Source organism: Bacillus sp. PAMC28571, from assembly GCF_014250435.1.
In the GTDB taxonomy this organism is placed as follows: Bacteria; Bacillota; Bacilli; order Bacillales; family Bacillaceae; genus Bacillus; species Bacillus safensis.
In genome coordinates, this window is sequence record NZ_CP060191.1 from 403700 (window position 1) to 461370 (window position 57671).

Consider the following 57671-nt stretch of genomic DNA (forward strand, 5'->3'; position numbering starts at 1 on the left):
GCAGTGGTCTGTCATTAGCTTTGACGGCTGGGAATTTGAGCAGGGGAAGCAGCTTGATCTCCCTATCGGAGATGATGTCACCGAAACGTTAATTACAGAAAAAGAAGGAAGAAGGATCTTTGAACGATTGCTTTCACTGGATCAAGTGGAACAAATGGTTATTTCAACAACGTCTTTACATGATCGAATTCACCGATATGTAGACCGTTTATCCCGTGAGGAAGAGAGTGCCGGAGAGCATGCACAAGATGGAAACTTATATTCTCGGCCAGCGCTGTCAACGAATTATGTTGCACCTGAAACGGAGCTAGAGAAGGAATTAAGTCAGCATTGGCAAGCTTTCTTTAAAATTGATGAAATTGGCATAGATGATCATTTCTTTGAAATGGGTGGAGATTCTCTAAAGGCGATTACTTTCATTGGCATCATTCATCGCGCATTCAGTGTAGAGCTGACGCTTCCACAATTCTTCCAAATACCAACGATCCGATTAATGGCAGAATACATCGACCAAGCAGACACTGCTGCTTATCATGCGATTGAAAAAGCCGAAATGAAGGAGCATTATCCTCTGTCGTCTGCGCAAAAACGGTTGTATCTCATGCAGCAAATGGATGTAAGCAGCACAGGATACAACGAATTTAAAGCAGGACGAATTAAAGGAAGGCTCGATATCAACAGGTTGGAATGGGCATTTCAGCAGCTTATAAAGAGACACGAAAGTTTGCGGACAGCGTTTGTACTAGAGAATGGCGTCCCTTATCAAAAGATTGAAGAAGAGGTACCATTTGCAGTCACGTTGTTTGACCTCACAGAGGGATCGACACAAGGATCTGAGGAAGATCAAAAACAAGTGATTGAACAATTTTTGACTGCCTTTACGTTAAGTGAGGCTCCATTGATGAGAGTTGGTGTGATGAAGCTGGCAGAAGAGGAATTCGTGCTCATGCTGGACATGCATCACATTATCTCGGATGGTCTTTCTCAAGATATTTTGGTCAACGACTTTATGCAGTTATACGACGGCAGGACGCTTGAGCCTCTCGCTTTGCAATATAAAGATTTTTCAGAATGGCAAAATGACATACTTGCGTCTGAAGCATTGAAAGAATCGAGTGATTACTGGAAAAACCGGTTAGAAGGTGCCCCGCTGCTTGATCTGCCAACAGATTTCGATCGGCCAGAGGTGAGACAATTCCGCGGCGGACATTATACGTTCCGTATAGAAGAAGCGGAGCTGAACGCGTTTAAGCAGGTGATTTTAAAGGAAGACGCAACATTGTTTATGGGTCTGTTAAGTCTGTATCAGATTTTGCTTCATAAATTAAGCGGACAATCAGATATCACGGTTGGGGTTCCGGTAGCAGGTAGAAAACAAGAGGAGCTGCAGCAAGTCATTGGTATCTTTGTCAATATGCTGCCACTTCGTTTATATCCTAAAGCAGAGCTGACTTATCAGCAATTCCTTCAGGATGTAAAGGCGCATGTGATCGATGATTTCGGTCATCAAGAATATCAATATGAACAAATGGTGCAAGACCTCCAGCTGAGCCGGAGTGTCAGCCGGAATCTATTGTTTGATGCTGTGTTCGCCTTGCAAAATATGAATCAGCCAGAACTGAAAGTTGGCGGTTTAACCTTTAGTGATTATCCGTACGAGACAGGAACGTCGCGATTTGATTTACTCTGGATTGCGTATGAACAGGAAGACGGTCTTTCTTCAACGATTGAATATAATACTGAGCTTTTCACAGAGGAAACCATAGAGCGGATTGCAGGTTTGCTGAAAGACATCATGCGGGCTGTTTCAGTAGATCCGGTGAGAATAGAGGAAATTGAACTGACTTCTTCATTCAAGCAATTAGACGACGTATCTCTTTTCGAATTAGATGACTTAAAAATATAAGTAAAGAGGTGAATGGAAGAGTGATTGAACATGATGATTTTCAACTGAAAGCAGCGGCGAAGGAAAGGGTGAGGGAAAGAGCCTACTGGACATCTATTTTATCAGATGTTCAGCTGGATGGCCGCATTCCTCATACGGTTTCACAAGCCAAGCCTGCTGCTATGAACCGATCGCTTCATTCGTCCTTCCCGATGGCTGTAAACCATTCGTTAAAGCAATTATGTGGAGATTCTGATTTGCGATTGTTTATCGTGCTGACCACAGCCGCTTTTGGCTTGCTTCAGCGTTATAGCGGAAAAACTGAGTTGATGGTGACTGTTCCTACAATGGAACAGTCCGCCGATCAATCCACTATTAATCATATGTTGCCGCTTAAGGCAGAGATTGATCCTCATATGAGCTTTAGCGCAGGGTTAGACGCAGTGAAACAATCGTTTCAGGAGGCAGTGCGTCATCAAAACTATCCTGTTCATATTTTAATGGATGAGCTTTGGCATTCAGTAGGAGATGACAAGAAGCGTGTCAATCTGGCATGTGCGTTTGAGACATTGCATGGGCATACGGATCGAGAGCAGCTGCACGCGGATGTGCTCATTGTTTGGAAGAAAGAACAAGATCACCTTCATGCTGAAGTTCACTGGGATGCTTCCATTTATGAAGATCAAATGATGGAACAGTTCTCTAGACATTTCATGACACTCACAGAGCAATTTCTTAAAACGCCTGAACAAGCGATGAGCACACACTCATTTTTATCTGATATCGAGAAAAGTCAGCTGTTTGATTCGTTTCAAGGTGAGTCGCTCGCTTATCCAGTGGATCGTGATATTGTGTCATTATTTCAACAGCAAGTCCAATTGCATTCAGCACGAACGGCCGTTGTGTTTGGCACCACCTCCTATACATATGAAGAGGTTGATGATTTATCGGATCGCATTGCGCTTAGACTGTCTCAAAGTCAGATGACACGTGAGACTCCAGTTGGTCTCAGAATGAATCGGTCTGCTGAACTGGTCATTGCCATTCTTGGCATTTTAAAGGCTGGCTATGCTTACTTACCGATTGATGTCCATCTGCCGATTGAAAGAATTCGGTATATGCTCAAAAACAGCGGCGCTACAGCCATAGTATCGGACGAAGACGGACACGAAGGTTTGGATGTCGAGGTTCATGTTATTCAAGACATGCTTCAAGAATCCCCAATTACAGAGAAACTCACTTGGTCTATTTCGCCTTCGGACATGGCGTATGTCTTGTATACATCGGGTACGACTGGGCATCCAAAAGGGGTCGTTATTGAACATCGTCATGTTATTAATTTGGTATACGGAATGAAAACACGCTTTTTTGATCTACTCCCTGGTGATTTGCAAGTAGGGATGCTCGCTTCTCATATTTTTGATGCATCTGTTCAAACCTTGTTCCCGGCATTGCTGCTAGGGCATACGCTGCATATTGCCAAAGATGAAGTCCGTATGGATGGGCATGCGTTATGGTCATTTTATCGAGACAACCACATTCAGCTGTCAGATGTGACCCCCTCTCATTTAAAGCTGATGAACAAGGCAGCAGCGCAATCGAAACAAGACTTGCCTGCTTTGAACATGCTGCTTGTGGGCGGAGAAGTGTTCACAAAAGAGCTGATGGATCAATTTTTACAGCATGTATCAGGTGAAAAACTCATGATGATTAATGCATATGGGCCTACTGAATGTACGGTTCAGTCGTCATCCTTTTTGATTCCTCATGACTGGGATGAGCAAGTCATCCCTATTGGGCAGCCGATGCCAAATGAGCATATTTTCATATGTGACAAGCAAGGTGAGCCGGTGCCGATTGGTGTTTTTGGCGAATTGTATATAGCAGGTGCTGGTGTAGGCCGTGGGTACATCAATCATCCTGATCTCAACAAGGAGAAGTTTATCAAAAAAACAGAGCTGAGCAGCGGGATGTTATACGGTACGGGAGACCTTGCAAGATGGCGGTTTGATGGTTTATTAGAATTTGCTAAAAGAAACGACGGCCAAGTGAAAATCAGAGGATATCGAATTGAGCTCGAGGAAATCCGCAGAGCCCTTCTTGATGATCCAAACATACAAGGACTGGTCCAAGATGTCATTGTCATTCCTAAGGAAACGAAGGATCAGGACCAATATATTTGCGCATATATCATGGCAAAACAAGTGATAGATCAGCGCGCACTTCGACAATCTTTAAGTGAAAGATTACCAGGTTATATGGTGCCGAGGCATGTCATTCAAGTAGAGCAATTTCCTCTGAATCTATCAGGGAAATTGGATATTCAAGCACTGCCGAATCCAGAAGATCAGTTGGAAGGCAAAGCAGATCCGGTAACCATTCAAGTTCACAATGAAACAGAGCAGAAGCTTGTTCGTATTTTCGCGTCTATATTACAAGTCCCTGCTTCACAGATTCGTATAGATGAACCGTTTTTTGATTTAGGCGGGAACTCTTTTAATATCGTTGAGCTGTCCAATAGAGTGAAAGAGGAATTTCAGCAGGAGCTGACTGTGATGGAGCTGTTCCAATATACGACGGTTTCACAAATAGCTGCTCAATTAAAACACAAAGCATCAGGGCAAGAGCAACAAACAGAGGATGATGGAGAAAATGAAGCGGATGACTTAGAAAGTGCCGCACAACTGTTAGGCGGGATGATAGATGAGTAAGTTCACAGGATTAGAGGTTGCAGTGGTTGGGATGGCATGCCGTTTTCCGGGAGCGAAAAATATTCATCACTTCTGGGACAACCTTGCAAATGGGAGAGAGTCCATTACGTTCTTTTCTAAAGAAGAGCTGCTTGAGGCAGGAGTTGAACAAGAAGCATTAGATCATGATCAATATGTACGTGCCAAAGGAGCAGTCGATCAGCATGATCACTTTGATGCAGATTTCTTTGGTTATTCACAGCGTGAAGCAGAAGTAATGGACCCGCAAATCCGCATGTTTCATGAGGTCGCATGGGAATCCCTAGAAGATGCAGGCTATAACCCTGAAACGTATCAGGAGCCGATCGGTTTATTTGGAGCTGCTTCTGCTAATTTATACTGGCAAGCTGCTTCCATGCTGATGAGATCCAATCACTCATCTGAACAATTTGCGGCTGTTCAATTAACGGATAAAGATTTCATGAACACAAAGGTATCCTACAAATTGAATTTGAAGGGACCGAGCGTAGCTATTGATACAGCTTGTTCTTCCTCTTTGACTGCAATTCATATGGCGGCGCGCGCCCTGATTACTGGAGAATGTAAAATGGCACTCGCAGGCGGCGTCACCATTACGACCCCTCACAAAAAAGGATACATGTATCAAGAGGGCATGATCATGTCGCCGGATGGGCACTGCCGGGCTTTTGATGAACAGGCGGAAGGAACTGTTGGCGGTGAGGGCTGTGGAGTTGTTGTGCTCAAATCATTAAAGCAGGCACTAAAAGATAAGGACCATATCTATGGCGTGATTAAAGGGTCAGCCTATAACAATGACGGCGGGCGGAAGGTTGGCTACACAGCGCCAAGCATAGAAGGACAAAGCGAAGTGATTAAAAAAGCGCTCAACATCAGTCGTGTAGAAGCTGAGAGTATTTCTTATATTGAAGCACATGGCACAGGGACGACTCTTGGAGATCCGGTTGAAATTGAGTCGCTGAAGCAAGCCTTTCAAACAGATAAAAAACAGTTTTGTGCGATTGGGTCTGTGAAAACCAATATTGGTCATCTTGACTCAGCCGCAGGGATTGCAGGTTTTATCAAAACAACACTTAGTCTGTACCATCAGATGCTGCCGCCAAGCCTTCATTATAAAAAACCTAATCCGAAAATTGATTTTGAATCAAGCCCATTTTATGTGAATACAACACCTGTACCATGGAAGAACTCAGAGACCCCACTTCGTGCCGGTGTCAGCTCATTTGGAGTGGGCGGAACGAATGTGCACCTAATCATGGAAGAGGCACCCGCCGCCGATAAGCCGTCAGCAGACAGAGGTCATGAACTAATGGTGATTTCGGCAAGATCGAAGCAGGCGGTACAAAAGTCTGCTGAACAAATCACATCTTATTTAACAGAACAAACGAGTGTCTCACTATCCGATGCAGCATTTACGCTGCAAGAGGGACGAAAACATTTTCCTTATCGCCAAGCTTTTCTTGCAGGTCCTGACCGCACATTCCAGTCAGCCGGCCAGCCGCAAAAGGCCTTTCAACAGCCTGCGGTCGTTTGGATGTTCTCTGGACAAGGTGCTCAGTATGTGAATATGGGCAAGGATTTATATGAGAAAGACCCTGTATTTAAACAAACGCTTCAGAAATGTTTTGCCATCATTTTATCCTTATCAGGTGTTGAGATCGAGAACGTGTTATATCCCACAACCGAAGAAGAGTTTATAGAAGCTGAACAACTCATGCAGCAAACGTCATATACACAAATCATCTTGTTTAGTTTTGAGTATGCGCTTGCGTCGAAGCTGATGGGACTAGGCATACGTCCGCATTATTTCATTGGTCATAGTATTGGAGAAATCACGGCTGCCTGTGTGGCTGGTATGATCCATCTTGAAGATGCGATCCGTATCGTTTTAAAAAGAGGCAGTTTGATGCAAAAAATGCCCCCAGGTGAAATGGCCGGTGTGTCACTCCCTGCCGAAGAGATTAAACATGATCTTCCAGAAGGTGTCGAGCTTTCTGCTGTGAATAGCTCACAATTATCCGTTGTTTCCGGTCCGTCAGATCGGTTACAGGGATATATCAAACAAGCTGAAAAAAGAGGAGCTTCTGTCCAAATATTGAAAACCTCTCACGCCTTTCATACGAGTATGATGGCTGAAGCGTCCGAACAGTTGAAGAACGTTCTCTCAGAGATTACCTATCAGCAGGGAGAGGTACCGATCCTTTCGAATGTGACAGGGAGCTGGTTAACGAATGAACAAGCCGCATCACCTGATTACTGGGCATCTCATATCAGGCAGCCTGTTTTATTTAGTCAAGGATTAGAGACATTACTTGGACTCGGAGAGATGGTTTTCATTGAAGTGGGGCCAGGTCATACGTTAACTCAATTCGTGAGACGCCATGATCACTATGATGTGAACAAAGCAGCAGCCGTTTCATTGGTGAGACATCCAAAAGAACAAGCAGCTGATGATGAATATATGGAAAAGGCCATAGGGAAACTGTGGAGTTACGGAGTGGAGCTAAACTGGAGCGCTGTCAGAAAAGAAAAGGCCTCATATCGAGTTTCACTGCCAACGTATCCATTTGAGCATCAAATATTCCCTTCACCGCAGTTTAAAGCAGATCAGATGATGTCTGCTTTAACGCCAGAAAAGATGGAGAAACGATCAGCTGATTTTCAAGACTGGTTTTACATTCCGGTATGGGAGCGCTCTTCACCTGTACTAAAGGAGCAACATCATCAAGGAAAACGCATCTTGGTATTTGAAAAAAATGGTCATATTGGCGCCTATTTGAAAGAACGGCATGCAGAAGTGATCAGCGTATGTCAAAGTGATCATACGATGAAAGAAAATGACCATTTGCTGAAGGCTGACGTTTATATGCTGTCACACTTAGAGTGGGTTATGGCTGAATTGCAGCAATCTGGATTTATACCTGAAGAGATCATCTGGATGCATGATGAACTGACGAAAGATACCGATGATCAGCCAAACTACTTATCTGTGCTCGATCTCGTCAGACTAATCAGTCAGTATCATAACACAAGCATACGTCTTCACCTCGTGACAAGCCAAGCACATGATGTGATCGGCATGGAGAAGGTCAATCCACTTCAAGCAACATTTACAGGGCTAGCTTTGACCATTCCTCAAGAATATCAGCATATTGAGTGTCAGCATATTGATGTATGTGAGGATACAAAGGCGAATTGGCCGCTATTCCTTTCATACGAGATTGCAATGCACGATCAAGAAGCAGTCGTTGCGTATCGCGTGAACAGCAGATGGATTCGAAAAGCTTCGAGAACACCTTTAAGAAAAGAGGGATCGTCCAAGCAGCCTTTCAGGTCTAATGGCGTTTACCTCATTACTGGCGGTATGGGCGGTATTGGCTTCACACTAGCTCAACATTTAGCAGAAACGTATCAAGCAAAACTTGTGATCATGAGCCGTTCGCAAATACGTGAACGCGCTGCCTGGCATGAGCTGCGTGATGCGAATGGGAAAGAAGCTGAGATCGTGAAAAAGCTGATGACTCTTGAAGAGTTAGGAGCTGATGTACAAGCTGTACAAGGTGATGTGTCAGATAAAGATGCTGTGCAGCAAGCGGTTCAGCTGGCTCATACGGCATTTGGTCATTTGCATGGTGTCATTCACGCGGCAGGAGAGGCAGATGGGAAAATCATTCAAGCAAGAACAGCAGACGATGAAATTCGTATGTGTCAGGCAAAAATTAATGGAACCTATGTGCTGAATGAAGCCCTCAAGGATGAAACGCTCGACTTCTTTTTACTTTGTTCCTCTCTTGTTTCCTTTCTTGGAGCGGCTGGACAAGTGGCTTATGCAGCTTCAAATGCTTTTCTGGACAGCTTTGCTCATGCAAAAAGGCAGAAAGGGCAGCCGGTTATCTCCTTAAATTGGGATCGGTGGGAGAAAGTCGGCATGGCACACGACTCGGCATTAGCGGCCAAAGTCAATGACATGATGGCGCTCGAGGAACAGGATGGAATTTCACCAGAACAAGGAATAAGGGCCGTCCAGGAAGTGCTGTGTCTAGATTATCCGCAAATTCTTGTATCCGTTCAAGATATGGGAGAGAGAATGAAACAACGCTTAACCTCTCTGCAGCAAGAAGAAGAGCCGTCTCAAGAGATATCTCAGATCATAGATGATCGTCTAGAAGCATCCTTAAGTGATGTACTCAGCTCCTTTTTTCCTCATGAGCCGGATGTGAATGAGAATTTCTTTGAAATGGGTGCGACATCCCTTGATTTATTGCAGATGAGCGGTCAAATCAAATCAATTTATGGCATAGAGGTTCCGGTGGTCATGATGTACAGCCATCCGACCATCGCGGCATTGGCAGCAGAACTAAAGAAGATTCATGGAGTAGAAAAGCAAGCTGTTACTGAATCAACCAATCTCCGAAAACAGGCGATGGCAGAAGGAAAAAATCGACGTAAACAGAGATTAAAACGAAAATAGATGGGAGAAATGCAGCGTATGTCTGATCAAGAGCAATGGATCGAATCTGGACTTGAAATTGCAGTCGTAGGATTAGCAGGTACGTTTCCCGGAGCACCGAATGTCCAATCGTTTTGGGAAAATATATCGCAAGGGAAAGAATCCGTTACGTTTTTCACTGATGAAGAATTAAAGGCAGCGGGTGTTGATGAGACGCTGTTAAAACGGTCTGATTATGTGAAGGCGAAGCCATATTTAGAAAATGCATCTTCTTTTGATGCAGACTTTTTTGGCTACTCTCCGCGAGAGGCATCCATTATGGACCCGCAAATTCGATTGATGCACGAATGCACATGGCATGCGCTAGAGGATGCTGGCTATGAGCCTGAGCAATATGAAGGGTTAATTGGCCTTTATGCCGGGGCATCTAGCAATTTATCGTGGATGGGGCAGCATATGTCGTCTCTTGAAAAGAATGAAGATGTGTTTCAAATCATGCATCTCAATGACCCGTCCTTCGCTTCCCGGGTTGCCTATAAATTAAATCTAAAAGGACCAAGTGTATCAGTGCAAACGGCTTGCTCCACGTCGCTTGTTGCTATCCATATGGCCTGCCAAGGATTAATCGGCGGCGAATGTGACCTTGCACTAGCGGGGGGCGTCACACTCCATCAGCCACAGATCACAGGATATCAATACCAAGAAGGAATGATTTATTCCCCTGATGGACATTGCCGTCCGTTTGATGAAAAAGCAAAAGGGACCATTTTTGGTGAAGGTGCAGGCGTTGTTGCACTAAAACGGTTAAAAGATGCGATAGAAGACGGAGATTTTATTTATGCCGTTGTAAAAGGATCTGCAACGAACAATGATGGAAGCAACAAAGTCGGCTATACAGCCCCAAGTGTCAGTGGACAGGCAAGTGTCATTGAATCTGCTTTAGAAATGGCCGAAACAGAGCCAGAGACAATTTCATATATCGAAGCACATGGAACAGGTACGTCTGTTGGAGATCCGATTGAGATTGAGGCACTTACTCGTGCTTTTCAAACAGAGCAAAAAGGCTTTTGCCGACTTGGGTCAGTCAAAGCCAATATTGGGCATTTAGATGCCGCCAGCGGTGTCGCTGGTTTTATCAAAACAGTCATGATGCTGCATCATCGACAATTTGCTCCAATGCCGCACTTTGAGAAGCCGAATCACCGTATTCCATTTGATCAAACGCCATTTTATGTTGGAACAGATAAAGAGGAGTGGAAGACGTCTCATTTGCCAAGGAGAGCTGGAGTCAGTGCCTTTGGTATAGGGGGAGCAAATGCCCATGTCATCTTAGAAGAGGCAAAGCCGAGAGAAGCAAACAGCACGACCTCAACCAAAGAATTAATCGTGCTGTCAGCCAGATCAACGCATGATTTGAAGAACATGACAAAAAACTTGAAGGAATATGTCTCCTCACATCATGAACTCTCACTTGGTCAAGCAGCTTATACCTTACAAAGGGGAAGAAAAGCCTTCAAATATCGAAAAACGCTTGTCTGTTCCACACGTGATGAATTATTAGAACAGCTGCATGTGCTAAACGAAGAGACGCCAGGCAGAGAAAGTCTTCTTTATAAGCGGATAAACATGAGGCTGACTGGTTTTCATGAAGCAGGATTACGTGATTACATCAAGCTGTATGAGAAAGATCTTTCATTTAAAACAGAAGTGGATCGTTTAATGAGCCTCGTCCAATCCGTGATACCTATTAAAAAAGACGATCTGTTCCATTTCAAACAAAACGGTCACGCAGAAGTGGGTATGCTGATCATGACATCGGCTTTTGCCAGTCAGCTAAGATCACTCGGAATTGAACCAGACGTATGGATTGGAGAGGGCAGCGGGGTGTGGACAGCTTTATGTGCAGCAGATGGGCTTGAGCTAACAGAGGCGGCATCTATTGTATACCGCCTTCATGACAACCAGATGATCAATCAAAAGCTGGCTGCATTGCCTCAGAAGACACTCCAACAGCCTGTTTACATTGCGCAGACAGGGGAGGAACTAACTGCTTTCGATCCATCATCTGCAATGCGTTTCCTTGATATAGAGCAGCCTGTAAAATCGCCTTTGTTCAAGCAAGAATCAACAGCCTTGATGATTGATCTTTCAAAGAAACAAGGAATTGTGGTTGAAAAGGGAGCAGAAAAAACAACCGAACCACTTGATGGAGACCTGATGCAAGTCGCAGGTGTTCTTTGGGAAATGGGGGTCGACTTAGCTTTTCCTTTAACAGAGGAGAAGAATAGGAAGCGCATTCCGCTTCCAGGCTATCCATTTCATAAAACAGATTTCTCTGTACAAACAAAAACGATGGCAGCTATTGAACCACAAAAGCCGAAGGCTGTGAAGCGTGACTTTCCTTCACTCGCCTCTTTACAAAAAGATATTCACACCATTGTTCAAACTCATTTTGGATTTGATCAAATGGATGATGACTCGCCATTTTTTGAATTTGGTGCGACATCACTTGATATATCTCAGCTTGCAGCAAAAATCTCTGAGCGAATGGATCAACAAATTGACACTGTTCAATTGTATCGGTTTGCTACAGTTGCAAGTCTTTCTGAATACTTATTTAAAGAACAAACGGAACGTGAGCAAACACCAGCTTCTTTCCCAAAAAGAAATACATCACAGGAAAATCCAGATATTGCGATTGTCGGAATGGCAGGAAGATTCCCAGGGGCTTCATCGCTAGAAGACTTTTGGCAGCGTCTTGTGAATGGCGAGGAAATGATTCACTTTTTCACAGAAGAAGAACTCAAGAAAGCAGGGCTGGATGCGTCAGTCTATCAACATCCGAATTTCATTGGAGCAAAAGGACGTTTACAAGAAATTGAAGGTTTTGATGCAGATTTCTTCAACTATTCTGCTAGAGAGGCAGAGCTAATGGATCCACAATTCAGGCTCTTGCATGAATGTGCTTGGGAAGCGCTGGAGGATGCTGGCTGTGACCCTGATAGAATGGCAGGGAAAATTGGAGTTTATACAGGAACAAGCCCAAATCATGAATGGCTGACACGCTTTGCACATCAAATGGAAGCAACCGAGCAATTCAGCGCAATGCTGTTAAATGATCGTGAGTTCTTTAGTACGCAGCTTTCTTATAAATTGAATCTACACGGGCCTAGTGTGACGATGCAGACAGCTTGTTCGACCTCACTTGTCAACATTGGCATGGCCTGTCAAGCATTATTGAATCAAGAATGTGATGCAGCACTGGCAGGAGGTGTGACGGTCAGTTCTCCAGAAAATATCGGCTATATTTATCAAGATGGAATGATTCAATCAAAAGATGGCCATTGCCGTCCGTTTGACCAAGAGGCGAGCGGAACCATTTTCGGAGATGGAGCGGGGATCGTTCTGTTAAAACGTTATGAAGATGCGATAAGAGATGGCAACCCGATTCATGCGGTGATCAAAGGGGTTGGCGTGAACAATGATGGCAGCCGAAAAGCTGGTTTTACCGCTCCGAGTGTGGAAGGGCAGGCAGAGGTATTAAAAGAAACGTATGAAAAATCAGGTATAGATCCCGCGTCTATCGGTTATTTAGAAGCGCATGGTACGGGGACAAAAATGGGAGATCCAATTGAAGTATCCGCCCTTAGCCAAGTGTTCAAAGGAACAGAGCCGCTGACTATCCCAATCGGTTCAGTTAAAAGTAATGTCGGACATTTAAATAGTGCGGCAGGGATTGCAGGTCTGTTTAAAGCCATTTTGGCTATTCAGCACAAAACGATCCCGCCAACCATTCATTATGAATCACCCAATCAGGAGATTCCTTTTAAAGATACACCTTTTTATGTGAATCAAAAGGCGCTGTATTGGAAGGAATCAGATAAGCCGAGAAGAGCAGGGGTTAGTTCTTTCGGTATCGGCGGGACAAATGCCCATATGATCATAGAAGAAGGCATACAGGTAAAGCAAAAGTCAGCTTCTAAGCAAAAGCAGCTGCTCGTTTTATCTGCAAAAACGGATACCGCTTTAGCGGCAATGACAGAGCGATTAAAGCAGTATGTGATACAGCATCCTCAAGTTTCGCTTGAAGATATTGCTTTTACATTGCGTTATGGCAGAAAGCAATTTCCATACCGAAAAGCCATTGTACTTGCTTCTGCTGATGAATGGCTGCAGCAGAAACAGCTTGAAACCAGTGTGTTCCGAAGCAAAAAATGGCGTAAAGCTACCTTTATGTTTTCAGGTCAAGGTGCTCAATATGCTGGCATGATGCGCGAATTATACGATGCAGAACCAGTGTTCAAATGGGAAGTGGATAGATGCTTCAAATATGTAATGGAGACGGAGCAAGTTGATTTAAAAGGCATTGTTTTTCCAGAGGATGAAACGAATGAAGACATCACAAAAACGTCAAATGCTCAGCCGCTTCTCTTTATATTTGAGTACGCATTAGCAAAATTACTTCAGCATAGTGGTGTTGAGCCAGAATCAATGATTGGGCACAGTATCGGCGAATATGTTGCCGCTTGCTTGTCAGGGGTCTTTTCTCTGGAGTCAGCATTAACACTCGTAATGGCAAGAGGCAGATTGATGCAAGGAATGGAAAAAGGCGCCATGCTTAGTGTGCAACTACCCGAGGCGGAGCTGAATTCGATCATCGATGAATCGCTTTCGATTGCTGCAGTCAATGCAAAAGACCTTTGTGTCGTTTCTGGTAAAGAAGAGCATATCACCGCTTTTGAAAAGAAATTACAGGACAAAGGAATTGTGACAAGACAGCTCCATACTTCTCATGCTTTTCATTCCTATATGATGGAGCCGATGCTTGAGGCGTTTCAACAATTCGTAGAGAAAGTAGAACTGCATGAGCCGACGATCCCGTTCATATCAAATGTGACAGGCACTTGGGCGGCAAATGAAGAGGTGATGGCAGCATCTTATTGGACCAACCATCTGCGTGGAACCGTTCGTTTTCATGAAGGTTTATCACAGCTGTTAACCGATGAAGTACGAGCTCTCATAGAGGTCGGACCTGGAAACAGCTTGACGGCATTAGCGAAACGTCATGAAAACAAAGAGTCTCATCATGATGTCCTAAATATGGTGAGGCATGCAAGGGAACAAGCGGATGACCATGCGTATTTCTTAAAACGTATAGGAGAGCTATGGGCAGGCGGTTATGAGGTCAAAACGCAGCCGCGTCCAACTCAAGAGGAACGACAGCTTGTATCGCTTCCCACATATCCATTCGAACGAAAACGATATTGGATTGAAGCAGGAAAGCCCGCTTCTCCGCAGCTGTCTATTCCTAAGGAAACGAAGAAAAAAGAGATGGAAGAATGGTTCTATCTGCCTTCATGGGAGCAGCAGCCGCTAAAACCAGTTTTCGAAAAAGAACCAGAAGAGCAAACGTGGCTCATTTTCAAGGAACAGGATGCCTTTCATGAACTGTTTGCACAATCATTCAAAGAACAAGGAATCAAGGTCATTTTTGTCACAAAGGGTGAGGTCTATCAAGAGCTGGAGCAGGCGTTTACGATCAATCCGGCAGAAGGTAAGCACTACAGAAACATGCTAGATTCATTGTCTAATAAAGGTATCAATATCAATCGGATTCTGCATTTATGGGAATCTGCGAAAGAAGAGGACGGCTTGAATCGCCAAGCTGCATTTCAGACGCACATTGAAAAGGGCTATTACAGCTTAATTTTCTTATCTCAAGCGATTGCTGCACAAAAAAATATTCGAGAATGCCGTTTGTTTACTGTCACTAGCGGAATTCAGCCAGTTACAGGGAATGAGATGATATGTGCAGAGAAAAGCGCAATGCTTGGGCCGGTTAAAGTCATTTCACAGGAATACCATCACATTAAATGCTGGAATATCGATGTGGAAGATGTGCCGGATGTTATGACTTGGAAGGAACAGGAGCTTGTCGATCTTATTGGGCAGGAAATTATGCAGCCTGGAAAAGACCAGCTTGTAGCGTATCGCAATCGTCAACGCTGGGTGCAGAGCTACAAACGTTTGCCGCTGCAAAAAGAAGATAGACTTCCGAAACTGATCAGGCCAAATGGTGTGTATCTCATCACGGGTGGTTTAGGCGGCATTGGATTTGTTCTATCAAAGATGCTGGCGAAAGAAGGAAATGTTCATCTTTATTTAACAGGAAGAACGGCATTGCCGCCAAGAGATGAATGGGCGTCATTTGTTCAACAAGAGAATGCCGATGAAGCGCAGCGTACAAGAATTAAGAAGGTACTCGAGCTTGAACGATTAGGTGCAACAGTAGAAGCGGTGCAGGCGAATGCAGGAGATCTTAAGCAGATGAAACATGTTTTTGAAATCATTCGCAAAAAGCATGGCGGCGTTGATGGTGTGTTCCATGCGGCAGGATTACCAGGAAGTACATCCTTCCGAGCCATTAAAGATATCCCATCTACACTGGCGCAGGGAGAGGATCAATTCCAATCAAAAGTGAAAGGGCTCGATGTGCTAGAGCAGCTGCTGGAGCAAGAACAAGCGGATTTTTGTCTCCTCTTTTCATCCATAAGTGCACTGCTCGGGGGCTTAGGATTCTCTGCTTACTCAGCAGCTAACTTATATATGGACGCATTTGCAGCTAGACTCAATCAAAATAGTCAAACTCCATGGATGTGTGTGAACTGGGATGCGTGGAATTTCTGGGGTGAGCTAGAATCCACAATTGGTGAATCGATTAATGAGCTTGCGATTTTACCAGAAGAGGGTGCTGAGCTGTTCCAATATGTTCTGTCTAACCGGCAGAATCGTCACATGCTCGTGTCCACAGGAAATCTTGAAGAACGGATAGATCAATGGCTGTCATTAGAATCGAAGGCTGCAGCGAGTGCGGATTCATATGAAGTGTCTAAGCACGAAAGACCAGAGCTGGGCAATCCGTATGTGGCTCCTCGAAATGAAACTGAAAAAGTGATCTGTCAAGTGTGGCAGGATTTTATGGGCATGGAGCAAGTGGGCATTCACGACAACTTCTTTGATTTAGGTGCAAGCTCGCTGGATATTGTTCAAGTGACCAATCGGTTAAATCAAGCACTTCAAACAAATGAAGCAGTGGTGACCTTGTTTACGTACCCATCTGTCGCAGAGCTTGCAAAATATATTCAGCCTTCTGAGGAATCAAAGGAAGATACGATGGAAGAAGAACTAGCCGTCGTCACATCAGGTGATCGAAGAGCTCGTTTTAAACAGCAACGGAATAAAAGATTGAGAGGCGGAATCGAGAATGAATGATACAACGAATCACTATCATGGCGCAGAAATTGCTGTTATCGGTCTTGCAGGTCGTTTTCCAGGTGCCAAAAACGTAGATGAATACTGGGAGAATCTGAAAAAAGGAAAAGAAACAATCTCCTTTTTTACGGAGGAAGAATTACGAAGTGAAGGTACAGATGAAGCCTTATTGAAAAACCCTCGTTTTGTCAAAGCAAAAGGGATGCTTGACGATGTCGATTTATTTGATGCGGATTTCTTTGACTATACTCCGAAGGAAGCGGCTATGATGGATCCGCAGTTCAGACTGTTTCATGAATGTGTTTGGACGGCACTTGAAGATGCTGGGTATGATCCGTTTGAATATAAAGGGCAAATCGGTCTTTATACAGGTGCAGGAATCAATACAGAATGGGTCATGAGAGCACTTCAAGGGGCAGCTCAAGGTGAGGATTCAAAAACGCTGGAAGCTGCTGTTCTAAATATGCGTGACTATTTGGCGACGATGATTTCGTATAAATTAAATCTAAAAGGACCGAGTATGGTGGTGCAAACCGCCTGCTCGACCTCGATGGTGTCGATTCATTTAGCTGTTCAGGCTTTATTAAGCGGAGACTGTCATATGGCTGTTGCAGGCGGTGTGTCCATTCGCCTGCCGCAAAAATCGGGTTATCTATATCAAGAAGGAATGATCCATTCTTCCGACGGTCACTGCCGCGTTTTTGATAATAAAGCAGATGGAACCGTTTTTGGAGATGGTGCAGGAGCTGTTATTTTAAAAAATTTAGAGGATGCAATTGAAGACGGCGATCACATTTATGCTGTCATTAAAGGATCTTCTATTAATAATGATGGAAATAGAAAAGTAGGGTATACGGCACCGAGTACGAAAGGCCAAGTATCAGCTATTAAGACAGCACTTCGAATGGCCGAGGTTGAACCTGAATCCATTTCTTATATTGAAGCACATGGAACCGGAACAACACTAGGAGATCCGATTGAAATTGAAGCACTCAAGCAAGCGTTTGATACAGATAAAAAAGGCTTTTGCCGCATTGGTTCTGTCAAATCAAATGTTGGTCATTTGAATGATGCATCAGGTGTCGCTGGCTTTATTAAAACCGTATTAAGCTTAAAGCATCAAGTGATTCCGCCAACGATTCATTTTGAAACACCGAATGAAAAAATTGAATTTGCTGATTCTCCATTCGTTGTAAATACGGATTTGACGCCATGGAGCGAGCAGGCCTCTCCTCGCAGGGCAGGTGTAAGCTCATTTGGGATTGGTGGAACAAACGCTCATGTCATTTTAGAAGAAGCACCTGCTGCACGTGTCCCAGCAGATCGCACAGAAGATAGTGAACTTCTTTTATTATCTGCGAAAACACCGGCAGCCCTTGAAAAAATGACGGATCGCCTTGCTGACTATTTACTTCAGCATCAGCAGCATATCCGTTTAAGCGATGTCGCCTATACGCTGCAAACAGGGCGCCATCATTTCCCGCATAAACGTGTCATTCTTGGAAGTGATACAGCTGACATGTTACAGGCGCTGAATCAAAGGTCAAAAGAGGTGGTCAAGACGGCCAGCTCTCAAACATCGAGCCGGCCAATCGTCTTTCTTTTCCCAGGCCAAGGATCTCAGTATGTGGACATGGGGCGTCAGCTTTATGACAAGTATCCAGTTTTTAAGGAAGCGCTGGATCAATGCTTGAATCAATTCAAACAGCATGTCTCAGTTGACCCGTTCAGCATTTTATTCTCAACAGAAGCAAGTGATGATCCTCAATTGATTAACCAAACCGAATATACACAGCCGCTTCTGTTTAGTATGGAATACGCTTTGGCTAAATTGCTGATGCATTTTGGCATCAAACCGCAGGCGATGATCGGTCACAGTATTGGAGAATACACTGCTGCTGCCGTATCTGGTTTACTGTCTGTTGAAGATGCCGTAGATCTCGTCTGTTATCGCGGACAGCTGATTAGCCAGCTTCCAAAAGGCTCTATGCTGAGCGTACCTTTGAGTGAACAGAAAGTGCTGTCATATTTGACGGATGACCTTTCACTTGCGGCAGTAAATGGACCTGAGTTATGTGTGGTGTCTGGTGAGACGGCATCTATTGATGCACTCGCTGAGAAGCTGGAGGCAGCTGGACATGGGTGCAGAAAGCTTCACACCTCTCATGCCTTCCACTCAAAAATGATGGATGATATCCTGCCATCATTCAAAGAAAAGGTAGCTGAGTATCAATTGAATGCGCCATCTATCCCGTATATTTCTAACGTCACAGGTACGTGGATTGAACATGAAGCAGTGCAAGATCCAGCATACTGGGCTGATCACTTGCGGCAAGCAGTTCGTTTCCGTGATGGAGCAGAGACATTATTAACGGAGCTTGATCCCATTTTTATTGAAGTTGGACCGGGGAATACGTTAAGCGCCTTTATTCGTCAAGTCTCAAAGGATCACCATCAGCAGCCGATTCCATTGATGCGTCACCCGAAAGAAGAGGCAGCAGATGACCGCTACCTGCTGGGAAGATTGGGTGACATCTGGCTTCAAGGAGTGCCTGTGGACTGGACAAAATTACGAAAACAGAAATCGAATCAAAAAGTATCCCTGCCAACTTATCCGTTTGAACGACAAAGATATTGGATTGAAAAGGGAGATACAGCCGCGTTATCCTCGCCTTCAGGTGTGCAAATGGTTGTGCCGAAGGAAAACAAAGGGCAGGAAATAGAAGAAAGCAATCAATATCAATCCACTGAGGCGAATGGTATAGAAGCAACATTACAGCGGATGTGGAAAGATATTTTAGGTATTGAAAAGGTGGGAAGAGACGATCACTTCTTTGAGCTTGGAGGACATTCGTTAAATGCGACCGGTCTTATTTCTCAAATTCACAAAGAGTTTGGTGTAGAACTAACACTCACAGATATGTTCAACCATCCGACGATCGAGAAGCTCCAAGCATTCATTGAAAAGGCAGAGAAGCATCAATATTTCAAAATTGAACAGGTGGAACAGAAAGACACGTACCCATTATCCGCCGCTCAAAGACGAACATTCCTCATTCATCAGCGTATTGGTCAAGTGACTTCATATAACATGCCAATGGCTCTGAGATGTAAAGGTGAAATCGACGTCGAGCGCTTTGAACAGACCTTTAAGCAATTGATTGATCGTCATGAAACCTTGCGAACGACCTTTGAGTTAAAGGATGGAGAACCTGTTCAGCGGGTCCATGATGATTTTCAATTTGCTGTTGAAATGACTGAGGCTGATGAACAAGAATTAGAAGCACAAATCGATGAATTCATTCGTCCATTTGACTTAAAGGCTGCACCATTGATTCGTGTGCGTTTTGTGAAAATTGTAGAAGATGATCATCTTTTATTAGTTGATATGCATAATATTGTCGCTGATGGAGCGAGCATGAACATCTTTATTAAAGAATTTACTGAGCTCTATCGCGGGGAAACCTTGCCGGAACTTACTGTGCAATATAAAGATTATGCAGTGTGGCAAGACAAATATTTCCGCAGCGAGATGTTTCAAAAGCAGCAGGATTATTGGAAGGAGCAAATGGGCTCAAATGTTCCGACTTTGACAATGCCATATGATTTTGAACGAAAGGAACAATCCTTTTTGGGAAGAGCGATCAAATTTAATATTGAACCGCACATCGTTGAGAAAATTGAACAGCTCGCTGAACGATATCAGCTGACCAATAACGTCATCTTGTTCCAGCTTTATGGCCTGCTGCTCTCACGTTATGCCGATCAGCAAGAACTGATTGTCGGTTCTCTTGTGGCTGGAAGACGTCATGCAGATATTGAGCATACGATTGGGATGTTTACGAACTTCCTGCCAATCAAACTAGACATGGCACAAGAAGCATCCTTTATAGAACAATTGGTACAGACAAAACAAGTTCTACTCGATGCGTACGACCATCAAGAATACCCGTTTGACCAAATGGTCGAGCATTTGAATCCAAAAACAAGGCCGCATCGCAATCCATTTTTTGATACGATGCTTATCTATCACAATGAATACGATCCGAATATTAAAATTGAAGCTGATGGACTGACCTTTGAAACGCATGAGTTTGCAAAGGGAATTTCCAAACTCGATATGAAAATGGATGTTGTCAGAGAGGTAACGGGTGAGTTAAAGTGCGTCCTTCAATACAACCTTGCTCTGTTTAAACATGAGACGATGCAAGCTTTCGTCAAGCACTTCCAGCACTTGATCGAACAAGCTGTTCAAACACCAGATCAACTGCTCAAGGATTTCGCTGTGCTTTCACAGGAAGAAGAACAAGCAGCAAAAGAGAAAAGAGATCGTGCAGAGAAAAAAGAACCACTTGTGCTCACTATCAGCTCGACATTTACAGCAGATCCAGTTGCTCCTTACATTCAGTATTGGACCAAGCAGTTTGATGTGCAGTTCGATATTCAGTTTGCACCGTATGGGCAGGTGTATCAGGAGCTGTTAAATGAGCGCAGCCTTATCTCACAGAAGAAAAACGGTGCAAATCTTCTCCTCATTCGTCTAGAGGATATCGCTGGTCCAGCCCATCTCTCACTGGATGAAAAGAAAAAACTGGCTTCAGAGCATGCAGAAGAACTTGTAAACGTTCTGAAATCAAAAACAAAACATAACCTATATTTTGTTGGTATTCTCCCGATAAGTGCGGCTCTTAGGGACACGTTGCAAGACGTGGAACAAGAGTGGATTGCTCAGTTATCTAAGATAGGCGGTGTTCAGTTGATCGACTGTCGTCAGCTTGCTCAGCAATATCAGCTCGATGACATTTTTGATGAAAAAGGAGAGCAAGCCGCACATCTCCCATTCACTGAAGTCTTTTGCGGAGCCATCGGTACAAAAGTCGCGCGAGAGATTGTGGCATGGAAAGGTGCACCATTTAAGGTAGTGGCCATTGATTGTGATCATACGCTGTGGAGAGGTATTATTTCAGAAGACGGTGTGGAAGGCATCGACATTACGCCAGAACATCAAATGCTTCAGCGCTTCTTAAAGCAAAAACAACAAGAGGGAATGCTGCTTGTGCTAAGCAGCAGAAATAATGAAGAAGATGTGTGGCGTGTGTTTGAAAACCACCCAGATATGGTCTTACAAAAAGACGATATTGTCGACTGGCGGATCAATTGGGAAAGTAAACCGGGACATCTAAAAGAAATGGCAGATTCACTGAACCTTTCATTATCTCAGTTTATTTTCTTAGATGATGATCCAGCTCAGTGCTTGCGAATGAATGAAGAGCTGCCAGAAGTGATGACATTGCTCTTACCTGCCAATGAAAAAGCCATTCCATTATTTGTTGAGCATGCTTGGGCTTTTGACCGTTATGATGTGACGGATGAGGATAGAGGGCGAACCATGAGCTACAAGGCTGAAAAAGCTCGTCAAAAAGAGAAAGCAGAGTCGCCGTCAATGGAACAATTTTTACAAGATTTGAACTTGCACTTGAATATAACAGAGTGGGGAGAGCAGCACCTTGCGCGTGTGGCACAAATGAGCAGCCGCATTAACCAATTCCGCTTAAATGATCAGCACTTTGATGAACAGCAGCTGAAAGAGCGGATGGAAAATGCGCATGTTCAGGGCTGGCTCATTGAGGCAGCAGATCGCTTCAGTCATGAAGGGATTGTAGGAGCGATCTTGGCTCATCATGCAGACGACACCTTGAAAATTGATGCATGGATGCTAAGCTGCCGTGCTCTAGGGAAAGGGATTGAGCAAAAATGTCTGACATGGCTCGCCGAATACAGCCGTCAGCACCAGCTTTCTTCCATTGAATTTACGTTTGTATCGACCGGACGTAATGAACTATTCAAGTCATTTATGGAAGAGCAACAGATCCAGAAGATCGAGGGGCAGCAAACGTATCGTATACAAGTGGCGGAAATCGGTTCATTGAGTGATCACATTCAAATCGCCGGTCACCTGTCACCTCCTCAGCACTCGACTGAAGAAAAAGAGGGTCACAAGATGGAGGCAGCAAGTCATCTCGCTTCTAAAGGTTTTACATGGGAAACGGTTCAAACAGATCAAACGCTGCATAGCGGTTATGTAAAAGCCCTTGAGGTACATGATGAAGATAGTCTACGTTCATTATTAACGACAGAAGTTACACAGGATCAAGGACTTTATGCACAGCCAACCAATGAACGTGAGGCATTACTTTTAGACATTTGGTGTGACATTCTTCATGTGGGAAAAGTAGGAATTGACAACGACTTTTTCGATTTAGGAGGAAATTCTTTACTTGCTGTCAAAATGGAAGTAGAGATTGAAAAGAAGGGTTGGTATGTTGATGATTTGAATTTTGCTGAAAAACACACCATTCGCGAATTAGCAAAATATATGAAGAGGGAGAATCAGCATGCATAAAGATGTAAAAGCCATATATGAAGAATCAAAAATTTTAGATGAGGCTACTCATTTATACGGGGTCAAGCGAAGTGATATCCACTTTATCGCAGATGCAGAAAACTATGTGTATGAACTAAAAAAAGATGGAGAGTCTTTCATTTTAAAAATTACTCATACCATCCGCAGATCACCTGATTATATTTTAGGTGAAATGGAATGGCTGCATCACTTAGCGAAGGGCGGACTTTCCGTTGCGAAACCAATTGCTTCATTAAATGGCCGTGATATCGAGCAAGTAGATGATGGGCAGGGCGGCGCATTTCTGCTTCGAGTCTATGAAAAAGCACCAGGTCGTAAAGTCGAAGAGGCGGACTGGAACGATGAATTATTTTATGCCCTTGGACAGTACACAGGTCGCATGCACAAACTGACAAAAAGCTATCATTTGTCAGACCCGCGTTATAAAAGACAAGAGTGGGATGAAGAGGAGCAGCTGAAACTGCGTAAATATGTACCAGCAGATCAGACCCTTGTTTTCGAACAAGCGGATCGGTTGATGGCAAAGCTGGCAAAGCTTCCGAAAAATCAAGATACGTACGGATTGGTTCATGCGGATCTTCATCACGGAAACTTCCACTGGGATCAAGGGAAAATTACGACCTTCGATTTCGATGATATTGGGTACAACTGGTTTATGAATGACATTAGCATTTTGCTATACAATGTCTTGTGGTACCCAGTAATTCCATACGAAGACAAAGCTGCTTTTGCAGGAAACTTTATGAAACAGTTCCTTAAAGGCTATCGTGAAGAGAATGAACTTGGAGATGAGTGGCTTGCCTATATTCCTGATTTCCTTCGTTTACGTCACATGCTGATCTATGGCTTGCTGCATCAAGCATTTGATTTGGCTGACATCGGAGAAGAAGAAAAGGCGATGCTCGCCGGCTTCCGTTCCGACATTGAAGAAGCAGCACCTATAACGACGTTTGACTTTACAAAGCTAAGTCAATCTTAAAATAAACATCCCCGCCTATATGATGAGGCGGGGATTGTTTTTATGGACGATAGGTGGATGGTGATTCAATGATTTGGAACAGGTTCTTTCCTTGTTTTGTATTATCGATCCAGCCCTGGAAGGCTGTTTTTCCAGGTCCGTATGCATAGACAGGGACATCCTCACCTGTATGGGCAAAGGTTGTCCAGCCTGAGAAAGAACGCTGATCGAAAATATGTTGAATGCTGAGTTGGATCGTACTGGCCTTTCCTGACTGTGCTGCTTTTTCTACCTGTGAGATTTCACCTTCTGTGAGAGAAATTTCAATATAGGTCTGAAGGACATCACGTACAGATTGTCCGTCTGCGATTTTCTTAGCCATATAAACAGGTGTTTTCTTAGCAGCTAAGATGGGCACTGGGTCCCATTTGTAGCCAGTCTCACTTGTCATCCCATCTGTGCCAAACGAAAAACCGCCAGTCGCATGGTCTGCCGTGATGACGACAAGTGTTTCTTGATCTTCTTTTGCGAACTGGAGAGCTGTTTGAACTGCTTTCTCAAAATCCTCCATCTCACTCATTGCGCCAACCACATCATTTTCATGTCCTGCAGAATCAATGGTACTGCCTTCAAGTAGCATGAAAAAACCATGCTGATTATCTTGATTCAATTGGGTGAGTGCTGCCTGCGTCATGTCTTTTAACTTAGGCACATGCTTCGGACGGTCGATGGCTCGATCCAGCTCGTCCTCCTGGAATAAGCCGAGCATTTTCGAAGATGATTGAGAGGTTAGATCATCTTTTGATCGCAGAATGGAATACCCGCTCTTCTTAAATTCTTGAACTAGATTACGGTCTTTTCGGTCAAAATATTGCATTCCGCCACCTAGAAGGATATCAACTTTGTGCTCTCCTCCTATTTTCTCATCAAAAAAGTGGTCTGCAATTTGTTCTTTATTTTTTCGGGAGACGTTATGTGTACCAAAAGCGGCAGGTGTTGCATCGGTGATGTCAGATGAGACAACAAAGGCTGTTTTCATTTTTGCTTCCTTCGCTGCTTCAACGACACTTCTAAGAGGTTGTTTTTCATGATTGACGGCAATGGCATCATTGTATGTTTTTTTTCCAGTCGCCATGGCTGTTGCTGCGGCAGCTGAGTCAGTAATATTATCTCGAGGATCATCTGGATGTGTGGTCTGCATCCCGACTAAATAAGGGTCCCAGACGGTTTTTCCTTTTACAGAAGCATGCTTTTCCTGCTTGAATGTACGGTAGGCTTTGATCATGGGCATCCCCATTCCATCACCAACGATAAAAATAATATTTTTTGGTGTTTTCGTTTGTTTCTTGTCTGCTGCATTCGTTGATACGGGAGTGACATAATGTGAGGTGAAAAGGACAGCTAATAAGAGTACTGCTAGAATTCCGCTGAAAAAAAATATACGTTTTTTACGATCCATAGAGCCCATGAAAAATCTCCTTTTATCATTTATTTCATAATTTGTATTTTATTTGAATCTTCAAAATGGTTCAACCCCTTATCCCATAAAAAAGGTGATGAGCCTTTTGTCTCATCACCTTTTATACCGTATCACACTTCACGCCAACGACGCCTTCTAGATCTTTAATATCAAAGTACACATCGGTTGTATAGCGGTCTTTATGCACACGTACGCGTACTTCCATGATCGGATAGTCCTTTTCTTTTAAATCATCAATTCGTACAGAATGAATGCGGATATTGAGGGCTTTCATTTCTTTTAAAATATCGGTCATGCGGTTTCTGTCAGAAAGAGACATTCTGATGCGGATTTCTTTTTCCTGCAGGCGAATCGGTCCGATCCGCTGGAAGAGCCATGGCAGGAATTCGACACTAATGAGAATAAAGAAAAGACTGAGGAAGGCTTCTTTATAAAACCCTGCACCTGTTGCAACCCCAAGCCCTGCTGCTCCCCAGATCATCGCAGAAGTCGTGAGACCTGAGATGACATCATTGCTTTTTCGAAGAATCACACCTGCTCCAATAAAACCAACACCAGATATAATTTGCGCCGGTAACCTGAGTGGGTCCATTTGAAGCTTAGAGACTCGAGGGAAATTGTAGGCTGCATCAATGCTGATGATGGTTAAGACGCAGGAGCTGACAGCAATGACAATACACGTTTTTAAGCCGAGGGGCTTTTTCTTCAGCTCTCGTTCAAGCCCGATAATCAGACCGATTAAGGTGGCCACGGCTAATTTTAAGACTGTATCCCATTCAATTGTCCAAAACATGCATATCGCTCCTTTCACTTCATGTACGTTTCACAACATGTATATGATCTTCTCACAGCCCATATGGCTGCACAACTCTTATTTTATTCAGTTTCTGAAGAAAGAAAAGCTTTTTATTTTATTTAAAAAGAGAGTCATCCGCATAGGGCAGATGACTCTTCAATTCTTTATTTTGTTTCTTCCTCAAGATGATCTTCCATTTTGTTGAAAAGCTGTTTTGATGCTTTTGACGGCTTACTTGTCAACAAGCTCACAATAATGGCAGCTAATCCACTAAGCGTAAAGCCTGGAATCATTTCATAAATACCTGTGGCATGGTTGAGGCCTGTTGTAATCCATGTCAGAACCACAACTGCACCAACGATCATTCCAACTAGGGCACCGTGATGATTCATTCGTTTCCAGTATAGGCAAAGCAGGATGACTGGACCAAATGAAGAACCAAATCCTGCCCACGCATAACCGACAAGGTCAAGAATGGTATCACTTGGGTTAAGTGAAAGGCAGAGAGCAATCACAGCGACAACGAGTACAGACATCCGGCCAATCATGACGAGCTCTTTGTCTGATGCTGTTTTTCTAAAGAACGTTCTGTATAGATCCTCTGTCATGGCACTTGCTGTGACAAGCAGCTGAGACGAAATTGAACTCATAATCGCAGCTAAAATGGCAGAAAGTAAAAATCCAGTGATATATGGATGGAACAATACTTTAGAAAATACGATAAAGATGGTTTCAGGGTCAGCAAGGTTCATACCCGTTTCATGAACATAGGCAACACCCACTAAACCGACAGACAGTGATCCAATCACTGAAATAATCATCCAGCTCATTCCGATTCGGCGTGCTGGTTTTAAATCTTTAACGGACGTAATGGCCATAAAGCGCACAATAATATGCGGCTGTCCAAAGTAACCTAGTCCCCAAGCAAGGAAGGAAATAATGCCAATGACGCTCGTTCCTCTAAAAATATCAAGCAATTTAGGGTCAATCTGTTGAATATCTTGGAATGTAGCAACAGGTCCGCCTAATTGTGTAAAGGCAACGATCGGCACGAGCACTAATGCTAAAAACATGATAGCTCCTTGGACAAAGTCCGTTAAGCTCACTGCCAAAAATCCGCCGAACAATGTATACAAAATGACAATACTTGACGTCAAAATCAGTCCAAACATGTAGTGAGCACCGAATGCTGACTCAAATAAACGTCCGCCTGATACCATCCCAGACGATGTATACAGCGTAAAGAAAATTAAAATGATGACGGCTGAAACAGCTTTTAATAAAGCAGATGAACCTTTGAAGCGTTTATCAAAGAAATCAGGAATCGTAATCGCATCATCCGCAATCTCTGTATAGGAACGTAAACGAGGTGCAAGAATGAGGTAGTTCAAGTAAGCACCAACGATTAAACCAATCGCAAGCCAGGCTGTCGATAAACCCGTTTTATACATTTCACCTGGCACACCCATCAGCATCCATCCGCTCATGTCTGCAGCACCTGCTGAAAGGGCTGTAACGAATGGGCCAAGCCCGCGTCCGCCAAGCATATAATCATTTAAATCATGTGTTTTCCTGAATGCATACCAACCAATGGCAAGCATCCCGATAAAATAAATAGATAAGGAAATTGTAACTTCAATACTCATTTTGTGTTCTCACCTTTTTCGTATTAATTTGACATCACCTCAATCAAAATATACAGAAGTGCGATGGCAGCTTTTTTGTTTGACTGTCCCGCTCACTGCTATGGTTACTTAACCTAACAGAGTATTCCCAAGTGATCAACCTGCCTAAACCTCTTCATTTTGAAGAAAAAATGTACCGATCGATGATAAGAATCAATATGTAAGCGATTACAAAAATAAACAAAAGTAAAAATTTTCTGAAAAATAAAAGTCACCTGATGAATATTTCCTTTATTGGTTTGATAAAAAGAGGTTTTCAAGAGAACGAACCTTTCACGGCACCTGCGTAAAGTTGCTTTAGAACAGTAAAATTTGATATGATAAAGTGTATATGACTTATGATCATGACCACGAGTACGCATCATTTTTGGAGGTGAACCTGCATGTCAAGAATTTCAATAGAAGAAGTCAAGCACGTTGCCCATTTAGCAAGGCTTGCGATTACAGAAGAAGAAGCTGAGATGTTTACAGAACAGCTTGATAGCATCATTTCATTTGCAGAGCAGTTAAACGAGGTAGATACGGAAAACGTTGAACCTACTACACACGTATTAAAAATGAAAAACGTCATGAGAGAAGATGTTCCGAATAAAGGTCTTTCCATTGAGGCAGTCGTCAAAAACGCGCCTGATCATAAAGACGGCTATATTCGTGTGCCATCAATTTTGGACTAAAGGAGGCCCGAGACATGTCACTGTTTGATCACAAAATTTCTGAATTAAAAGAGCTTTTACATAAAAAGGAACTGTCTGTTTCTGATTTAGTGGACGAGTCTTATAAACGAATCAATGAAGTAGACGGAAAAGTACAAGCATTCCTTGCACTGGACGAAGAGAAAGCACGTGCGTATGCAAAGGAATTGGACGAGGCAGTTGGTGAAAAGGACGAGCTTGGCCTATTGTTCGGTATGCCGATCGGTGTGAAAGATAACATTGTTACAAAGGATTTGCGTACTACAGCTTCAAGTAAAATCCTGCAAAACTTTGATCCAATTTATGATGCAACCGTTGTGAACCGCCTAAGAGACGCTGAAGCAGTCACAATTGGTAAATTAAATATGGACGAATTCGCAATGGGATCTTCTACGGAGAACTCAGGCTACAAAGCGACGAAAAACCCGTGGAATTTAAACACTGTTCCAGGCGGATCAAGTGGTGGATCAGCAGCTTCTGTTGCGGCAGGTGAAGTACCGTTCTCACTTGGTTCAGATACAGGCGGTTCTATTCGTCAGCCGGCATCTTTCTGCGGGGTTGTCGGTCTTAAGCCGACATATGGCCGTGTATCCAGATACGGATTAATCGCATTTGCTTCATCATTAGACCAAATTGGTCCGATTACACGTAATGTAGAAGACAACGCATATGTTCTTCAAGCGATTGCAGGTGTCGATCAAATGGACGCAACAAGTGCAAATGTCGATGTCCCAGATTTTCTTTCTTCATTAACTGGCGACATCAAAGGCTTGAAAATTGCTGTGCCGAAAGAATACCTTGGCGAAGGCGTTGGCGAGGAAGCAAAAGAATCTGTTCTTCAAGCGTTAAAAGTATTAGAAGGACTTGGTGCTTCGTGGGAAGAAGTGTCTCTTCCGCATTCTAAATATGCGCTTGCGACTTACTACTTACTGTCTTCTTCAGAAGCATCTGCAAACCTTGCTCGTTTTGACGGCATCCGCTATGGCTACCGTACAGATAATGCAGACAATCTCATTGATTTATACAAAAATACTCGTTCTGAAGGCTTTGGAGACGAAGTGAAGCGCCGCATCATGCTTGGTACATTCGCGCTAAGCTCAGGATATTACGATGCGTACTATAAAAAAGCACAAAAAGTCCGTACATTGATCAAAAAAGACTTTGAAGATGTTTTCGAAAAGTATGATGTCATTGTAGGACCAACAACACCGACTCCTGCATTTAACATTGGTGAAAAGACAAGCGACCCGCTAACCATGTATGCAAACGATATTTTAACGATCCCTGTTAACCTTGCAGGCGTTCCAGGAATCAGTGTGCCTTGTGGATTTGCAAATGGCCTTCCGTTAGGACTGCAAATCATCGGCAAGCACTTTGACGAAGGAACAGTGTACCGCGTGGCTCACGCTTTTGAGCAAGCAACAGATCATCATAAAGCAAAACCTGAACTGTAAGGGGTGAATCAGAATGAACTTTGAAACGGTAATTGGACTTGAAGTCCACGTAGAGCTAAAAACACAATCGAAAATTTTCTCAAGCTCGCCGACACCTTTTGGTGCAGCTGCCAACACGCAAACAAGTGTCATCGACCTTGGATATCCTGGCGTATTGCCTGTACTGAACAAAGAAGCGGTGAACTTTGCGATGAAAGCGGCCATGGCGCTGAACTGTGAAATCGCAACAGATACAAAATTTGACCGTAAAAACTACTTCTATCCTGATAACCCAAAGGCGTATCAAATTTCTCAATTTGATAAACCGATCGGTGAAAACGGCTGGATTGAAATTGAAGTAGAAGGCAAAACAAAACGAATCGGTATTACGCGTCTTCATTTGGAAGAGGATGCTGGGAAACTGACGCACACAGGCGACGGTTACTCACTCGTCGATTTCAACCGTCAAGGAACACCGCTAGTTGAAATCGTATCTGAGCCAGACATTCGCACACCAGAAGAAGCGTATGCTTACTTAGAAAAATTAAAATCCATTATTCAATATACAGGCGTTTCTGACTGTAAGATGGAAGAAGGCTCACTTCGCTGTGATGCCAATATTTCTCTTCGCCCAATCGGCCGTGAAGAGTTTGGTACAAAGACAGAGCTCAAAAACTTGAACTCATTCGCTTTCGTACAAAAAGGCCTTGAATTCGAAGAAAAGCGTCAAGAGCAAGTATTGCTTTCTGGCGGCTTGATCGAACAAGAAACCCGCCGTTATGACGAAGCGTCTAAAAAGACGATCCTGATGCGTGTCAAAGAGGGATCTGATGATTACCGCTACTTCCCAGAACCAGATTTGGTGGAGCTGTACATTGATGACGAGTGGAAAGAACGCGTAAGAGCATCGATTCCAGAGCTTCCAGACGAGCGCCGCAAACGCTATATCGATGAGCTTGGACTCCCTGCATACGATGCAATGGTACTCACGCTGACGAAAGAAATGTCTGATTTCTTTGAAGCGACCATTTCAGAAGGTGCTGAAGCGAAGCAAGCATCGAACTGGCTCATGGGTGAAGTATCTGCTTACTTAAACTCTGCTCAAAAAGAGCTGGACGATACAAAGCTAACGCCGCAAGGGCTGGCTGGCATGATCAAGCTCATTGAAAAAGGAACAATTTCCTCAAAGATTGCGAAAAAGGTATTCAAAGAGCTCATTGAAAATGGGGGAGATGCAGAAACAATCGTCAAAGAAAAAGGACTTGTCCAAATTTCTGACGAAGGTGCGCTGCTTAAACTCGTTACAGAAGCACTTGATAACAACCCGCAATCCATTGAAGACTTTAAAAATGGTAAAGACCGCGCGATTGGCTTCTTAGTCGGACAAATCATGAAAGCATCGAAGGGCCAAGCTAACCCGCCGATGGTCAACAAGATTCTCCTTGAAGAAATCAAAAAGCGCTAAATCGCAAAAAACCGCCTTATGTAATAGGCGGTTTTTTTTTGCTTGAAATGACAGGGTCTTATCATAGATTCAGACCACCGCCGTATATCAATTTAGAGAATCTTTTCTTATAATGAAGCATAAGCGAAAGTGCACATTCGAAGGGGAAAAGGTGAGCTAAATCGAAAACAGCACGTCATGTTACTGAAGAAACAGCTTCAATTGCTCAACTGCTCTAAGAACAGCAGGGTCCTCACACTTTTCTAAATTCGTCAGCATCCCTTGGATGACTGGCTTACGAGGTTCAGCTTTTGCCAGCTCTTCTTCAATCACTTCAATGGATACAACAGTATCATCTGAAAGCAGATGCTCAAGCTTTAACGAACGAAGCTCCTCTTGAAGGGAAGCAGCACTCGGCGCTTCATCATCCCAAATGGTTTGCTTCAAAATCGGCTTCGTCTGAGAACGAAGCAAACCGTGGACCAGATCATCAAACCGTTCGAGTATAAAGGATGAGAGCTCATCAAATGATAATTGCATTTGATCCTGTAAAAGCAGAACCTGCACATATGATTGGATAATGCCTTGGATCATGACTGACAGGTCAGTTACATATGGTTCGATCTCCTGTCCATAAGTGGTCAAGATGGAAATTTGAATTTCATCGTTCATTTGCTTTTTCACAGTTTTTGAATACTTTTTAATCTGCTGGTTTTCCGGAATAATGTTCTCGCTGAGGATCAGAATGATAAAATCCTTGTTCTCAGCAAAATGCTGGAACTGTTCAGCGATTTGTTTCTGAAAGATCTCTCTCGGCGCGAGATGCTGATTCTCTTTTCGAATCATTTCGATAGTTTGCATCGAAGTGTCGATATAATATTCAAACGCTCGGTTGAAAAGCTGTTCTTTTGATTTGAAATGTAAATAAAATGCGCCTTTTGATATTCCGCATTCATCTGCAATTTCCTGAATGGTCGTAGAAGAAAAACCCTTTTTCGCAAACAATTGGATGCTTGCTTTAATGATTTTTTCTTTTTTTTCGTTCATGAAATAAGGCCCCTTCAGCTTTAGAATGTTACGTCAAACGCAAGTGAAATGGTTGACGGCATTGTATATCACCGTTTATTATGATATAGAATGACCAGTCAGTCAATACATAAAGGAAAATGGAGGATATAATGAATTCGATCATCAATTTTGTATTAAAGAATAAGTTCGCTGTATGGCTCATGACGATTATCGTAACAGTTGCTGGTCTATATGCCGGATTGAATATGAAACAAGAATCAATCCCGAATATCAACACGCCAGTCATTACGGTTTCTACAACGTACCCTGGCGCAACGCCGGACGAAGTATCAGATAAGGTGACAGATCCAATTGAAAAATCGATTCAAAACCTCAATGGGGTCAGCGTGGTCACTTCTAATTCATTTGAAAATGCATCATCCATTCAAATCGAGTACGATTACAACAAAGACATGGATGAAGCAAAAAAGGAAATTGAAGATGCGATTAGCAATATCGATTTCCCTGAAAATGCAGAAAAACCTAAAATCGCACGCTTTAGTATTAATGCGATTCCAATCCTAGCCCTAAGTGTCTCTGGTGATAAAGAATCATTACAAGACCTTACACAAAAAGTAGAAAATGATCTCGTTCCTTCACTTCAAGGATTAGACGGTGTCTCTTCTGTCGAAACTTCAGGACAGCAAATCAAAGAAGTAGAATTTTCGTTTAAACAAAAGAAATTGAAAGAATACGGTCTAGATGAAGATACCGTCCAAAACATGATCAAAGGCTCTGATGTGAATGTACCACTAGGTCTATACACATTTGGCAACAAACAAAAATCAGTTGTCGTGGACGGCAATATTTTAAGCGTCAAAGATTTGAAAAACATGCGTATTCCAGTCACACCAAGTGCAGGCGGCGGTGCGGGAAGCGCTGGAGCTGGAGCACCTTCTAACGGTTCAGAAAACCAAGGTGCACAAGGTGCGGAGCAGCAGGCTGGAAGTGCAAGTCAGCAGCAAGCAGCAGCTCAGCAGCAAGCAGGTGGAGGTGCAGCAAGCAGTCAATCTGTAGAACTGCCGACGATCAAGCTATCTGAGATAGCAGATATTAAAGTCGTAAAAAATGCTGAATCGATCTCTAGAACGAATGGAAAAGACAGTATCGGTCTGCAAATTGTTAAAGGCTCTGATGCCAACACAGTGAGTGTAGCAGAAGAAGTGACAAAAGAGCTTGAGAAATTCAAAAAAGACAACAAAGGTATTAATGTAAGCACCACATATGATCAAGCAGAGCCGATTAAAGAGTCTGTCAGCACAATGCTGAACAAGGCGATCATCGGAGCGATCTTTGCGATCATTATCATTCTATTGTTCCTGAGAGATATCAAATCAACATTAATCTCGGTCATTTCCATACCGTTATCTCTGTTGATTGCTGTTTTACTATTAAATCAGCTGGATATCACGTTAAATATCATGACACTTGGTGCCATGACCGTCGCCATCGGGCGTGTTGTCGATGACTCGATAGTGGTCATAGAAAACATCTATCGACGAATGGCGTTAAAGGATGAACCGTTAAAAGGCAAGGCACTCGTCAGAGAAGCCACAAAAGAAATGTTTATCCCAATCATGTCTTCGACGATTGTGACAATTGCGGTATTCTTACCGTTAGCATTAGTAGGTGGAATGATTGGTGAACTATTCATCCCATTTGCCTTAACGATTGTGTTTGCGTTACTTGCTTCACTGCTTGTCGCTATTACAATTGTTCCAATGATGGCACACACTCTATTTAAAAAGAACCTGTACGGCACAGCGAAAAAGGTAAAAGGACATAAACCAAGTAAGCTTGCTGGCGGTTATAGACGTGTACTTAATTGGACACTCAACCATAAATGGATCACATCAGGAATTGCCATTCTTATGCTTGTCGGAAGCTTATTCTTAGCACCACTTGTCGGTGTCAGCTTCTTACCACAGGAAGCAGAGAAAACGGCCATGGTGACATATACACCTGAACCTGGACAAACGAGAGAGCAAGCAATTGATGAAACGAAAAAAGCTGAAGAATATTTGATGAAACGGGATCATGTCAATACAGTTCAGTATTCACTAGGCTCTTCAAATGCTATGACCGCAAGTGTTGGCGGTAACTCTAACGGTGCGTTATTCTTCGTACAATATGATGATGACACGCCAAACTTTGATAAAGAAAAAGACCGCGTGGTCAAAGCCCTTCAAGACAAAGCGTCTAAAGGGGAATGGAAATCACAAAACTTCTCATCTGCTGGTGCAAATAATACCGTGACATACTATGTGTACGGGGACAAAGCAAGTGATATTGAAGGCACAGTAAAAGATGTTGAGAACATCTTAAAAGATGAGAAAAACCTCAAAAATGTCAGCACAAGCTTATCTGAGAAATACGACGAATATACGTTTAATGCAGATCAAGAAAAACTGGCGAAACTAGGTCTAACTGCTTCACAAATCGCTCAAGCGATTGCACCTCAAAATAGTGAAACAACACTGACGAAAGTCACAGAGGACGGCAAAGAACTTGATGTGAAGCTTCAAACGGAAAAAGATGAATATAAGAGCAAAAAAGATTTAGAAAATAAAAAGATCACCACACCAACAGGGCAAGAAGTCCGAATTGGTGATGTCGTCAAAGTAAAAGATGGTACGACAGCAAATACGGTGACAAAACGTGATGGGAAAATCTACGCAGAAGTGTCTGGTGACATGACAACAGACGACGTCTCAAGTGTAACGCAGGATGTTCAGAAGAAAGTCGACAAGCTTGATCTAAAATCTGGCGTAACGATTGACACAGGCGGCGTAAGTGCGGATATCCAAGAATCCTTTACACAGCTTGGCCTTGCAATGCTTGCAGCGATTGCCATTGTGTATCTCGTTCTCGTCATCACATTTGGCGGAGGTCTTGCACCATTTGCGATTCTCTTCTCACTGCCATTTACGATTATTGGTGCCCTGCTTGGATTGTTTATAGCAAAAGAAACCATCAGCTTAAATGCCATGATTGGATTGCTCATGCTGATCGGTATCGTTGTAACTAATGCCATTGTCTTGATTGACCGAGTGATTCATAAAGAACAAGAAGGTCTCTCAACAAGAGAAGCGTTACTTGAAGCAGGTACAACAAGATTACGTCCAATCTTAATGACGGCACTTGCGACAATTGGTGCACTGCTGCCACTCGCATTAGGATTTGAAGGCGGAAGCCAAATCGTATCAAAAGGACTTGGTGTTACCGTAATTGGCGGTTTAACAAGTTCTACACTTCTCACATTGGTTATCGTTCCAATCGTGTATGAAATGTTAAGCAAGTTTAGACGTAAGAAAAAGTACGCAGAAGAAGAGTAAGAGGAAGCCCCGCCAATGAGCGGGGCTTTTTTTATTTTGAAATCTGACAAACAGCTTTTCTCATAAGCTCTTCAAATGCGAGGAAAAAGGCATCACGATCGACATGGTCAATCACTTGAATTGATTTTCCATCTGGATGCTCTTCAGTGCGACCTTGTCTAGGCGTTTCGGTATAAACGATTGCGTTCACTTCTTTTGTGCGAGTAAATGATGAGGAAGCAAGAGTGATCGTTGTCAGCACGTCCCATAAGTAGTAAGTCGAGTTCGTTTCATGATGAATGAGCGGCGGACAAAAGGCGTAGCACTGTCCGATAAAATCTATTCCAATATGAGAACGAAGAGAAGCCCAGCGCTGACGTACATCAAGTGTAAGCGGGACTTGATTTGTACTTTCAAGCGCGACCATTTCAATAGGAAACGGTTCCTGAAAGACAGTGCTGACAGCATAAGGGTCCCAAAAGGCATTCCATTCTGCTGTCCCATCATGCTCGGGCTCTTCAACATTCCCTTTTTCAAGGAACGTTCCACCCATCCACACCAATTTTTCAATTCTATTAGAGATCGAAGGATCTTCTTCTAAAGCGCGTGCAAGATCTGTGAGCGGACCAGTAAAGAGCAGGGTGACAGGTTCTTTTGCCTTCTTAACCGTTTCAATCAGGTGAAGATGTGCTGGCAGCTTGGACACTTTTGTATCAACATTGCCTTTTTCATTTAAAATTGGCAGAGCATCTACATAAAAAGCATGCATACGCCACTCCTTTGGAAATGGATTGACGCCTCTAGAAGTTGAAGCAGCAACTTCAATTTCATAAGGACTGAAGCGATCAATGATTTTTTGAGATGCACTGAGAGCAGGCTCTAAATAACAATCAGCAGGAATCACAGACATTCCGATGACTTTCACATGTTCCATTTGAAGGAGAAGAAATAAAGAGACGAGGTCATCAACACCGCCGTCATGATTAAAATAGACAGGCTTTTTCATCGCATATCATCCTTTACAGCGTTTTCTTTTATCTTATCAGAATGCTTTCTTGCTGAGGGAGATTGGCTAGGAGATTTCACATAATTAGGTGGTTGTTTTGTTGCCATTTTCAAATCTCATAGTATAATTAAAGGTTGTTAGTGGTGAAAATAGATTGCATAATGAATATAGGATGATGATGAATGAAACGTGCTCGAATTATATACAATCCGACATCTGGGCGTGAACTCTTCAAGAAGAATTTACCGCAGGTTTTGCAAAAATTTGAACAAGCTGGCTATGAAACTTCTTGTCATGCGACGACATGTGCAGGAGATGCCACGCAAGCAGCAGAAAAAGCCGCACAGAGAGATTTTGATTTAATTGTAGCAGCAGGTGGAGACGGCACGATCAATGAAGTCGTCAACGGACTAGCACCGCTTGAAAAAAGACCGAAACTAGGAATTATTCCAGTTGGAACGACAAATGACTTCGCAAGAGCACTTGGCATTCCACGAGAAGGTGTTTTAAAAGCGACAGATGCCATTATTGAGGGTGTAGCGAAGCCGCTTGATATCGGTAAAGTCAATGGCCATTATTTTATTAATATTGCTGGCGGCGGCCGGTTAACAGAGCTCACCTATGAGGTGCCTAGTAAGCTGAAGACCATGCTTGGACAGCTTGCTTATTATTTAAAAGGCATGGAGATGCTTCCTTCTATCCGCCCGACAGAAGTCGAAATTGAATATGACGGCAAATTGTTTCATGGAGAAATCATGCTGTTTCTTGTTTCACTCACAAACTCAGTAGGCGGCTTTGAAAAACTAGCGCCAGATTCCATTTTAGATGATGGGATGTTTGACCTGATTATTCTAAAGAAGGTCAATTTAGCAGAAGCCATTCGAGTGGTCAGTCTTGCTCTTAGAGGCGAGCATATTCATGATAACAATGTCATCTACGCAAAAGCGAATCGCGTGAAGGTAGATGTAAAAGATAAAATGCAATTGAATTTAGATGGTGAATACGGCGGCATGCTGCCAGGTGAATTTGAAAACCTGTATCGCCATATTGAATTTATTGTGCCAAAAGCAACAGCTGAAAAAATAGGGTGAAGACTGAACTTGGTTCCTTATGGCGGCCAAGTTTTTCTTTGCAAATGAGGTGATAAAGTTGGTGAAAATGAAACCGCCTGTTGAAAAGAATGAATACTACAATGTAACCTTCGAAGACTTAACGCATGAAGGTGCAGGTGTAGCGAAAATTGAAGGATTCCCTGTCTTTGTACCGAATGCCCTTCCTGACGAACAAGGGAAAATCAAAGTCACACGAGTCAAAAAAGGATTTGCTTTTGGACGACTCATGGAGCTGACAAAGGAAAGTCAGCACAGGCAAGATGCGCCATGTCCCATTTACAAACAGTGCGGCGGCTGTCAAATTCAGCATATGAGCTATGAAGGACAGCTGCTATTCAAACAGAAACAAGTAAAGGACGTTTTAGAGCGGATCGGCAAGCTTGATATGAGCCGTGTAAAAGTTCATCTTGTACTCGGCATGGAAGACCCTTGGAATTACCGAAACAAAGCACAAGTTCCAGTTGGCGAACGAGAAGGCGGACTTGTTGCAGGTTTTTATCAGCAGCGTACCCATGAAATCATTGATATGGAAAAATGTTTGATTCAACAGTCAGAAAACGACGAAGTGGTACAGGCAGTAAAAGACATATGCAATGCGTTTGGCATCAAGGCATATAACGAAGAGCGGCACAAAGGCTGGCTGCGTCATGTGATGGTTCGCTATGGTATTGCAACAGGTGAAATGATGGTTGTGTTTGTTACTAGAACAGCTGACTTTCCGCAAAAGCAGCAGGTGATTGAGCAGATTATAGCACGCTTCCCACATGTTCGGTCAATTGTACAAAACGTGAATTCAAAGAAAACAAATGTCATTTTCGGAGACGAAACAACCGTTTTATGGGGCGAAGAATACATTTATGACACGATTGGCGACATCAAATTTGCCATTTCAGCCCGCTCATTTTATCAAGTGAACCCAGCTCAAACAAAGGTGCTTTATGACAAAGCGCTTGAATATGCAGAGCTGCAAGGCGAAGAAACCGTCATCGATGCCTACTGCGGAATCGGTACGATTTCCTTATTTCTCGCACAAAAAGCAGGCAGAGTTTATGGGGTTGAAATTGTTCCAGAAGCAATTGAAGACGCAAAACGCAACGCTGCCTTAAACGGAATCAACAATGTTGAATTCGCAGTCGGCGAAGCAGAAACCGTCATCCCAAACTGGTACAAAGAAGGCATCAAAGCAGATACATTAGTCGTTGATCCGCCAAGAAAAGGCTGTGACGAAGCACTGCTTGACACCATTTTAAAGATGAAACCAAAACGAGTTGTTTACGTGTCCTGTAATCCAGGGACGCTTGCACGTGATTTGAGAATTCTTGAAGATGGCGGGTATGTGACAGAGGAAGTGCAGCCTGTGGATATGTTTCCGCATACCTCACATGTGGAATGTGTAGCAAGTCTTGTGATTAATCAGTAATTTATTGTGACATCCCGATTCTGTGAAAAACATTGATATCGGGATGTTTTTATTTTTGTATGTTCAATCGGCCTAAAAAATGATATTTGGAAGTGGAATTAATATTTTTATCCCGCAATTCATCTCCAAATGTCCTTTTTTGCAATTTTGCCCGGTTCATATTAAAGTATATAATGATAAAAATTGCTGAAAGACTTTATAGAAGGACATGCCCTAAAAGGCGCTATGTCATGAGAGGAATTGGATGAAAGATGAGTAAAAATTTCTGGCGTGATTTACCGCGGCCATTTTTTATATTAGCACCAATGGAAGAAGTGACAGATGTTGTGTTTCGTCATGTTGTGAGTGAGGCGGCGAGACCGGATGTGTTTTTTACAGAGTTTACGAACAGTGAGAGCTATTGCCATCCTGATGGTATTCAAAGTGTGAAGGGGCGTTTAACGTTTACAGAGGATGAGCAGCCGATTGTTGCTCATATTTGGGGAGACAAGCCTGAGAACTTTAGACAAATGAGCATTGGAATGGCGGAAATGGGATTTCAGGGGCTTGATATTAATATGGGCTGTCCTGTCCCGAATGTCACCCAAAACGGAAAGGGCAGCGGCTTGATTCTTCGTCCAGACGTTGCGGCAGAGCTGATTCAAGCGGCAAAAGCAGGGGGATTACCTGTCAGTGTGAAAACAAGACTTGGTTTTACTGAGGTCGATGAATGGCGCGGGTGGCTTAGACATATTTTGGAGCAAGATATTGTGAATTTATCAATCCATCTTCGTACAAGAAAGGAAATGAGCCAGGTGGATGCGCATTGGGAGCTCATTCCTGAGATTAAGAAACTTCGTGATGAAGTAGCACCTGATACTCTTTTGACGATCAATGGTGATATTCCTGATCGTCAAACAGGCTTAAAGCTCGCTGAACAGTATGGAGTAGACGGCGTGATGATTGGGCGCGGAATTTTCCATAACCCATTTGCTTTTGAAAAAGAGCCGAGGGAGCATACAAGTGATGAACTGCTTGGTCTTTTAAGGTTACATCTTGATCTCCATGATCAATACTCATCACTAGGTTTGCGTCCATTCAAGGCACTGCACCGTTTCTTTAAGATTTATGTAAAAGGATTCAGAGGAGCGAGTTTCTTAAGAAATCAATTAATGAACACATCATCAACAGATGAAGTGCGTGCCATGTTGGATGAATTTGAAGCGAGAAATCAAGAACAATCATGACCAACAAGAGGAGGAGGGGGAACCCTTCTCTTTTTTATTAAACAGGACTATTAAACTAGTTCTCTTAAATGGTAAAATAATATAGAAATAACAATTGGAGGTATTTTATTTGAAACCATTTTGGGATAAAGATAGAGAAAGCGAAGAAACATTTAAGAAAATCAATGAGAAAGGCATTGCAAAAGCGGAAAAGAAGCTAGGCGTTATCCTGCCTGATACATATAAGCAACTGATCCTCGAACAAAATGGCGGGTATACATTGCATAATGCTTTTCCAACGGATCAGCCGAATGGATGGGCAGAGGATCATGTGTCATTTGATCATTTAAGAGGAATTGCCAAAGATGAAGGCATTATGGATAGTGATTATTTAATAGAAGAATGGGAATTGCCTGAGGGACTTGTGCTCATTTGTGGGGATGGTCATACGTGGATTGCATTGGATTACAGAGAAACAAAGGAGCATCCGCCGGTTCATTACTTTGATCTAGAAGATGAGACGGATTTCAAATTAGCGGATTCGTTTGATGAACTGATTGCTGGGCATTATACCGCTGAATAGCATGAATAGGAAAAGGCAGCAGCAAGTAGATATATTTCATTAAAACCGTTGTTATACAGTGTTTTTTGAGAGAGACAAAAGAGTCTCTCTTTTTTTTGCGAAGCAACATTGAATCTCTCTCCAAAACTGTATCTGTTATGTTTAAGTCTTATTATTCAATTGGTTCACTTTCCACTCACTAAATTTTCTGACGATAATATCTGCCACAATGTAAAATGGCAGAAAGCTGGAGTTGTCCACTTTGTTATATAAGTGAAACGGGGTGCTGCTTACATAGATGTTAAACATGGCATTTTGTGCAAGGAGGTTATTCCTTAATGTGGTCATGCTGATAAATTTGATATGTCTCGTTTTCACCAATTGAATGATTTCATCTAAATTCTTCGATTCACCCGATAAAGAAATGATAAATAAAAGGTCATCCTCACCAAATTCAATGATTCCATCTGTTAAATCCCGCTTGCTTCGTAATACTTGAGATTTCTTATGCAGTGACCATAGCTGCCGCTGTATATCATTTGCTAAATCAAGCTGTGCAGTTCCTGTCCCATAAATATAAATATACGGTGCACGATCAATCAGTTGATTTAATTGATGAAAGTCGAGCTGCTCCATATATTTTCTTGTCTGCCGGATGTCTTGATCAAGCAGCTGCATTAAATCCTGTGTGGTCTCTTCAGTGAAAGCATTTAATTTCACATAAGACTTTAAGTCACTGTAGCCGTCGAACCCTATTTTCTTGGCAAGCCGATGGATGGATGAGATGGAAGTATGAGCATATCGGGCAAGGTCCTGAATTTTCATTGTCTTCATTTCTTCAAGATGATCATGGATCGTTTTAATAATGTGCAGGTCATTCTTATTTAAATCTTCGAAGTGTTTATTAACCAGCTTGTCCAGTATCATGCGATGTGCCCTCCAACATGAAAATATTTTCTTCCTGTGAAAATATAATCTAATGTTACAACTTGATTTCTAAATACGTCAAACCTATTGGTTTTTGTAAGCGCTACCTTTACAGTGATGATATGGATCAAGCAAAGGGGTTATGCTTATGAATGCAATCAAGCGGTTTGGCAGTGCTATGGTAGTTCCTGTACTTTTATTCGCGTTTTTTGGTATTGTTGTCGGCCTCGCGACTTTATGTAAGAATCCAGCGATTATGGGAGAAATGGCTGGAGAAGGTACGATGTGGTACAAGGTTTGGTCACTGATTGAAAGCGGGGGATGGGCGATTTTCAATCATATGGAATTAGCCTTTGTGATTGGATTGCCCATCTCACTTGCAAAAAAAGCGCAAGCACGTGCGACGCTCGCAGCTTTGATGATTTATCTTGTATTTAACAATTATATTCATGCTATTTTGACACTTTGGCCGTCTACTTTTGGCGTTGATTTATCGCAAGGTGTCGAGAACGTAGCGGGTGTAAAAGAAATTGCGGGTATACCTACGCTGGATACAAGTATCATTGGTGCGGTGATGATATCTGGAATCGTCATTTGGATCCATAATCGTTTTTATGATCAAAAGCTGCCTGAAATGCTTGGGATTTTCCAGGGGCTTGTATTTGTTGTCATCATCGGATTCTTTGTGATGATTCCTATTGCTTTTATCGTTGCTTTTGTATGGCCCTATGTTCAGCAGGGGATTCAATCTCTCCAAGGGTTCATGGCACAGTCTGGTTATATTGGTGTCTGGCTGTTTCATTTCTTGGAAAGGGTGTTAATTCCAACAGGACTTCACCATTTTATTTATACACCTTTTGAGTTTGGTCCAGCGGCTGTAAATGGGGGGTTAAAACCATATTGGATTGCTCACTTAAATGAATTTGCGTCCTCCACTTCTGATTTGAAGGATCTTTATCCATACGGATTTTTATTGCATGGGAATATTAAGATGTTTGGCTGTTTAGGGATAGCTTTAGCCATGTATTTTTCAACACCGAAAGAAAACAGAAAAAAGGTTTTGGCATTGGTATTACCCGCCACATTAACAGCGGTATTTGCCGGAATTACAGAACCGCTTGAATTTACATTCCTATTCCTCGCGCCTTATTTATTTGTGATACATGCACTTCTTGGTGCGACCATGGTGACAATCATGAATATGTTTGGTGTTGTCGGAATGATGGGTTCCGGGTTTATTGAAATAGCTGCATTGAACTGGATTCCGCTCTCTTCAAATCATGGAGGGACTTATCTGATCCAAGCGATGATTGGACTTCTTTTTACAGCAGTGTATTTTGTCATATTTAGATGGATGATTGTGAAATTCGATATTCCATTACCAGGACGAAAACATGAGGAGGAGACGAGGCTATATACAAAACAAGATTATGAGAATGCTCATAAAAAAGGTCATGACCAAAAAGAAGCGCCCGTTTATGCGTCTGAGTATGAAGAGAAAGCCGTGTATTTCTTAGCAGGCCTCGGCGGTAAAGAAAACATTAAAGATGTGACAAACTGTGCCACACGTCTACGTATTACAGTGATTGACCCTAGCTTGGTGAAAGATAGGGACTACTTTACAAAAAATAAACTGGCCCACGGCATGGCGAAGAGTGGTCAAAGCATTCAAATCATTGTTGGCTTAAGTGTACCGCAAGTAAGAGAGTCCTTTGAGACAAAACTATCATTAGATTGAAAAAAGGAGCTGGATATGATGAAAAAATTTAATATTACCATCGCTGGAGGCGGAAGTACATTTACACCCGGAATCATTTTGATGCTGTTAGACTATCTAGATGAGTTCCCAATTCATACAATTAAACTCTATGATAATGATGAAGCTAGACAAAAGACGATTGCAGATGCATGTGAGATTATGTTAAAAGAACGAGCACCAGAAGTGCGATTACTGGCAAGCACGAACCCAGAAGAAGCCTTTACTCAAGTCGACTTTGTGATGGCACATATTCGTGTCGGGAAATATGCAATGCGAGAATTAGATGAGAAAATTCCATTGAAGCATGGAGTCGTCGGACAGGAAACATGCGGACCAGGCGGAATAGCTTACGGAATGCGGTCCATTCCAGGTGTATTAGAACTTGTCGATTATATGGAAAAATACTCACCTGAAGCTTGGATGTTAAACTATTCGAACCCTGCAGCGATAGTAGCAGAGGCAACACGTAAGCTAAGACCGAATGCCAAAATTTTAAACATATGCGATATGCCAATTGGCATTGAAGAATTAATTGCAAAAAATTTAGGCTTATCTTCGCGGAAAGAACTAGAAGTCGATTACTATGGTTTGAATCATTTTGGCTGGTGGACAGATATTCGAGATAAAGCAGGAAATAGCTTAATGCCTGAGGTAATTAAGCATGTAAGCCAGCATGGTTATGCAACAGATGGAACATCTGAGTTAGAACAGCAGAAGAGCTGGAACAGCACATTAAAAAAGGCCAAAGATATTCAAGCGCTTGATCCAAAAACGGTACCGAATACGTATTTGAAATACTATCTATTTCCAGATGAAGAAGTGGCACATTCAAACATAGCGTTCACGCGTGCCAATGAAGTGATGGAGGGGCGGGAAGCTTTTGTTTTTAGTGAATGTCAGGCCATCATTGATAAAGGAACTGCAAAGGAAACAAAGCTGACCATTGATGAGCACGCTTCTTATATCGTTGATTTGGCACGAGCCATTGCTTTTAATAAAAAGGAACGGATGCTGATGATCGTAGAGAACAATGGCGCTATTAGGAACTTTGATCCAACAGCCATGGTCGAAATTCCTTGTATTGTTGGCAGCAATGGTCCAGAAAAATTAGTAGTTGGAGAGATTCCTAGATTTCAAAAAAGTCTTATGGAGCAGCAAGTTGGCGTAGAAAAACTAGTAGTAGAAGCATTTGAAGAAGGGTCCTATCAAAAATTATGGCAGGCCATCACATTATCGAAAACGGTGCCGAGTGCTAAAGTAGCAAAAGATATTTTAGACGACTTAATTGTGGCAAATCAAGCATTTTGGCCAGAGTTAACATAACACGAGAATAAGCAATATGGGCGTGACAGCGCTCATATTGCTTATTTGTTTTTTCAACCGATGTATTGTAAAAAGCCTCCTTACCAAAAGGGGGCCGCCATTCCTTACTCTGCGCTCTCCTCAACCTCACGGCTATCCTCTGTTTCACCAATATAAATAGGGCCGTTTGCGTGGTCGATTCGGATTGGCCATTCGTATGGAATTTGAAGACGTCTAGCAATGGCTCTCCAGAATTTTGTGGAATCCATTTCGAATTCTTGAAAGTCTTTTAATAAGTCTTTGTAAGACGAGCCATCGAATTGAATGAACATATCTTGAAGACGCATGAACGCGACATGTCTCACTTCAAGTGCTGCTGCGGCATCCATTTCTTCTTCTGTTGCTTCTCCGATGATTGTACCTGCGGGCGGAAGCATGTCGTATACGTTAAATTCCTCTTCTTCTTCGTGTGCTGCATTGTGCTGTTGATCTGACATTTTTCTTCACTCCTTCTCGTTCTCAATCAAAACTTTATTTCGTGCTTACTTCTATTATCGGAAGGAAATGTGAAATGTGGAATGAAAAGTGGAGCAGATTCACAACTCTTGCTTTTTTCTCTTGAATCATCTATGATCAATTACAGATATAAAAGGTCTATAATAGATAGAAAGGAGTTTCCTCATGAAATATTCTAAAGCAACCAACTATGCGCTGCATACGATGGTGTTTTTAACTCTTGCACCAAAGGGTAAAGCGATTGGTGTTGAGCCTCTTGCTAAGATACAAGATCTTTCACCAACCTATTTATCCAAAATTTTAACAAAGCTTGTGAAGGCGGGATTGATTGAATCAACACCTGGTGCAAAGGGAGGTTATACCCTTATCAAACGAAAGGAAGACATTTCTTTTTTAGATGTCATTCAGGCTGTAGAAGGACAAACGAATTTATTTCGCTGCTCCTTAGAGCATGACTCCTTTATGCCTCATGATGGCTGTTTGATTGAACAAGTTATGCAGGATGTTGAAACGAAAATGCAGGAGACATTAAGTCAAAAACGGTTAATTGATATTGCGAGCCAAATTGAACAGACAGAAAAAAATCCATTTTTCAACATGTGATTTTTTTGAACTAATTATAGATATTAAGAGTCTTTAAAATCTTGAATAGAAAAGGAGAGATTGATATGTTATTAGATTGTGCCATTATCGGAGGCGGGCCAGCCGGATTAAGTGCAGCACTTGTTGTAGGGAGAGGCAGAAAGCAAGTCATTGTATTTGATGATGAGCTGCCAAGAAATCGAGTGACGCAGGAATCACATGGATTTATTACAAACGATGGAATGACACCGTTTGAGATCAGACGAGCGGGAGAGGCAGATCTTCAAAAATACCCTAATATCAAAATCAAACGAAGTCGAATTGTTGATATACAAAAGAAAGAGGAAAGATTTACGTTACTAACACACGAGGGGGATACATTCAAAGCGAAAAAAATCATTTTGGCAACAGGTCTTCAGGATATACTGCCAGAGATTGAAGGAATTCATGATGTGTACGGAAAAACGTTGTTTAGCTGTCCTTTCTGTGATGGATGGGAATTAAAGGACAAAGCACTTGCCCTCATTGCAGAGAATCAGCGAGCCTTGCATATGGCTAAGCTTCTTTCCAATTGGACAAAGGATTTGATCGTGTTTACGAATGGGCACGTGTTGGCTGAAGAGGACAAGGTACTTCTGACGGCACATTCTATTCAAGTCATTGATGTGCCAATTGTGTCGATTGATCAAGACAATGGGCAGCTGCGCTCTCTCCAGCTTGCAAATGGGGAGACAGTGAAAAGGGAAGGCGGTTTTGTCGCAAGTGAATTCAAGCAGTCAGCCCCATTTGCCGAAAAGCTTGGCTGTCAAATGACGAAGAATACGGGTATCGAAACAGATATCCTTGGACGTACAACCGTCAGTGGTGTCTTTGCATGTGGTGATAATCTAGGCGGTCCTGCTCAGTTAGTTCTCGCAGCAGCTGCTGGAAGCCAGGCAGGAATGGGTGTCATTCATGAACTTGTTCAAGAAGAGTTTCAGGAAAAAACATCTCTATGAAAAGAGATGTTCAGCGATGAGCGGTTTTCTGTTTTGCTAAGACGTGAGCTGTCCATTCAAAAATTGCGTAGATAACAAAGAAGATCAGGATCCAGCTGCTGGCATCGACCCATACATTGGTGATCTGAATGATGTTCGCCTGATCAAGTCCAGCCTGTATCCACATGGTGATCAGTGCTGTAAGGAACACTTGTAAAAACCATTTTTTCAATTGGTCACACCTCCATCTCTTTCTATCATATAAGAAATGACAGTTTATTTCCAATTTGTTTCCCTATATGTTTCAACGGTAAAATGAAAAATAAAACGAGTGAAAGGAAAGCAAATGAGTGATCAAACAAATATGTTTCTAAAAAATCATTTTCCTCATCTTATCCTCACGCCGCCTCTTTTTTATGAGTGGCCTATTGGACTTCGGTTTGAAGTGGCAGATTGGTCATTAGGAAAAGAATCGATTGTATTAGAAAAAGCGGGAGATCGTGCTTTAGAGATTGTGAAATATGTTTTTGATCCAGAAGACGAGATGCTGCTTGTGACGGATGTGTATACAGATCATGAACATGAATTAACGAAGCGTAAGCTCCTTGTCTATCAAAAATATGTGCATCGGCAAGTGAGGAACAGATTGCGCCACGAGCTTTTGACTTATGTACGTCCAGAAGTAGAAGATTCACTGACATTAGAGAGATTTACACTCAAATGTCAGCTGCAAGACATTCGATTGCGTCCGCTTCTCCATGCGATGTGCCAGGAGGACTTCTATGCACCGAATCAAATCTTGAAGGGAAAACTGGGGTATGAAATTTACCTAATGAATCTCTCAAAAAAAATGATTTTTCACTTATATGATGATCGAGGCTGTGATCTCATTGCGGCAGATGCTGAGCGTCTACGCCCAGTCTATGAAGGCTTACAGCACTGGCTATTAGACTATGATCGTCCTCAGATGGACCGGCTGTTTGCAGCCAAATAAAAAAACCGCACTTTCGATAAGTGCGGCTTCTTTTTATGCTTCTACTTTATTGAAGAACTGTGGCAAATATTCTTTGTGAGCTTCTAGCATTTCATCTAGGATGCTTTTTGCAATGGCATCTGATGGGACAAGCGGGTTGATGGTCATTGCGACAAGAGCTGTGTTGTAATCGCCTGTCACGGCTGCTTCAGCAGCTACACGTTCAAAGGATTTAATTTGAGAAATAAGTCCTTTGACAGCGACCGGCATTTCACCAACAGCGATTGGTTTAGGACCGTCTTTTGTGATCACACAGTTGAGTTCAACCGCAGAATCATTTGGAATGTCACTAATAGCCCCGTTATTAATGGTGTTTACAGGCTGAATGTCATGCTTGTCGTTATAAATGGATGCAATCAAGTTGCAAGCCGCATCACTGTAGTAGGCACCGCCTCGTTTTTCAAGCTGTGGCGGCTTGATGTCGAGATCAGGGTCTTTGTAAAGCTCGAACAAATCATTTTCTAATGCGCGAACGACTTCAGCACGTGTTCCTTCATTTGCTGCTGCTTTCTTTTCCTCAGCCAGCATATCACTTGTTTTGTAGTAGTAACGGTGATACGGACAAGGAATGACGCCAAGCCCTTTTAAGAAATCAGCATCCCACGGAATCGCTTGAATGTTGTTCATCGACATGCTGGAGTTTGGATCAGCCATGTCTTCGATGACTTGATCCATGATGCTTTTGCCATCTAAGAATACATTGAGTCCAAAGACCATATGGTTTAATCCAGCAAAGCTGACTTCGACTCTGCTTGCGTCGACACCAAGCCCTTTGGCGATTCCCATGCGAATGCCGATCGGCACGTTGCATAAACCAACGACTTTACGATGGTTTGAATAACGAAGAACGGCTTCAGTGACCATACCAGCTGGATTTGTGAAATTCACAAGCCATGCATTCGGGCAAAGCTCTTCAATATCTTTGACAATATCAAGAATGACAGGAATGGTGCGAAGTCCTTTGAATAGACCTCCTGGACCATTTGTTTCTTGACCAATGACATCATATTTTAAAGGAATGCGTTCATCCTTCATACGTGCTTCAAGAAGTCCGACACGGAATTGTGTTGTGACAAAATCAGCATCTACAAGAGCTTTCCTGCGATCTAATGTTAAATGAACCTCGATTGGGAGCCCTGCTTTTTTGACCATGCGTTTTGCAAGATTTCCGACGATCTCAAGCTTTTCTTTTCCCGCTTCAATATCAACGAGCCAAAGCTCGCTAATCGGAAATTCATCGTATCGTTTAATAAATCCTTCTACAAGCTCTGGTGTATAGCTTGATCCTCCGCCAATTGTGACAACCTTTAATCCTTTTGCCATGTTCTGCACCTCCGAATAATGTAACGCGCAATGTTATAATAGAGAAAAGTCTTTTTTCTTGTTTGTACATCTATAGCTTATCGTGAGAGCATCATGTGCGTAAATGACTTCAGCGTCTTTAGGCAAGGGTGTCCTATTTAGAGATTTGTTACATAAAAGAAACACATTGTGACATGTAGTTGGAGAAAGGGGAAGTCAGATGTTTTCAAGTGAGGTCATTTCCAGCTTTAATGAACTAGAAAGCGCTTTATACCGATATATCATGGAAAACAGTGAAAAGGTCGTGTACATGAGAATTCGAGATCTTGCAGATGCTGCACATATTTCCACCTCGTCTGTCCTTCGCTTTTGCCGAAAAGTAAATTGTGAAGGCTTTTCAGAGTTTAAAGTGAAGCTCAAAATGTATTTAGAATCAGAGCAGACACCTTCTTTAAAAAGCACACAGCACTTTCTATATGAATTTATTGAACGAACATTGAAGGGAGACTTTGAGGGGAAAATTAAGGAGGCCGCGAAGCTCATTGCTGAGGCAAAAAATGTGCTGTTTATCGGAACTGGCAGTTCTGGCATTTTGGCGCAGTATGGGGCGAGGTACTTTTCCAGTCTTGAGAAATTTTCATTTTACATCAACGATCCGTTTTTCCCGATGAATATGCAGTATTTAGACAATAGTGTCACCATTGTGCTGTCTGTATCAGGGGAGAACAGTATTACGATTGATCATATTTCGAAGTTAAAAAGAGAAGGCAGCAAGATCATTAGTATTACGAATAACCAGCACTGCACGATTTCGCGCATTTCAGATTTAAATATTGCCTACTACGTCACAGATGAGCGGGTCCACAGAGCGAATATCACCACACAGACGCCAGTTGTGTATATTTTAGAAGCCATGGCCCGTGACATGTTTGCGATGTTAAAAGAAAAGTAAAAGAGCCGCTGCATACATCAGCTGCTCTCTTTTTTCTGCTTCATAAAAGCAAGGATGGCAATGCCGGAACAAACGAGCACAAATAGACCGCCCAGCAAATACACAGACCTCGCCCCGTATACATCTGCAATCAATCCAACAAAGAAAATAGATAAACCGACCGATACTGAAGAAAGGACGTAGTGAGCCGAATACACCTTTGATAAATCATCTACTGGCGTTTCCGTTTGAAGAATGGTTTGCTGCGAAACATCTCGGATTTGGTAGGCAGGCCCCATCAAAATACAAAGCACCAAAGCAAGCCACGGAAGGCTGTTCAGTGAATAGACAATGGTCAGCACTGCATAAATGAATGAACCAGCTGCCATATAGAGGAGAAGCTGTTTTTGAATAAACTGACTCATCCATGCAGCTAAGAGCCCGCCTATGATGGCACCTGTATAATAAGCGGCATTGATAAATCCCCACCATTCCTCACCTTGCTTTAAATCATGGCTGACAAAGGCAAGCGTAATCGCCCCGATCCACACAGCACCCGCAATATTTTCACAAACATCCATAAAGGTCAGGGTGCGCACCGTTTTATTTCTCCAAATGATCGTCCAACCATCTTTGAAGCTGTTCATCTTATTTGCTTTTCGAACCGTCTCTTCTTGCTTGAGAAGAGGAAAGACAGGGATGAATAATAGATAAGACAACACAATCATGACACAGGTGATCCACATTAAATAAAATGGCCCGATCCATAGGATGAGCATTCCAGTGAACGAATAACCGGCGATTTGAACCATTTGATGAAAAATGGAGGCTGTACTGTTTGCTTTCACAAGCTGATTTGCTGGTACAAGCATCGGCATGATGGCCTGCATTAAAGGACTGATGAACCCGCCTGTGAGGGAAATCAAAATAAGCGCACTAAACAACCAGACCATATGCTGCTGAAACAAATGAAATTGGGCTGTAAATACGATGAGCATCCCAAGACGTAAAAGCGGGACCCATTTCAATAGGCGGCCAGCTTGAAAATAATCAGTTAAAACAGGAGAGAATAGCCCAGCCAATAGCTGGCATATCGTTCTGATCAGCGGAAAGACAGCCGCATAGGCAACAGATTGTGTATCTTGATAAATGACAAACGTGATCGTCATGACAAATAGAATATCACTCAGCATGAGAAGGCTTTTACTGCTTGTATAACACCAAAACTTGTTTCCCATATCAAACCGACTCCTTTTCAAAAACAAGTTCAGTATAGCATGGTGATGGTGTGTCCAGAGGCTTTTCATTGAAAAATACATCTTAAGGATGAGAAGATTGTGATAAGCTAAATGAAGGACATTGTAAGGAAAGGGGTTCAATCGATTGAAAAAATTACCGGCACATGACTTTTTGGACAAACATGGCATTCCATATGAGATCAAAACATTTTCTGCCGAAACAGAAAAAGGAGCAGCAAATGTAGCGGCAGCTCTTGGTTTTCGTGAAAGACAAATGATTAAAACATTGATTTTTGAAACAGGAGAAGGAGAGCAGCTGCTTGTGATGGTTGGCGCTGACCAGCATATTAAGTCAGGGAAACTCAAGAAAGCAGCCGGCTCCCGTAATATTAAAATGGCTTCACCGGAGAAGGTTCTTGAAGTGACGGGCTATCGAATTGGTTCAATTCCGCCGTTTTGCTGGCAGCCAGAAGGATTCCGCACCATTATTGAGGCTTCGTTATTAGAAGAGGAAATATTAGGTGTTGGGGCAGGCGAATGGGGAAATGAAATCCTCATCACCCCAGAACAATTGGTGAAAGCCTCAAAAGCTGTACCGTTTGACATCGTGCAGCCAGCTGAATAGAGAAAAAAAGTGCCTGTTTCAGAAGCAGGCACTTTTTTAATTGGCAGCAGGCGTAGTAAATGGACCGATCCCTTTCATTTGCAGGAAGGCATCCACGGTTTTATTTTCTTCAAGATCATTCGCCCGTTTGCACACAACAACCGGTCTGACGATCTCAATGCCTTCAATGTACACGCGCCCAATTTCTTTCCGCTTGAGACTGCCATGAACCGCATCACGGGGAACAAGTGTGATACCATATCCAGCTTTGATCATTTGTATCGCTTCATGAACACCGCTGAATTGTAAATCAACGGTCGGTTTTTTGATCCCTTTCGAGGTAAATAATGAAAAGAGCTTATCTCTTGTGGAACTGCCTTCTTCACGCATCAAAAAAGGCTCCTGGCTCAGGCGCTCTAACGGGACGGTTTTTCCGTTGAACGGATGGTCTGCCGGCACAATAAAATCATAGCTTAAATTTGTTAAATGAGAGGTGAGAATCTCCTCATGGTGCAGATCCTCGATCACAGCGATGGCCACATCTGATTTATATTGAAGCAGGCTCTCTAAAACTTGAGCGGAGTTTCCGCTTTTTAATTCAATTTCTGTCTGTGGTGAAGAGGTTTTAAAAGCAGCAAGCCAATCTGGCAGTAAAAAGTTGAGTGGTACATAGGTAGAAGCGATGCGGAGCCGCCCCTTTTTTCCGTTTTGTAAAAGTGTGATCTGATATTCTACTTCTTTTTCGGCCTCGAACACTTGCCGGGCATAAGGGTATAGAATTTTCCCCATTTCCGTAAGTGTAATGCCTCTGCCATTTCGTTTAAAAAGACGGAAACCGATCTCACTTTCAATGCTTCTAAGCTGAGCCGTCACAGCTGGCTGTGTCAAAGATAGCACGTCTGCTGTTTGTGTAACGCTTTTTGTCTCTGCGACCTTTGCAAAAATCCGAAGGGCATGTAAATTCAACTTTGCACCACCTATCAATTATTTTGATGGTTTAATCAAAAACATTCATTAGATTTATTATAAGGCATCCCTTATTGTAAAGATAGCGAAGGGGGAAGGGAAAATGGATCATCGTCAAAAGCAAGTGGTGTCAATATCACTTATCACAGCATTTGCACTGATTGGGGATTCAATGCTTTATATTGTTCTTCCGATCTATTGGAAAGAGGTTGGTTTATCATCTATTTGGGAGGTCGGGCTGCTGCTGTCCATTAACCGATTCATCCGCATCCCGCTAACACCTGTTGTTTGGTGGCTCTATCGGTTTGTTCCAATGAAGACTGGTGTATTGATCGCTATTTTGATTGCATCAGTGACCACAGTGCTATATGGTGTGAGCGGTTTTTGGCTCCTGCTGATTTGCCGCTGCGCTTGGGGGCTGGCATGGACGTTATTGCGTATGAGTGGAATGAGATTAATTGCTGAGATGGAGGAAAGCTCCCAAGGGCATTATACGGGCATTTATAATGGCCTTTACCGGCTTGGCAGTTTATTCGGCATGTTATGTGGCGGAATATTCGCCAGCCTGATCGGCTTCCAGTTCATGACGCTTGTTTTTGGTTTACTCTCATTACTAGGAATCATTTTTTATGTCTCTTTGGATGAGATTGAAAAGGGAGAAGAGGGGCAGGTGTATCAAGTCATCAAACAGAGGTGGCTTGCACGAGATGTTGTAAAAGTATTAATGACAGGTATGCTGATCGCACTTGTGATCCAAGGGTTATTCGCATCAACCCTCAGTCATGTCATTGAAGCAAGGATCGGTCATGGTGAATTTGCTCTGTTCGGCTTTGTTATCGGAGCTTCGGCTTTAAGTGGAATCATTCAAGCGCTCAGATGGGGGTGGGAACCATTTGTAGCACCGAAAACGGGCAGATGGTTTGATGGGCTTGTAATGAAGGAACGAACGCTTTGCTGGATGTTTCTTTCATTTGGAGGTCTCAGTTTTCTGGCGGTCATGCTGAAGGTAAGCGGCTGGTTTCTTGTGATGCTGCTTTTGATCCAGCTGCTCTCAACAATCTTAACGACATTAACGGATACGCTTGCTTTTCAAAAAGCGTCTGCTCAAACAGATAAAAACCGCTTCCTCGCAAGCTATTCCTTTGTTCAAGATATGGGAGCGGCTCTAGGACCCTTGTGCGGATATACGATGATTCAGTTTTTTGGATCAAGCAGCGTCTTTTGGCTGATGCTCATCATAAGCTTATTGCTTGTCAGCATGTGGGCAAGAGGCAGGGAGCTGCATGTTTCTTCTGATCCAGCGTAAAAAATCAATCATTATACAAAAAAACTGCCTCATGCGCTAAATGCAAGAGGCAGTTTTTTTATTCTAGATCTGAATCATAGGCTTTTTGCGTCAGCTGGCTGACCACTTCTTTTAACCCATTTGGTTTATGAAACTCAACAGGTGTGCTTCCTTTTTCGAAGACGATTTGGTCTGCTTCAACGAGCACGACATATCGATTGTTGAGCTTTGCAATATGGATCGAGTGGCCAAAGTCTGCTAGAAGACCTTTGATTTCCGTTTCGCCTAGACGCATTTTCATTGTGATATCAGGGGTTTGTTCAACAATATGGGAGGCCGCTTGTGTGACCTGCTCTGTATCGAGTGTTTCTCTAATTTCTCGTTTTTCACTCGCTTCCCATATTTCAAGATCCTCTTCAAACTGCTTTAATTCTTCACTTTCATCCTGTAATGTTTCAAAAACCTGTTCCTGTACCATATTCATAACCTGTGATTTCATAATTTCAGGCATGGATTCACCGTATTCGACGAACTTCAAAAAGTCTTCAAAATAACGAGCGTGTGAAGATTGGTGAATTTTCACTTCAGCTTCCTCAGTCATTCCCTCTTCTGGCATAAAGGGGTATTGAATCGATTTCATGTTTTTTGTCGTAATAGCCATTTCGACTTTTCTAATCAAGGTAGATGTATCAGCGATAGAAGCCACTTTTTGTTCGAAATCGCATTTCATAATAAAGACAAAGGAATCATCGAAATACTTTTTAGGAACAGCAGAAGCAACTAAAAAAACGCCGCCTCTGACAGCACTTGTATCTAAATATGTGCGAACAAACTGTTCACTGCATTCATTAAACAATTCTTTTGTATCTGCAAATCTCGTTTGATGAAATAGGTTGTAGTTTGGGTTTGAATCGAGCTCATGACCGGGTTCTACAATAAATCGGCCAATTTTGGTCGGTACTTGTTCAGATTTAGGGTGTCTGTCCACTTTTCGTTTGACGATTTTTTTCAGTTCACCGTCTAAAAAGTCCTTCAGCTCACTTTGTTCAAATTCTTCTTGATCTAGTGTTTGATAATGTTTAAATCGTTTATTTGCTTGTTCATCTTTGCCTTCGATTTCCACGACAAAGAATGATAGAAAACGTATCGTAAAATCCATTGATTGGTCACCACTTTTTCTTCTTCGGATATGTTGAGTATAGAAAAAGGAGTGAAAATCGTCAACGAATGGAGAAATATCGTGTCATTATTTCCCGAGAAATGTTTATTGAAAAACACTTGATAATAATTATCATTCTTGATAGAATGGTAAAAGAAAAGAAGGAACCTGCCAGTTCCTTCATCTCAGAGAAAAATAGATTATTTTGTTTCAAATGTTTCGCAATCAGTTTCAGTATTGCGAGTCACTTCAGTCATCGTGTTTTTACCAATTTTAATGGTAGAAGCGGTACAGCTGTTTTCAGCCCAAAAACGGCAAGAGTTCACTTCACAAAGAACGTTTTGTGCCAAGGGAATTCACCTCCGTGATTCATATTGAGAATGAAACAAGCTGCCACTTGAATTCATTCAATCTAGTAGTCTCTTTGTAGAAAGAGGCTGTTTGTGCTGGTTATGCACATGTTTATCATACCATCTACCCTGAAAATATACAATTTAAACTTTGGAAGAGCGAGAATATGAATCTCGCTCTTTTTTTATTTGTAAAAATAGTTAAATGCTGGGTGGCACACTCTCTCATTTCGACATATGAATAGAGTAGATTCAAAACCTGATGTCGGACAAAGTATGGGGGTACATGTACTGATTTTCCGCATAAAGATAGGGTTTTTAATCAAAAATCTTCATAGAGAGATGAGGGGAGAAGATGAAAGCAGTCATTCTCTGCGGAGGAAAGGGAACGAGAATGAGTGAGGTCACACAAGCGCTTCCTAAACCACTTGCTATGATCGGAGATCGGCCTATTCTATGGCATATCATGAAAATCTATCAGTATTACGGTGTAGACGAATTTATCTTATTGCTTGGATATAAAGGAGAGAAGATCAAAGAGTACTTTCTGAACTACGACTGGCAGCATCACAGCATGCAGCTCGATATGGCGACAGGAGAAATGAAGCTTTTAGGGAAAAAGGAGAACTGGAAAATCACCTTTTTAGATACAGGTGAAGATACGATGACAGGCGGACGTTTAAAGCAGGCACAGGATTACATTGGTGATGAGACCTTTATGATGACGTATGGTGATGGACTGGCCAATATCAATATGTTTCATTTGCTGAAACGTCATCAGGATCTTGGAGCAGCTGCGACTGTCACAGGCATTGAAAAGAAGTCCCAGTACGGGACACTGAAGGTGTATAACGGGATGGCACAATCCTTCTCTGAGAAGACAGACAGTATCGGGATGATCAATGGAGGATTTTTTGTGTTGTCTCCAAAGGTATTTGATTATTTGACAGATGATGATCAATGCGTGTTTGAAGCGGAGCCTCTTCAAAAACTGGCGGATGATGGAGAGCTTGCCGTTTATGAGCATCACGGATTTTGGACAGCAATTGATACGTATAAAAACCTGAAGGAAATCAACGACATGTGGACAGATGGAAAACAACCATGGAAGGTTTGGTGACAGCATGAGCGGATTTTGGAATGGAAAGAACGTATTTGTAACTGGATGTACAGGGCTGTTAGGAAGCTATCTCGTTAAGGAATTGATTGATCAAGGGGCAAACGTGACTGGACTTGTGCGTGATCAGGTGCCTCGATCGAATTTATATCAAGGCAGTCAGTTTGAAAAAATGAATGTGGTGCAAGGCGCATTAGAGGATATGCAGACGATTGAACGTGCGTTAGGAGAATATGAAATTGACACCGTCTTCCATTTGGCTGCCCAAGCCATTGTTGGGGTCGCAAATAGACATCCTGTTTCTACATTTGAAGCGAATATTTTAGGGACATGGAATGTACTGGAGGCTTGCAGAAGACAGCCGCTGATCAAACGAGTGATCGTGGCATCAAGTGACAAAGCCTACGGTGATCAAGAGCAGCTGCCATACGATGAAGACATGCCGTTAAACGGGAAACATCCGTATGATGTCTCGAAGAGCTGTGCAGATCTCATTTCTCATACGTACTACAACACATATGGTCTTCCGGTTTGTATTACACGCTGCGGTAATTTGTATGGAGGCGGAGATTTGAATTTCAACAGAATCATTCCGCAAACCATTCAGCTTGTGTTAGAAGGAAAGGCGCCGGAAATTAGAAGTGACGGGACATTTATTCGTGATTATTTCTACATTGAAGATGCAGTG

Annotated in this window: 36 protein-coding genes and 1 pseudogene (2 of these 37 running past the window's edge); 24 read left to right on the forward strand and 13 right to left on the reverse strand. The window is 42.6% G+C overall.

Annotated elements, in window-relative coordinates; translation table 11 throughout:
* The 6 genes in view from H7F25_RS01775 to H7F25_RS01800 are tightly spaced (at most 20 nt apart) and all read left to right on the forward strand, a layout consistent with a single transcriptional unit that may run on beyond the window.
* Nucleotides 1-1906, forward strand: the end of a protein-coding gene (locus H7F25_RS01775; RefSeq protein WP_185854158.1) for a non-ribosomal peptide synthetase/type I polyketide synthase. The gene continues 7184 nt to the left of window position 1, outside the view; only the last 1906 of its 9090 coding nucleotides appear in the window; the start codon falls outside the window, past its left edge; its stop codon occupies nucleotides 1904-1906.
* Nucleotides 1907-1926: 20 nt separating this feature from the next.
* Nucleotides 1927-4596, forward strand: a complete 2670-nt coding sequence (locus H7F25_RS01780; RefSeq protein WP_185854159.1) for a non-ribosomal peptide synthetase — start codon at nucleotides 1927-1929, stop codon at nucleotides 4594-4596.
* On the forward strand, nucleotides 4589-9085 hold the full coding sequence (locus H7F25_RS01785; protein WP_185854160.1) for a type I polyketide synthase: 4497 nt from the start codon (nucleotides 4589-4591) through the stop codon (nucleotides 9083-9085). Before H7F25_RS01780 ends, H7F25_RS01785 begins: the two co-directional genes overlap by 8 nt.
* A gap of 18 nt (nucleotides 9086-9103) precedes the next feature.
* A complete protein-coding gene (locus H7F25_RS01790; protein ID WP_185854161.1) occupies nucleotides 9104-16336 on the forward strand; it encodes a type I polyketide synthase in 7233 nt (2410 codons plus the stop codon).
* Nucleotides 16329-22739 (forward strand): type I polyketide synthase, encoded by a 6411-nt coding sequence (locus H7F25_RS01795; protein WP_185854162.1) that lies wholly within the window; start codon nucleotides 16329-16331, stop codon nucleotides 22737-22739. The genes H7F25_RS01790 and H7F25_RS01795 overlap by 8 nt, the downstream gene beginning before the upstream one ends.
* Nucleotides 22732-23739, forward strand: coding sequence for a phosphotransferase enzyme family protein (locus H7F25_RS01800; protein WP_024424545.1), 1008 nt, complete (start codon nucleotides 22732-22734; stop codon nucleotides 23737-23739). Before H7F25_RS01795 ends, H7F25_RS01800 begins: the two co-directional genes overlap by 8 nt.
* A 40-nt stretch (nucleotides 23740-23779) precedes the next feature.
* On the opposite strand, the gene H7F25_RS01805 is transcribed toward H7F25_RS01800, so the two are convergent.
* From H7F25_RS01805 to putP, 3 genes are all read right to left on the reverse strand, one after another.
* Nucleotides 23780-25186, reverse strand: coding sequence for an alkaline phosphatase (locus H7F25_RS01805; protein WP_122631740.1), 1407 nt, complete (start codon nucleotides 25184-25186; stop codon nucleotides 23780-23782).
* A 112-nt stretch (nucleotides 25187-25298) separates the two neighbouring features.
* Nucleotides 25299-25991: an MgtC/SapB family protein gene (locus H7F25_RS01810; protein ID WP_024424547.1), complete on the reverse strand. Its 693-nt coding sequence runs from the start codon at nucleotides 25989-25991 to the stop codon at nucleotides 25299-25301.
* A 167-nt stretch (nucleotides 25992-26158) separates the two neighbouring features.
* A complete protein-coding gene (gene putP, locus H7F25_RS01815) occupies nucleotides 26159-27640 on the reverse strand; it encodes a sodium/proline symporter PutP (RefSeq protein WP_025092651.1) in 1482 nt (493 codons plus the stop codon).
* A 422-nt stretch (nucleotides 27641-28062) separates the two neighbouring features.
* On the opposite strand from putP, the gene gatC reads away from it, so the two are divergent.
* From gatC to gatB, 3 genes are read left to right on the forward strand one after another with little or no spacing between them, the layout of a single operon-like run.
* A complete protein-coding gene (gene gatC, locus H7F25_RS01820; protein ID WP_024424549.1) occupies nucleotides 28063-28353 on the forward strand; it encodes an Asp-tRNA(Asn)/Glu-tRNA(Gln) amidotransferase subunit GatC in 291 nt (96 codons plus the stop codon).
* Between the two features lie 14 nt (nucleotides 28354-28367).
* Nucleotides 28368-29825 carry an Asp-tRNA(Asn)/Glu-tRNA(Gln) amidotransferase subunit GatA gene (gatA, locus tag H7F25_RS01825; RefSeq protein WP_024424550.1) on the forward strand — a complete coding sequence of 486 codons (1458 nt, stop codon included), beginning with the start codon at nucleotides 28368-28370 and terminating at the stop codon, nucleotides 29823-29825.
* 13 nt (nucleotides 29826-29838) lie between these two features.
* Nucleotides 29839-31269 carry an Asp-tRNA(Asn)/Glu-tRNA(Gln) amidotransferase subunit GatB gene (gatB, locus tag H7F25_RS01830; protein ID WP_024424551.1) on the forward strand — a complete coding sequence of 477 codons (1431 nt, stop codon included), beginning with the start codon at nucleotides 29839-29841 and terminating at the stop codon, nucleotides 31267-31269.
* 180 nt (nucleotides 31270-31449) lie between these two features.
* Here gatB and H7F25_RS01835 read toward each other — a convergent pair whose 3' ends face one another.
* Nucleotides 31450-32295 (reverse strand): TetR/AcrR family transcriptional regulator, encoded by an 846-nt coding sequence (locus H7F25_RS01835; RefSeq protein ID WP_025092652.1) that lies wholly within the window; start codon nucleotides 32293-32295, stop codon nucleotides 31450-31452.
* Nucleotides 32296-32426: 131 nt separating this feature from the next.
* Between H7F25_RS01835 and H7F25_RS01840 the strand changes: the two genes are divergently transcribed.
* The gene (locus tag H7F25_RS01840; RefSeq protein WP_149125910.1) at nucleotides 32427-35651 is read left to right on the forward strand and encodes an efflux RND transporter permease subunit; all 3225 of its coding nucleotides are present in this window, start codon (nucleotides 32427-32429) and stop codon (nucleotides 35649-35651) included.
* 31 nt (nucleotides 35652-35682) lie between these two features.
* Here H7F25_RS01840 and H7F25_RS01845 read toward each other — a convergent pair whose 3' ends face one another.
* Complete coding sequence (locus H7F25_RS01845; protein WP_185854163.1) at nucleotides 35683-36636, reverse strand: nucleoside hydrolase; 954 nt, start codon at nucleotides 36634-36636, stop codon at nucleotides 35683-35685.
* A gap of 182 nt (nucleotides 36637-36818) precedes the next feature.
* Between H7F25_RS01845 and H7F25_RS01850 the strand changes: the two genes are divergently transcribed.
* The 4 genes and pseudogenes from H7F25_RS01850 to H7F25_RS01865 form a co-directional block, all read left to right on the forward strand.
* A complete protein-coding gene (locus tag H7F25_RS01850) occupies nucleotides 36819-37727 on the forward strand; it encodes a diacylglycerol kinase (RefSeq protein WP_024424554.1) in 909 nt (302 codons plus the stop codon).
* Nucleotides 37728-37788: 61 nt separating this feature from the next.
* A complete protein-coding gene (gene rlmD, locus H7F25_RS01855) occupies nucleotides 37789-39168 on the forward strand; it encodes a 23S rRNA (uracil(1939)-C(5))-methyltransferase RlmD (RefSeq protein ID WP_185854164.1) in 1380 nt (459 codons plus the stop codon).
* 251 nt (nucleotides 39169-39419) lie between these two features.
* On the forward strand, nucleotides 39420-40394 hold the full coding sequence (locus tag H7F25_RS01860; RefSeq protein WP_122631743.1) for a tRNA dihydrouridine synthase: 975 nt from the start codon (nucleotides 39420-39422) through the stop codon (nucleotides 40392-40394).
* A gap of 109 nt (nucleotides 40395-40503) precedes the next feature.
* Nucleotides 40504-40953: pseudogene (locus tag H7F25_RS01865) on the forward strand (SMI1/KNR4 family protein); the annotation flags it as partial.
* A 144-nt stretch (nucleotides 40954-41097) separates the two neighbouring features.
* Here H7F25_RS01865 and H7F25_RS01870 read toward each other — a convergent pair.
* Complete coding sequence (locus tag H7F25_RS01870) at nucleotides 41098-41862, reverse strand: MurR/RpiR family transcriptional regulator (RefSeq protein ID WP_125587227.1); 765 nt, start codon at nucleotides 41860-41862, stop codon at nucleotides 41098-41100.
* Nucleotides 41863-42010: 148 nt separating this feature from the next.
* Here H7F25_RS01870 and H7F25_RS01875 point away from each other — a divergent pair, with 148 nt between their 5' ends.
* Nucleotides 42011-43600 (forward strand): alpha-glucoside-specific PTS transporter subunit IIBC, encoded by a 1590-nt coding sequence (locus H7F25_RS01875; RefSeq protein WP_185854165.1) that lies wholly within the window; start codon nucleotides 42011-42013, stop codon nucleotides 43598-43600.
* 18 nt (nucleotides 43601-43618) lie between these two features.
* Nucleotides 43619-44944, forward strand: a complete 1326-nt coding sequence (locus H7F25_RS01880) for a 6-phospho-alpha-glucosidase (RefSeq protein ID WP_185854166.1) — start codon at nucleotides 43619-43621, stop codon at nucleotides 44942-44944.
* Between the two features lie 104 nt (nucleotides 44945-45048).
* On the opposite strand, the gene H7F25_RS01885 is transcribed toward H7F25_RS01880, so the two are convergent.
* Nucleotides 45049-45420: a hypothetical protein gene (locus tag H7F25_RS01885; RefSeq protein WP_024426669.1), complete on the reverse strand. Its 372-nt coding sequence runs from the start codon at nucleotides 45418-45420 to the stop codon at nucleotides 45049-45051.
* Nucleotides 45421-45604: 184 nt separating this feature from the next.
* Here H7F25_RS01885 and H7F25_RS01890 point away from each other — a divergent pair, with 184 nt between their 5' ends.
* Together H7F25_RS01890 and H7F25_RS01895 are read left to right on the forward strand one after the other, a co-directional pair.
* A complete protein-coding gene (locus H7F25_RS01890; RefSeq protein ID WP_024426668.1) occupies nucleotides 45605-46042 on the forward strand; it encodes an Rrf2 family transcriptional regulator in 438 nt (145 codons plus the stop codon).
* 65 nt (nucleotides 46043-46107) lie between these two features.
* On the forward strand, nucleotides 46108-47019 hold the full coding sequence (locus H7F25_RS01895) for an NAD(P)/FAD-dependent oxidoreductase (RefSeq protein WP_024424562.1): 912 nt from the start codon (nucleotides 46108-46110) through the stop codon (nucleotides 47017-47019).
* A 10-nt stretch (nucleotides 47020-47029) separates the two neighbouring features.
* Here H7F25_RS01895 and H7F25_RS01900 read toward each other — a convergent pair whose 3' ends face one another.
* Complete coding sequence (locus H7F25_RS01900; RefSeq protein WP_024424563.1) at nucleotides 47030-47230, reverse strand: hypothetical protein; 201 nt, start codon at nucleotides 47228-47230, stop codon at nucleotides 47030-47032.
* Between the two features lie 114 nt (nucleotides 47231-47344).
* On the opposite strand from H7F25_RS01900, the gene H7F25_RS01905 reads away from it, so the two are divergent.
* On the forward strand, nucleotides 47345-47992 hold the full coding sequence (locus tag H7F25_RS01905; RefSeq protein ID WP_024426666.1) for a DUF3885 domain-containing protein: 648 nt from the start codon (nucleotides 47345-47347) through the stop codon (nucleotides 47990-47992).
* Nucleotides 47993-48025: 33 nt separating this feature from the next.
* Here the strand turns inward: H7F25_RS01905 and H7F25_RS01910 are convergent, their stop codons facing one another.
* The gene (locus H7F25_RS01910; protein ID WP_024424565.1) at nucleotides 48026-49354 is read right to left on the reverse strand and encodes a 6-phospho-beta-glucosidase; all 1329 of its coding nucleotides are present in this window, start codon (nucleotides 49352-49354) and stop codon (nucleotides 48026-48028) included.
* A gap of 199 nt (nucleotides 49355-49553) precedes the next feature.
* Between H7F25_RS01910 and H7F25_RS01915 the strand changes: the two genes are divergently transcribed.
* Complete coding sequence (locus tag H7F25_RS01915; protein ID WP_024424566.1) at nucleotides 49554-50285, forward strand: MurR/RpiR family transcriptional regulator; 732 nt, start codon at nucleotides 49554-49556, stop codon at nucleotides 50283-50285.
* 17 nt (nucleotides 50286-50302) lie between these two features.
* Here the strand turns inward: H7F25_RS01915 and H7F25_RS01920 are convergent, their stop codons facing one another.
* A complete protein-coding gene (locus tag H7F25_RS01920; RefSeq protein ID WP_185854167.1) occupies nucleotides 50303-51502 on the reverse strand; it encodes an MFS transporter in 1200 nt (399 codons plus the stop codon).
* A gap of 145 nt (nucleotides 51503-51647) precedes the next feature.
* Here H7F25_RS01920 and H7F25_RS01925 point away from each other — a divergent pair, with 145 nt between their 5' ends.
* Nucleotides 51648-52127 carry an aminoacyl-tRNA deacylase gene (locus H7F25_RS01925; protein ID WP_024424568.1) on the forward strand — a complete coding sequence of 160 codons (480 nt, stop codon included), beginning with the start codon at nucleotides 51648-51650 and terminating at the stop codon, nucleotides 52125-52127.
* Between the two features lie 36 nt (nucleotides 52128-52163).
* On the opposite strand, the gene H7F25_RS01930 is transcribed toward H7F25_RS01925, so the two are convergent.
* Nucleotides 52164-53072 (reverse strand): LysR family transcriptional regulator, encoded by a 909-nt coding sequence (locus tag H7F25_RS01930; protein ID WP_185854168.1) that lies wholly within the window; start codon nucleotides 53070-53072, stop codon nucleotides 52164-52166.
* 103 nt (nucleotides 53073-53175) lie between these two features.
* On the opposite strand from H7F25_RS01930, the gene H7F25_RS01935 reads away from it, so the two are divergent.
* Entirely contained in the window at nucleotides 53176-54378 is a 1203-nt protein-coding gene (locus tag H7F25_RS01935; RefSeq protein ID WP_185854169.1) for an MFS transporter, read from the forward strand.
* A gap of 58 nt (nucleotides 54379-54436) precedes the next feature.
* Here the strand turns inward: H7F25_RS01935 and H7F25_RS01940 are convergent, their stop codons facing one another.
* A complete protein-coding gene (locus tag H7F25_RS01940; protein WP_024426661.1) occupies nucleotides 54437-55516 on the reverse strand; it encodes a DUF3900 domain-containing protein in 1080 nt (359 codons plus the stop codon).
* Nucleotides 55517-55716: 200 nt separating this feature from the next.
* Entirely contained in the window at nucleotides 55717-55866 is a 150-nt protein-coding gene (locus H7F25_RS01945; protein ID WP_072367870.1) for a DUF1540 domain-containing protein, read from the reverse strand.
* 355 nt (nucleotides 55867-56221) lie between these two features.
* On the opposite strand from H7F25_RS01945, the gene rfbF reads away from it, so the two are divergent.
* Nucleotides 56222-56986, forward strand: coding sequence for a glucose-1-phosphate cytidylyltransferase (gene rfbF / locus H7F25_RS01950; protein WP_024426660.1), 765 nt, complete (start codon nucleotides 56222-56224; stop codon nucleotides 56984-56986).
* A 4-nt stretch (nucleotides 56987-56990) separates the two neighbouring features.
* A protein-coding gene (locus H7F25_RS01955) for a GDP-mannose 4,6-dehydratase (RefSeq protein WP_025092661.1) crosses the window boundary here: on the forward strand, nucleotides 56991-57671 show its 5' portion. The gene runs 291 nt beyond the window's last position; the window shows 681 of its 972 coding nt (coding positions 1-681); the start codon lies at nucleotides 56991-56993; its stop codon lies off the right edge, out of view.

Coding starts and splice junctions, on each gene's coding strand:
- H7F25_RS01785 (WP_185854160.1), top strand. CDS start 4,589: ATGAGTAAGTTCACAGGATTAGAGGTTGCAGTGGTTGGGATGGCATGC.
- H7F25_RS01790 (WP_185854161.1), top strand. CDS start 9,104: ATGTCTGATCAAGAGCAATGGATCGAATCTGGACTTGAAATTGCAGTC.
- H7F25_RS01795 (WP_185854162.1), top strand. CDS start 16,329: ATGAATGATACAACGAATCACTATCATGGCGCAGAAATTGCTGTTATC.
- H7F25_RS01800 (WP_024424545.1), top strand. CDS start 22,732: ATGCATAAAGATGTAAAAGCCATATATGAAGAATCAAAAATTTTAGAT.
- H7F25_RS01805 (WP_122631740.1), bottom strand. CDS start 25,186: ATGGGCTCTATGGATCGTAAAAAACGTATATTTTTTTTCAGCGGAATT.
- H7F25_RS01810 (WP_024424547.1), bottom strand. CDS start 25,991: ATGTTTTGGACAATTGAATGGGATACAGTCTTAAAATTAGCCGTGGCC.
- putP (WP_025092651.1), bottom strand. CDS start 27,640: ATGAGTATTGAAGTTACAATTTCCTTATCTATTTATTTTATCGGGATG.
- gatC (WP_024424549.1), top strand. CDS start 28,063: ATGTCAAGAATTTCAATAGAAGAAGTCAAGCACGTTGCCCATTTAGCA.
- gatA (WP_024424550.1), top strand. CDS start 28,368: ATGTCACTGTTTGATCACAAAATTTCTGAATTAAAAGAGCTTTTACAT.
- gatB (WP_024424551.1), top strand. CDS start 29,839: ATGAACTTTGAAACGGTAATTGGACTTGAAGTCCACGTAGAGCTAAAA.
- H7F25_RS01835 (WP_025092652.1), bottom strand. CDS start 32,295: ATGAACGAAAAAAAAGAAAAAATCATTAAAGCAAGCATCCAATTGTTT.
- H7F25_RS01840 (WP_149125910.1), top strand. CDS start 32,427: ATGAATTCGATCATCAATTTTGTATTAAAGAATAAGTTCGCTGTATGG.
- H7F25_RS01845 (WP_185854163.1), bottom strand. CDS start 36,636: ATGAAAAAGCCTGTCTATTTTAATCATGACGGCGGTGTTGATGACCTC.
- H7F25_RS01850 (WP_024424554.1), top strand. CDS start 36,819: ATGAAACGTGCTCGAATTATATACAATCCGACATCTGGGCGTGAACTC.
- H7F25_RS01860 (WP_122631743.1), top strand. CDS start 39,420: ATGAGTAAAAATTTCTGGCGTGATTTACCGCGGCCATTTTTTATATTA.
- H7F25_RS01870 (WP_125587227.1), bottom strand. CDS start 41,862: ATGATACTGGACAAGCTGGTTAATAAACACTTCGAAGATTTAAATAAG.
- H7F25_RS01875 (WP_185854165.1), top strand. CDS start 42,011: ATGAATGCAATCAAGCGGTTTGGCAGTGCTATGGTAGTTCCTGTACTT.
- H7F25_RS01880 (WP_185854166.1), top strand. CDS start 43,619: ATGAAAAAATTTAATATTACCATCGCTGGAGGCGGAAGTACATTTACA.
- H7F25_RS01885 (WP_024426669.1), bottom strand. CDS start 45,420: ATGTCAGATCAACAGCACAATGCAGCACACGAAGAAGAAGAGGAATTT.
- H7F25_RS01890 (WP_024426668.1), top strand. CDS start 45,605: ATGAAATATTCTAAAGCAACCAACTATGCGCTGCATACGATGGTGTTT.
- H7F25_RS01895 (WP_024424562.1), top strand. CDS start 46,108: ATGTTATTAGATTGTGCCATTATCGGAGGCGGGCCAGCCGGATTAAGT.
- H7F25_RS01905 (WP_024426666.1), top strand. CDS start 47,345: ATGAGTGATCAAACAAATATGTTTCTAAAAAATCATTTTCCTCATCTT.
- H7F25_RS01910 (WP_024424565.1), bottom strand. CDS start 49,354: ATGGCAAAAGGATTAAAGGTTGTCACAATTGGCGGAGGATCAAGCTAT.
- H7F25_RS01915 (WP_024424566.1), top strand. CDS start 49,554: ATGTTTTCAAGTGAGGTCATTTCCAGCTTTAATGAACTAGAAAGCGCT.
- H7F25_RS01920 (WP_185854167.1), bottom strand. CDS start 51,502: ATGGGAAACAAGTTTTGGTGTTATACAAGCAGTAAAAGCCTTCTCATG.
- H7F25_RS01935 (WP_185854169.1), top strand. CDS start 53,176: ATGGATCATCGTCAAAAGCAAGTGGTGTCAATATCACTTATCACAGCA.
- H7F25_RS01940 (WP_024426661.1), bottom strand. CDS start 55,516: ATGGATTTTACGATACGTTTTCTATCATTCTTTGTCGTGGAAATCGAA.
- rfbF (WP_024426660.1), top strand. CDS start 56,222: ATGAAAGCAGTCATTCTCTGCGGAGGAAAGGGAACGAGAATGAGTGAG.